Genomic DNA, 57,671 nt, shown 5'->3' on the forward strand with positions numbered 1-57,671 from the left:
GCCTTCTATCAGTCGATGACCTGCCTGAAGAGCTATCACGATGGTACGATCCGGAAGAGATCAATAAGGACCGACATCCGCCGACCCCAATGCACCATGGAATGACACTTAGCGAAGTGTCGTGCTGGCTAGTCATCAAATCACCTATGAGCAAAACCGCTCAGCGCACTCGAAACGCGATCCTCGGTGCGTGCGCACTACTCCCCCACCCGGTCGAACGTTACCAATTTTCGATGGCAACCATGCCTCGGGGCTACATGAGTTTCGGGAAACGGGCGACATACCACAGCGGAGAGGCATCCACGCCAGCATTGGGAGAGCATTTGCAAATCGGAACCTCCGATCATGCATGGCTAAACCTGCTCGCCGAAAAGCTAGCCTCCGACGCCGATCGCGCCCGAAAAGCGATGCTGGCGTTGCAGTATTTCTATCGCGCTTGGGTTCGAGACCCTGCAACCCGGGTCGCGCCTCTTTGCGGCGCGTTGGATGCTCTTTTCGGTGACAAGGAGGCTGCAACGAATGCGATGGTAACCGCCGTTGGAGCACATCTGGGTTCGGATTTTGACGCTGCCCGAGCACGAAAATTAGCAAAACTCCGCGCGGGCGTCATCCACGGCGGTGCACCGAACATATACGAGGCTTCCGTCTATCATCGTTATTACGTCGATCACCGCAGCGACCCAATTCGTGATCTGGAAATTGCCACGGCCCGATGCCTCCAACAGGAGATTTTCGGACCAGCGCTCACCGAACGGCCTCACACGTATGCAGAGCTTTTGAGGCAGTACACTGGGATCAATATTTAAAGTGGGGTCACCTTCGCCCTGAATGTCCAAACCCGGTCACGAGTAGTTCGGCCTTCCGCCCCCTCTTCAAACACGAAAAAGCCCGGCTTCTCTCGCGAGAAGCCGGGCTCTTCGATCAACTCCCGAAGGAGAGGATGCTTACTTGTCGATCTGGCTCACGACGCCTGCACCGACGGTACGGCCGCCTTCGCGGATCGTGAAGCGCTGGCCCACGTCCATGGCGATCGGTGCGATCAGCTTGATGCCGAGCGACACGTTGTCGCCTGGCATGACCATCTCGGTGCCCTCAGGCAGCTCGACGGTGCCGGTCACGTCGGTCGTACGGAAGTAGAACTGCGGGCGGTAGTTGGCGAAGAACGGCGTGTGACGGCCACCCTCTTCCTTCGACAGCACGTACACTTCCGAGTTGAAGTCGGTGTGCGGCTTGATCGTGCCTGGCTTGCAGAGCACCTGGCCACGCTCGACTTCGTCACGTGCAACGCCGCGGATCAGTGCGCCGACGTTATCGCCAGCCTGACCCTGGTCGAGCAGCTTGCGGAACATCTCGACGCCCGTGACCGTGGTCTTGCGGACGGTCGGGTGGATACCGACGATCTCGACTTCCTCGCCAACCTTGACGATGCCGGTCTCGACGCGGCCGGTGACGACCGTACCACGACCCGAGATCGAGAACACGTCCTCGATCGGCATCATGAACGGCTTGTCGAGCGGACGCTCTGGCTGCGGGATGTAGTCGTCGACAGCCTGCATCAGCTCGGTGACGGCGTCGGCGCCGAGCTTCTGGTTCGAACCCGACAGTGCGCAGGTAGCCGAACCCTTGATGACGGGGATGTCGTCGCCCGGGAAGTCGTACGAGCTAAGCAGCTCGCGGATTTCCATCTCGACCAGTTCGAGGATTTCCTCGTCGTCGACCAGATCGACCTTGTTCATGAACACGACCATTGCGGGCACGCCGACCTGGCGTGCGAGCAGGATGTGCTCACGGGTCTGTGGCATCGGGCCATCGGTCGCCGAAACGACGAGGATCGCGCCGTCCATCTGGGCTGCGCCGGTGATCATGTTCTTCACATAATCGGCGTGACCCGGGCAATCGACGTGCGCGTAGTGACGGTTGGCCGTCTCGTACTCGACGTGTGCGGTCGAGATGGTGATGCCGCGCTCGCGCTCCTCGGGAGCCTTGTCGATGTTGGCGAAGTCGACAGCGGTACCGCCGGTCGTCTCTGCCAGAACCTTCGTGATCGCAGCGGTGAGCGACGTCTTGCCATGATCGACGTGACCGATGGTGCCGATGTTGAGATGCGGCTTGTTCCGCTCAAATTTTGCCTTGGCCATTGTTTCCTACCTTCTGATTCGTATTCCGGTGCCACCCCGGGAACCGCGCGAACGCGGCCCAATAGCGGCTGTTAAAGCGTTGCGCCAGCCCCTGCTTAGGGAGAGGCCGACGCGGAAGTAAATTCCGCGTCGTCGAACTTCGGTCGCTGACCGAAGCCGGCCGGCCTTTCGGCGTCTCCGAGCCAGGAAAACCTGGCTCGGTGCGCCTAGGGCTTACGCCAGCTTAGCCTTCACTTCGTCAGCAACATTCTGCGGCACTTCGTCATAGTGCGAGAACTGCATCGAGTACTGAGCGCGACCCTGCGTGAACGAGCGAAGCGAGTTCACATAGCCGAACATGTTGGCCAGCGGGACCATCGCCTCGACCGTCTGCGCGTTGCCACGGCTGTCGGTGCCCTGGATCTGGCCACGACGGCTGTTCATGTCGCCGATGACGTCGCCCAGATAATCCTCCGGGGTGACGACCTCGACCTTCATGACCGGCTCGAGCAGCGTGATGCCCGACTTCTGCGCCACTTCGCGCATTGCGCCACGGGCACAGATTTCGAACGCCAGTGCCGACGAGTCGACGTCGTGATACGCGCCGTCATACAGCACGATCTCGAAATCGATGATCGGGAAGCCGACCAGCGAACCCGACGCTGCGGTTTCGCGGAAGCCCTTCTCGATCGCCGGCAGATATTCCTTCGGAATGTTGCCGCCCTTGATCTCGTCCTTGAACGTGATGCCCGAACCGCGCTCGCCCGGCGTGACCTTGACCTTCACGCGACCGAACTGGCCGGTACCGCCCGACTGCTTCTTGTGCGTGTAGTCGACGTCGACCGGCTTCTTCAGATACTCGCGATACGCGACCTGAGGAGCGCCGACGTTCGCCTCGACCTTGAACTCGCGCTTCATGCGATCGACCAGGATCTCGAGATGGAGCTCGCCCATGCCCTTGATGATGGTCTGGCCCGACTCGGGGTCCGACGAAACGCGGAACGAAGGATCTTCGCGTGCGAGACGATTGAGCGCGACGCCCATCTTCTCCTGGTCGGCCTTGGTCTTCGGCTCCACCGACAGCTCGATCACGGGCTCAGGGAATTCCATCCGCTCGAGGATGATCGGTGCGTTCATCGCGCAAAGCGTGTCACCGGTCGTGGTATCCTTGAGACCCGCGAGAGCGACGATGTCGCCGGCGAAAGCCTCCTGGATGTCCTCACGGCTGTTCGCATGCATAAGCAGCATGCGACCGACCTTTTCCTTCTTGTCCTTGACCGAGTTGGTGACCTGCGATGCGGTCTCCAGCTTGCCCGAGTAGATGCGGGCGAAGGTCAGCGTACCGACGAACGGATCGTTCATGATCTTGAACGCCAGTGCCGAGAACGGAACGTCGTCCGACGAAGGACGTTCGTCCGGCGTCACGCCGTCGAGCTTCAGACCCTGGATCGCGGGAACGTCGAGCGGCGAAGGCAGATAGTCGACGACGGCGTCGAGCAAAGGCTGAACGCCCTTGTTCTTGAACGCCGAGCCGCAAACGACCGGCACGAACGCCATGCTGAGCGTACCCTTGCGGATCAGCGCCTTGAGGTCGGCGACGCTCGGCTCGTTGCCTTCGAGATACGCCTCCATGAGGGCATCGTCCTGCTCGACGGCCATCTCGATCAGCTCGCTGCGATACTTCGCGGCCTTGTCGGCCAGATCCGCAGGGATCTCGGCATATTCGAACTTCGCGCCGAGCGACTCTTCGAGCCAGATGATCGCGCGGTTCTCGACGAGGTCGACGAGACCCTTGAAGCCGCCTTCCATGCCGATCGGGAGATACAGCACGGCCGGACGCGCGCCGAGGCGCTCGATGATCGAGTTGACGCAGAAGTAGAAATCGGCGCCGGTGCGATCGAGCTTGTTGATGAAGCACATGCGCGGCACGCCGTACTTGTCGGCCTGACGCCACACGGTCTCGGACTGCGGCTCAACGCCGGCAACGCCGTCGAAGCATGCAACCGCGCCGTCGAGCACGCGAAGTGAACGCTCAACTTCGATCGTGAAGTCGACGTGGCCGGGCGTATCGATGATGTTGATAAGGTGCTCTTCGCCCTTACCTTCTTCGGCGCGCCACTTGCAGGTGGTCGCAGCCGACGTGATCGTGATCCCGCGCTCCTGCTCCTGCTCCATCCAATCCATCGTCGCGGTGCCTTCGTGCACTTCGCCGATCTTGTAGGACTTGCCGGTGTAATAGAGGATGCGCTCGGTCGTCGTCGTCTTGCCGGCGTCGATGTGCGCCATGATGCCGATGTTACGGTAACGGTCGAGCGGATGGCTGCGGGCCATGATCGTGCTTCCTTAAGAATATGGGGAGCCGAACGTGCCGGCTCCCCAATATATAGGTGTTTGCGTTACAGGCGAAAGACCGCCTGCATCGCGGTTACCAGCGAACGCCGATAAACACCGCTGTTACCAGCGGTAATGCGAGAATGCACGGTTGGCTTCCGCCATCCGGTGCGTATCTTCACGCTTCTTGACCGCGTTGCCACGGTTGTTGGCGGCGTCCATCAGCTCACCCGACAGCCGTGCGGCCATCGTGTTCTCGCTGCGCGAACGTGCCGCACCGATCAGCCAGCGAATCGCCAGCGCCTGTGCGCGCTCGGGACGAACCTCGACCGGCACCTGGTACGTTGCACCACCGACGCGGCGCGAACGGACTTCGATGCCCGGCTTTACGTTGTTCAGCGCATCGTGGAAAACGCCGATTGGATCGCGCTTTGCGCGCTGCTCGACGGTTTCGAATGCACCGTACACGATCAGCTCTGCGACGGACTTCTTGCCGTCCAGCATGACGCTGTTCATGAACTTCGACAGAACCTCATCCCCGAACTTGGGATCAGGCAGGATGACCCGCTTTTCGGGACGACGACGACGTGCCATTTTGTATTCCTTCTAAACTTCAGCCTTGGTGATCGCAAATATGAGCGATCGGCTTACTTCGGACGCTTGGCGCCGTACTTGGAACGCGACTGACGCCGGTCCTTCACACCCTGTGTATCGAGCACGCCGCGCAGGACGTGATAGCGAACACCAGGAAGATCGCGGACACGACCGCCACGGATCAGGACAACCGAATGCTCCTGAAGATTGTGACCCTCGCCCGGGATGTAGCTGATGACTTCGCGCTGGTTGGTCAGGCGAACCTTGGCCACCTTGCGCAGAGCCGAGTTCGGCTTCTTCGGGGTCGTCGTGTAGACGCGCGTGCAAACGCCACGCTTCTGCGGATTTGCTTCCATCGCAGGGACCTTAGACTTGGCCTTCTGCGGATCGCGGCCCTTGCGGACCAGCTGGTTGATCGTCGGCATTGAAGCCTTCACCTTTCAAGTGGTTACTTTGCTGGAGCCATGAGGCGCCTGAGAATACAAAAAGGACCATCGGGAGCGCGAAACGCCCCTCAGGCCCTGGAATGCATCCAGCAATGTTCAAGCATGCCCGGCGGGAAAGACTCCCGAAGAACAGGGCGCGCCTATAGGTCAGGACGGGGGTGAGGTCAACGGGGCGGAATCGGCTTGGGTGGCAGGTAGGGGATTGGTTCTGCGGCATGAAGGCCGCCTCTCGCGAGCCTCCGTAAACACTCCTAGCGATCCTCCCCCGCGAGGGGGAGGTGGCACCGAAGGTGACGGAGGGGGAGGAACACGCAACGTCCGTTGCCCTTTCCTCCCCCTCCGTCTGGCAAGCGCCAGCCACCTCCCCCTGGCGGGGGAGGATTGGCGACCTCCACTATCGCGGCCGCGTGCCAATCACGGCGAGCAGCGTCTTCTCGAATCGCGCAGGATCCTCGACCTGTGGCGAGTGGCCCAGCCCTTCCAGCGTCATCAGGTTCGCATTCGGCATCTGCTTCACCGCGCGCGGCGCGACCATCGGGATCGGTTCGAGGAACTTGCGCAAATTCGCCGGCGCCCGCGCGCGGCCAAACGCGGTCTTGTCGAGCGTGCCGACGATCAGCGTCGTCGGCGGGGTTATCCGGTAGAGTTCGTGCGCGACCGGCTGCGTCTTGATCATCTCGCTGGTCTTCGCCTGCGCGAGCGCAACGGTATCGCGCCCTGCCCCCTGATACATGCCCGCCTGCATCCAGACCCAGCGATCGTAGGACGGCTTCCACACGCCGTGATAATAATTCTCGAGCTGGTACGCCTTGATCGACGCGTAGCTGGTCTTCTTCTCGTTCGCCCAGAGCGTGTCGACGTCGGTATAGGGTACGCCCTCCTCGCCGCGATCCTTCAGGCCGAGCGGATTGACGAGGACGAGCTTCTCGACCGACGCCGGGTAGAGAATGGCATAGCGCATCGCGAGCATGCCCCCCATCGAATGCCCGACGATCGTCGCCCGGGTGATGCCGCGTGATTCGAGCAACCGCTTGGTGAACGTCGCCAGCATCTCGAAACTATACTGCGCCGCACGTGGCTTGGACGATTTGCAGAAGCCGATCTGGTCGGGGACGATCACACGGTAGCCGGCATCGATCAGCGCCCGCGCCGTGCTGGCCCAGGTCGCGCCGCAGAAGTTCTTGCCGTGCAGCAGAACGACGGTGCGGCCATTGGGCCGCTGTGGCGCGATATCCATGAACGCCATCTGCGCTGGGCTGCCGACGATATCGACTTCCATCGTCTGGACCGGCCAGGGATACGTGAAGCGTTCGAGCTGCGGACCGAGGTCGGGCGCCTGTGGCACCGGCCCCGCGCCCGCAAGCATGAGCGCGGCCGGCAGCGCCGACAGCATCCAATGCGCCTTCATACGAATACACTTTCCTACAGCCACCAATGAGGCTTAGGGTTAACGGGCAAACGCGGCCCCTTGCAACGCATCATCGTCATCATGACGAAATGCACGCGAGACGCTTGCCCTTCTCGAAACGGCTGGGTAAGGGGCGCGTCCGTGTAGGAGTGTAGCTCAGTTGGTTAGAGCGTCGGTCTCCAAAACCGAAGGCCCTCGGTTCGAATCCGAGCACTCCTGCCACCCCCTTTAAATTCCGGTTTCGAACGGCACCGTTTCCCGCGGTGCCTTCGCACGCCCATCACGATTGCAGAAAATGCATTTCATAATGCAATTTTCGCAATTGCTCTATGATGTGCTGCGGCGCACAACGATCAGGCCTTTCAGGCATCCTCTCCTAAAAACTTTCATGGCCGGTCTCGTACCGGCCTTTTTTTTCGTCTGCGATCGGCGTACGCATTGGATGCCTTCGTCAAGCCGAACGATAAATAGAAACCGTGGGAGCGGAGCCGCCGGTGAAACCGGCACCGGCCGGGCGATCGTGCGGGGGATACAGAGCGACCCAAGCGCTCTCCCCCGCCACTTCTCCAAAACCCACCACTTCTCCAAAGACCCCGTTTTCTCCAAAGACGCCTTCTCCAGTGGCAGCGCGCCAAACAGCCCTGCCCGGTGTGCACGCCCGGGCCTCCATCCGACCCGCCGCCTCCGCGCACTTGCTTTCACCTGTGACGGCAGCTATCTGCCGCGCTTCCGACAGCGAGGACGGACCTGACAGCGCTGCTCTTCACAGAGAGCGGCTAGAGGGTCTATGCCTCGCATCCCAAGTTTCTCAATCAGCGGGTTCGAAGAACATCGTGGCGAAGACGTCCCCCCTCGAATTCATCCAGCAGGTCCGCAACGAGACCGCGAAGGTCACGTGGCCGACGCGTCGCGAGACGGTCATGACCGGCGTGATGGTGGTGATCATGACGACGATCCTCGCGCTGTTCTTCCTGGGCGTCGACTCGATCCTGCAAGCGATCGTCTCCGCCCTCGTCAAACTCGCTCAGTAAGCAAGGTTCCGTCATGGCGCGCTGGTACATCATTCATGCCTATTCGGGCTTCGAGGGCAAGGTCCGCGACTCGATCATGGCCGAGGCGACCCGGATGGGTCTCGAGCAGCTCGTCGAGCAGATCGAAGTCCCGACCGAAACCACGACGGAAGCCCGTCGCGGCAAGAAGATCGCGGTCGAGCGCAAGTTCATGCCGGGCTATGTGCTCGCCAAGCTGAACATGAACGACGACGTGTATCACCTGGTGAAGAACACGCCGAAGGTCACCGGCTTCCTCGGCAGCATGGGCAAGCCGCAGGCGATCAGCGAGGCGGAAGCCACGCGGATGCTGAACAGCAAGGAAGAAGCCGCCGCCGCGCCCAAGCAGAAGGTCAAGGTCGACTACGAGATCGGCGACCAGGTCAAGGTCCTCGACGGCCCGTTCGCGACCTTCAACGGACTTGTAGAAGAACTCGACTTCGACCGCAGCCGCGTCAAGGTTTCGGTGTCGATCTTCGGGCGTGCGACTCCGGTCGAGCTCGAGTTCGAGCAGGTCGAAAGAAGCAAGTAAGGCCAAGTCGCACGGATTAGCGGACGCTAACCCCGATAAGACGCCAGCCCGACCGGCGGCCCACCGGCCCGACCGACGACGCGGGATTTATTCCGCGTTAGCTATTAGTGCGTGAGATAGCTTCGTCAAAAGCAATCCGTTGAACAACATACAGCGCTGCCGTACATCCTCCTTTATGAAAAGCGCTTTCAACACGATTGCCCGTGGGCTGACGGACGCTATTGCGTTTGCAGATAGCGGTCGAAAAGATGCCGACTTGGCATCCACGGACGTTAATCAAGTAGTTGAAATCGGATGTATCCGTCAGGTCAGCGCTGACCGTAGCGGTACGTACGATGCCGTATCATCTAGATCATCGACGACAGCGGCGTTTTCTGATCAAAGCGCGGTACGTTAATATGCTGACCCGTATCGAGATCGACGGTTTCAAGACGTTTGAAGACTTCAAACTAGACCTCCGCCCCTTCACAGCCATCGTCGGGCCGAATGCCAGCGGTAAATCGAACCTGTTTGATGCCATGCAACTGCTGGCGGCTTTGGCGGATCACGACGTACATAGCGCGATGCAGGGATTGCGTGGGGAACCCGAAGAATTCTTTCGACAGACTAGCAATGGACCAAGTGCCACCATGACTTTTGCAGTCGAGGTTTTTCTCGACGGCGAGGGTACTGATGACTTTGGGCGATCCTATAAAGTACCGGCGCAGCGCTTGCGCTATGAGCTTAGCCTTGGGATACGGCACGGAAACGATGGAGGGCCACGAGGGGTCTTCGTTCGAGATGAGACGTGTACGGCAATAAAACGTGCAGACGATCGTGCGGACTATCTAACCCCTCGTAAGCCTAGTTTTGGGCGGTACACCAACCCGTTCATTCGGAGAGACGATACCGGGGACGCCCTTCTCGTACGCCAAGATGGTCCGAGCAAAAGCGGCAATCCGATGCGACTGTCTCTTAACGAAGCTTCACGAACGGCACTCTCCACGATCACGACCGCTGAATTTCCTCATCTTTATGCTTTGAGAAAAGCACTACGTGCGCTGCGTTTTCTTGAAATAAACCCTACTGCAGCACGTCGGGCGAATGATCGCTTTGAGAAAACGACGCTTAATCCCAGTGCTTCGAATTTGGCAGCAGTGCTTAACAGGCTACGGGATCAGACGCGAACCGAGAAGCGTCCGGACGGCGTGCTTGCCGATATCGCGACCGATCTTTCGGCGCTAATTCCGTCTGTCTGCAACGTGAAGGTGCAAGCCGACGACCAGCGGCAATATTCGTTCAGCGTAGGCTTCACCGGCGACATGAGCTTCAGTTCGCGGGTGATCTCGGACGGCACGCTGCGTATTCTTGCGTTGCTGACGATTCTAAATGATCCCGATCGCAAGGGCACGCTGTGTTTTGAAGAGCCCGAGAACGGCGTCCATGAAGCGCGCATCCCAACGTTGATTGAGATATTGCGAGCAGCGACGCAGATCGATCCCGATCCCGAACAGGTCACTTTCCAGGTCATTCTGAACACGCACTCGCCGAAGGTCATGGCCGCGCTCATAGATACCGAAATCGTCGCGGCGGACGTGGTTACGATCGTTGACCCAGTTGCGGGAAGCAGAACGTCCCGGACGCGCATGCGCACTGGGGTAAGACCGAGCAGCGACCTCGTGGAACCCGATCGTTATCTGGTTCGGGCCGAGGTCGATCGCCTGCTGCAACATTCCGGCGATGCCGGGTGAGATATGTTTATTGGGCTGCGCTGTATGAGGGGACTTCGGACGCTCTGTACCTCGACGTTCTTCTTCCGCGCATTATCAGAGACGTTGTCGCGCAGGATGGCGTCGATCTCGTGGAAGTGCCGGATTCACCGGCCGTCAAACTGGGCAGTCGCGGTCGGTCGATCGAAAACGTCGCTATAGAGGCGTGCGAATTCAAAGATGCCTATGACCTTATCTTCATCCATGCAGATACAGGCGGCCGCCACCTAGAGCGCGGTTTGGCAGACAGGGCAGACGGCTATTGTGCTGCGTTCGCCGCGAAGTGCGACTGGCCTTACGATCGCTGCATAACGATCGCTCCCCGCCATGAAACCGAGGCGTGGCTTCTGGCGGATGGCACCGCAGTCACTTCGGCGATGGGTTATAGCGGCGACCCGACAGAAGTCGGGCTACCTGCGGATGCACGTGCAGCGGAACGATTGGCTGACCCCAAGCAAGTACTGACGGCTGCCGCCGAAGCGATCTCCGGGCGACGACGGAGGCAAAGCGTCGAAAACATCTTTCCCGCGATTGCGCAGCGACAGCGGCTTGATGTGCTTCGAGGATCGGCATCGTTCGCCGCGTTCGAAACGAATTTGCGCGCATGCCTGCGATCGATGGGATGTATTCGCTAAACGAGCATTACCGATTCATGGCAAAATTAGTGCGCTCGGCGACCCTCTCAATTCTTCAATCGCCACCCGCCGAACAGCGCAACATCCGGATCGTGCGCTACCTTCGTCGGGTCGGCCTTGCTCCAGCCGGTGACCTGATCGAGCGCGGGCAGGCGTACCGGGTTGGGCGTCGGATACGGGTTCCTTAGCGTCGGTTCGCCGCGTTCGTTGCGGGCGGCTTCGGCGAGGTCGAAGGCTTCGCGGTCGCGGGCTTGGCGGGCTTCGTACATTGCCGTCAGGCGGTAGCTGTGGGCTTCGCTCGATTCGCCGCGGCGGCGCTTGATGTGGGGCGGCTCCTCCTGGAGGTGGACCGTCTTGGCGTGCAAATGGAGGAGTTGTAGCGCCTGGTTCGCGGTCATCGGCGGGATCGGCGGGGGATCGTTGTGGCGCCACGCGTCATGGTCGTGTGCGTCGGTAAGGGTACCGGCGAGCAGCGCTGACTCGACCTGTTCGTAGCCGAGTTCTAGCGCGAGGCGCATTTCGCGGGCGAAGGCGGGGCTGGCTTTGCGGCGGGCGTAGAAGGCGGAGTGGCTGAAACCGGCGGCGGCGGCCGAGAGGCGGATGTTGGCGGTGGCGGAGAGCGCGGAGAGGAAGGCTTGCTCGGCGGCGTGACCCAGGCGGTTGGCGGGCGGGCGACGGAGCTGGAGGCGGCCGTTGGCGGTTCTTGTCGTGGTGGGCGTGGTGTCGCTGCGTCGCGGTTGGGGCGAGCCCCCTCCACCCCCGACCTCTGGTCGGCGGTCCCCCTCCCCGTTCCGGGGAGAATCTTTGAGAGCGGCGGAGGCGAAGGCGAGGGCTGCGTCCCACTTGGCGGCAAAGGCGGGGTGGGCGGCGCGGCGCTTGGTGAAGGTGGAGCGGTTGTAGCCTAGCGTGCTGGCGGCTTCGCGGGCGTTGCCGGTGCGGCGGAGGGCGGCGAGGAACGCGGCGTTCTGGGCGGCCTGGCGGCGGGTGAACTGGTCGGGGGTGAACGGGCGCGCCATCGCTATTGGGTCTGCCTCGATATCCTACATTGCAAGGGGGCTTGTGCTTGGTGCGCGGTACCCGGCGGCGGCGTCCAAGTTGTTTCCCCGCGAAGGCGGGGATCCAGACTGGGCTCCCGCCTTCGCGGGGAAACAAGGATGGGCAGTCTTTGGCGGGATTGATTCACGCGAGGGCGCGAAGAGGAGTCGGAGAAGTAGAAGATTCGGGGTTCGCGCGGAGGCGCGGAGACGCGGAGGATAAGGGCGCGGAGAAGAAGGGGGAAGCGGGTGTTGCCGCTTTGCTGGTTTTGGGGTATGCGCGCCGGCTTCCACCTTCACTGTTGGAATTGCGGGAGGTTGCCGACACGGTAGCCGCCATCACCGCTAGACTCACCGGGCGAGGCGCTGTTGCGCTCAAAGCCCAATATAAGAGAGTGACATGGCTAAAAAGATTACCGGATACATCAAGCTGCAGGTGCCTGCAGGCGAGGCAAAGCCTGCGCCGCCGATCGGGCCTGCGCTGGGTCAGCGCGGCGTGAACATCATGGAGTTCTGCAAGGCGTTCAACGCCGGCACGAGCGAACTGAAGAAGGGCATGCCGATCCCGACCGTCATCACGGTCTATGCGGATCGCTCGTTCTCGTTCGAGACCAAGACCCCGCCAGCATCGTACCTGATCAAGGAGGCCGCTGGTCTCAAGTCGGGTTCGAAGGAGCCGGGTAAGGTCGTCGCCGGCAAGATCAAGCGCAGCCAGCTGAGCGAGATCGCCACGACGAAGATGAAGGACCTCAACGCCAACGATATCGACGCTGCGACGAAGATCATTGAAGGCAGCGCCCGCGCAATGGGCCTCGAAGTGGTGGAGGGCTGAGATCATGGCTAAGCTGAGCAAGAAGCAGAAGGCCGTCACGGTCGACCTCGTCAAGCTGCACGGCATCGACGAGGCCATCGGTCTCGCACGGTCGGGCGCCACGTCGAAGTTCGACGAGACGATCGAAGTCGCGCTGAACCTGGGCGTCGATCCGCGTCATGCAGACCAGATGGTCCGCGGCGTGGTCACGCTGCCCAAGGGCACCGGCAAGACCGTCCGCGTCGGCGTGTTCGCCCGCGGCGCGAAGGCTGAAGAGGCTCTCGCAGCCGGCGCGGACGTGGTCGGCGCCGAGGACCTGATGGAAATCATCCAGGGTGGCACGATCGATTTCGATCGCTGCATCGCGACCCCGGACATGATGGGCATCGTCGGTCGCCTCGGTAAGGTGCTGGGTCCCAAGGGCCTGATGCCGAACCCGAAGCTCGGCACGGTGACGATGAACGTCGCCGCCGCGGTTCAGGCAGCCAAGGGCGGCCAGATCGAATACCGCGTCGAGAAGGCCGGCATCATCCATTCGGGCATCGGCAAGGCGTCGTTCCCGGCGGAAGACCTGCGCGCGAACTTCGACGCACTGGTCGACGCGGTGGTCAAGGCCAAGCCGACCGGCGCCAAGGGCAAGTACGTCCAGAAGGTCGCGATCTCGTCGACCATGGGTGCGGGCATCAAGGTCGATACGGCTGAGGTTGCTGGGGCGTAAGCCGCACGCGGCTAGCGAAAGCTAGGCACGAGACGGCGAGCGCCCGGCCGGCGCGGGCAACCGCGACCGACAAGGACGGGATTTACTCCCGTCCTGCCGCGAAGACAGAAAAGGGCCGGGAGCGATCCCGGCCCTTTTTGCGTGTCCGCCCCCTCCATCAGGGGGCTGTAGCCGAAGGTGACGGAGGGGGAGGACACGGAACAGAAGTTTCCCTTTCCGCCCCCTCCGTCTGGCAAGGGCCAGCCACCTCCCCCTGGCGGGGGAGGATCGTGAGGTGGCGCGACGGTCAGGTTTGGGGCGAACGCCCTGCCCCTTACTCCGCGAGCGCGCGCCTGGCGTCGAGCGTGGTCGCGAACACCGAGACATACTGCGTCACCCGCGCCTCTTCCGCCCCGACCGCATATGCCGCCGTCATGTCGGGCGCGACGATCCGGCCTTCCACGATGTCGACGAGCGTGCGCGCGAGATCGAACGCGTTGCCGGGCTGGAAAGTGATGCCGACCTCGTCGCCCGCGACCTTCTCCGCCATGCCGCCGATCGCGCTGCACAGGATCGGGCGGTGCGCGACGAGCGCCTCCTGGATCACGACGGGGGAGTTCTCCCACCAGATCGAGGGCACGACGATCCAGTCGTACTGGCGCATCAACGCGACGACGTCGGCGTTCGCGTAGCGTCCCTTGTTGGTCACGACATCGGCGTTGGCGTCGAGCAACGCGGCGATCTTGGTCCGAAAATCCCCGCCCTGGATATCGAGGTTGGCGCCGTGGATGCCGACCGCGAGCGATCCGCGCAACGCCGACGGGATCTGCGACACCGCCTCGAGCAGCACGTCGAGTCCCTTGTAGGGATTGATCTGCCCGAAGAAGCCGATCCGCGTCACGCCGTCGTTCGATGGCCCAGGATCGGCCGCCGCCGCTTGCGCGATCAGATCGGGCGACAACGGGTTGTCGATCACCGTGATCCGCGCGCGGTCGAGGCCCCAGTCGACGAAGCGGTCGGCGAGAAACGCACTCGGCGAGACGAACCGCGCGACGGGCGCGAGCCGCTGGAGGATCATCGCCTTGCGCAGATAGAATTCGCCGGCGCTGTAATGCGGAAAACAGGCGGCGCACGCGGCGGGGGATTCGTCGCGACAGAGCCGGCCGTCGGTCTTGATCATCTGGCCGTCATTGTGACAGATCAGCAGGAACTCGTGCAGCGTCAGTACGACCGGGACGCGCGCACGCACGAGCAGTTCGACGACGTCGAGGCTCCAGTGCGCCAGATGTTCGATATGGACGATGTCGGGCTGGAACCGCTCGAGCAGCTGTCCGATCATCGTTTCGAGCACGGTGAAATGCGTGCTCTCGAGCGAGAAATGCTCCTGGCCCGGCGGATCGGCGAGGATTTCGGTCGGGCTCGCGCCGAACGCGCCGAACGACGCATCGTGACCGATCGCGCTTCGCGGCGCGCGTGCGGCCAGTACCGGGGCGATGTCGTCGCGACCGAGCAACCGCGCATAGAGGGCATGCGCCGCCTGTTCGCCGCCGCCGGTGGAAAACGCCGGATGGCCGTGAGCGAGGATCAGCACGCGCAGGCTCACGCTGCGAGATCCGCGTGCCAGCGCGTGTTGAAGCGGATGCAGTTGAGATAGGTGATCGCGCTGCGTAACGCCTCGCCACCGCTGAGGACGAGCGACTGACGTTCGAGATGCCGCATCCCGCCGCTCCGGACCAGACCGATCGGACGACCGCCCGCGACCGAGCGCATGCACAGATCGGCATCCTCGAAATCGCCGCGGACATAGCCCGGATCGAACCCGCCCAGCGTCTCGTACCAGTCGCGTGCGATCATCATCATCGCCCCGGTGACCGCTGGCACCTCGATCGTCACGGGCTCACCCCGATCGACCGGCCGCGGAGGCAGTCCCTTGCCCGGATGCTCGGCGGCAAACAGGTCGTGGAAATGGCGGCCCCTGCGCAGGACCATGCCGTCATGTTGCAGCGTATCGTCCTCGTACAGCAGCCGAAACCCGACGATCCCGAACCGGCCCTGATCCAGATCGGCGGCCGCCACCGTCAGCGCTTGCCCGTCCTCGATCCACACATCGGAGTTCTGGAACAGCAGTAGCGGCGCGCGTGAAACGCCCACCCCGATCGCGTTCGCGACCGAAAATCCGTAATTGCCGCCGTTGATCACCAGGGTCGTGGGGCGCTCGATCAGGCTGCGCCGATCCTGCAAATAGTTGCGGACGAACAGGTGCTGGCGCGGATCGTCGCTGACGTAGATGAACTCGGTGCCCGCGGGATACGCGGACTGGTTGGCGAGGATCGCGCGCAGCAGGAACGGCCGAGCGTACAGCGGGATGATCACCGACAGCCGTGGCGGCTCCGACACTTCGCACAGCCGTATCACCTCGTGCGTGACCGCATTGGCAGACTGCGCGGTCAACAAGGGTCCGGCATGGCGCAGCATCGTCGCCGGCGCGGGCAGCGCACTGCCACCGAAACAGGTGACAAAGTTGTTCAGCGCGTTCTCGACGCTGTCCACCCGATCGTCGCTCATCGCGAGCGCGCCGAGCGGCGTCGCCGTGCCGCCGCGGTCGGCCAGCACGAAAAGCCGCCGCGTCGCCCGATCGACTTGGCCCAGCGTCGTCAGGAACCCGTGATGGGTGGTATCGATCGCGTTCCCGCGGCGCTGCATCGCTTCGCCGACGTCGGGCCGGTCGAAGGTCGCGATGTCGGACGAGGCACGGACAGCGTCGAGCGTGTCGGTCAGGATCACGACCTGCCGGGTTGCCGCATTCTCGATCCAGCCGCTGATGATCAATCCGCCGCCGACTCGCGCCCAGCTATCCAGGAAGGTATGCGAGGTTTCGCCTATCGTGCCGCCGTTCACGCCCCATCGCACCGCGCGCGCGATCGCCGGTGCAAAGAGCCCATGGTCGTTGATCAGATCGATCGGCCAGCGCTGATCGGCCGCCACCCCGTCCGGCCCGACCACCAGTCGGGCAACTGCGAACTGCTGACTATGGACGGCGTTGCCGGCCGCGCCGAGGACGGTCAACGTGAGGCCCGACTCGAACAGGTCGAGCCCTGCAAACGGCTCGATCGCAACGCCGATCACGTAGCCGACGTCGAGCGACCGGTGACCATACAGCGCCGCGACGTCGGCGCGGTCGAACCGGACGCAGCATTCGACCGCCGCCTCGCCGATGCGGCCGTCCGCTGTCTCCAAGCGGATCGCGACCGGATCGCCCTTCCCCACGGTCCACCCGGCGATGACGAGTTTCCCGGCGACCACGACGCCGGAATCGATAAACATGCTGTCCACGGTCATGGGTAGGACTGCCTCTTCGCGCCACGGATGATGAGCAGGTCGGGCTCGCGATCGGCGGCTGGTCGCCCAGCGGCGCGCCGATACCGAGACCTTACTCTCCCCGCATGCCCGATCAGGCCGGTGAGACGGTTGCCGGAGCAGGCAGCAACGTTGCCGTACCATAGCCGGGCCGGAAGGGCGTGCAAGGGTGTGATCCTTACCGTATCCGAGCGCCGCGTATTGACTGCATCGGCAATGATTGCCAATGCAGCGATATGGATTTCTATACGACAGCAGCGTTCGGTCCCGATTGCTCGCTGGGCTTCCTCGCCCGGCGTATCCATCAGGGGGTTCAGGGTGCGCTGGAGCCGTTGTTCGCCGACGCGGGACCGAGCGTGACGCAATGGTCGGCGATGGTGTCGATCTGGTTCGGTCGCGCGAGTACCTGCGCGGACCTGGCACGCGATCTGGCGCATGACCGGGGAGCGACGACCCGGCTGGTCGATACGCTGGAGCAGCAGGGTTGGGTCACCCGCACCCGCGCGACCGACGACCGCCGCGTCGTGAACCTGATGCTGACCCCGGAAGGGACGGCGGTGACGGTCGAATGTCGCGATCGGGCGATCGCCTATTGGAACCGCGTGCTGGCGGAGTGGGATCGCAGCGAGGTCGAGACGATGATTGCGCTGATGCAGAAACTGCGCGGGACGCTCGAGTCCGCGGCGATCGAGGACCGTGAAGCATGACCCGAACTAGGCTGTTGCTGGCCACCACGCTGGCGGGATCGCTGGCAGGATGCGCGATCCCAGCCTCCAAGGGCATCGTCGAGCCGGTGTCGACCACCGCGCTGGGACTGTCGCCGGATGCCGCGCCGGTGATCGCAGCCGACTGGTGGCGCGGATTCGGCGATAGTCAGCTCGACCGGCTGGTGAGCGACGCGGTGGCGGGCAATCCGTCGCTCGACGCGGCGCTCGCGCGGGTTGCGCAGGCGCAGGCGGTGTTGTCGACGAACCGCGCGGAGAACGGCCCGGACGTGACGCTCGACGCGCAGGAGCAATATGCGCGGTTGAGCGGGCGGTACACGATCCCGCCGCCCTTTGCCGGGTCGACCCGGTTCGTCGGGACGGTTGCGGCGAACCTGTCGTGGAACCTCGATCTGTTCGGGCGGCAGAAGGCGGCGATCGCGGGTGCACGCGCGTCGGTGCGCGCGGCGGCGCTCGACGTGGCGGCGGCGCGGCTGGCGCTGTCGGGGGCGGTGGTACAGACCTATATCGACCTCGAACGTGCCGAGGCGCAGGCGGGGATCGCGACGCGGACGATCGCGACGCGCGAGAATACGCTGCGGCTGGTCAACGTGCGGATCCGCAACAAGCTGGGCAGCAAGCTGGATGCGCAGGCGGCGACGACGCTGCTGGCGCAGGCGCGGCAGGCACTGGTGCGTGCGCAGGCCGCGCAGGTGCTGGCGAAGAACGCGCTGGCGGCGCTGGCGGGGCGCGGGGTGGACTATCCGGCGACGATCGGCGCGACTGCGCTGAAGCTCGATGCGGTGTTGCCGTTGCCTGCGTCCGTCCCTGCGGACCTGCTCGCGCGGCGGGCGGATATCGGTGCGGCGCAGGCGCGGATCGAAGCGGCAGCGGCGGGGCGTCAGGTGGCACGGCGCGCCTTTTATCCAAACGTGAACCTGGCGGGGTTGGCAGGGTTCCAGGCGGTCGGGCTCGGCAATCTGGTATCTCTCGATGCCGGGACGGTGGGCGTCGGGCCGGCGATCCATTTGCCGATTTTCGACAATGGCCGGTTGAAGGCCGATCTCGCGGGCGCGACAGCGGCGCTCGATCTGGCGACCGCAGACTATAACGACCGCGTGGTCGGCGCAGTACGCGAGGCGGCGGATGCGGTGGCGCGGATCGGTGCGCTCGACGCCGACCGACAGCGCCAACGCGAGGTGGTGCGCGGCTATGCCGAGACCGGGCGGCTAAACGCCATTCGCGTGTCGAGCGGGCTCGATAGCCGGCTCGACCTCGTCGACAACGATGTGCGGTTGCTCGCCGCCGAACAGGCGGATGCCGATCTTGCCGCCAATGCAGCCCAACAGCGCGTCCAGCTGGTGCTGGCGCTGGGTGGCGGATTCGATTTTCAGGATGTGACACGATGACCGATACGCAGACCGATCCGGCGCCCGCACCCGCAACTCCCCCCGCACCCGCCGGCAATCCGCGGGCACGCAAGCGGGCGCTGACGATCCTCGGCGTCGTCGTCGTGATCGGCGCGATCGTGTGGGCGGTGTTCCATTTCTTGCTCGCCGCGCCCGAACAGGAGACCGACGATGCGTATGTCGCAGGCGACGTGGTGGCGATCACCGCGCGCGATCCGGGGCAGGTGACCGCGATCCATGCCGACAACACGCAGGTAGTGAAGGCGGGGCAGCCGTTGATCGACCTCGACGCAGCGACCGCGGATGTCGGTGTTGCCTCGGCGGAGGCGGAGCTCGCGCGGGCGGTGCGGTCGACGCGGTCGGATTTTTCGAAGGTGAACGAGACCGGGGCCGCGGTCGTGCAGGCGGAAGCCGAGCTGGCGCGGGCGCGGAACGACCTCGCGCGGCGGCGTGGCGCGGCGGCCGAGGGGGCGATCTCGGGCGAGGAACTGAGCCATGCGGCGGATCAGGTGAAGGTGGCGGCGGCGACGCTGCAACTCGCCCGCAGCCAGCAGGCGCAGTCGCGTAGCGGCGTTGCCGGCACCACCGTGTCGAACAACCCGGCGGTGATGGCGGCGATCGCGGCGTATCGGCGCGCGGCGATCACGCGGAGCCACATGCATGTGGTCGCACCGATCAACGGCGTGGTGGCGCAGCGGACCGTGCAGCTTGGGCAGCAGGTGTCGGCGGGGATGCCGCTGATGGCGGTGGTGCCGCTCGACCGGGTGTGGGTCGACGCGAACTTCCGCGAGACGCAGTTGCGCGATCTGCGGATCGGGCAGCCGGCGACGGTGACCGCGGATATGTATGGCGACGACCTGGTCTATCATGGGCGTGTCGTCGGGCTGGGCGCGGGCAGCGGCAACGCGTTCGCGCTGTTGCCGCCGCAGAATGCGAGCGGGAACTGGATTAAGATCACCCAGCGCGTGCCGGTGCGGATCGCGCTCGACAGGGGCGAATTGCGGCGCAATCCGTTGCGGGTCGGGCTGTCGGTGAACACGATCGTCGATACCGCGGACAAGTCGGGGACGATGGTCGGGCGGCCGGCGGTGGCGGCGTACAAGGGGCTGGCGACCGGCGCGGGCGATGCTGCGGTCGAGGCGAAGATCCGGCAGATCATTGCGGCTAACCGGTGATGATGGGGCGCGATCGGGGTGTGGTTAGCAAAGAGGGTGTGGCGTGCCTGACTGAATTCGGCATGCCCCTTCTTGTTCTCCCGCGAAGGCGGGAGCCCAGACTGGGCTTCCGCCTTCGCGGGAGAACAAGAAGGGGGCGTTTCGCTGTGTTGGGCGCACCACCCCGGCGGAGGCCGGGGCCCAATTGGAGGACGAACGTGACTGCGCGCGCCCCTTCGTCACCTTGGCTTTCCCAATTGGGCCCCGGCCTCCGCCGGGGTGGTCTTGGCTTGGCGTATCGCTCCCAGCGGAGCGCCACCTGATGGCCGCTCCCTCAGGGCCCGGCCCGGCTCCGCTCGTCCGCGGCTCGCTCGCGCTGACCGCGTTCGCGCTGGCGCTCGGCACGTTCATGCAGGTGCTCGACACCACGATCGCCAACGTCTCGCTGCCGACTATCGCCGGCAATCTCGGCGTCTCGAGCGACAACTCAACCTGGATCGTCACGGCGTTTGCCGTCGCCAACGGCGTCGCGGTGCCGCTGACCGGGTGGCTGATGGGCCGGTTCGGCGTGGTGCGGACGTTCTGCGTGTCCGTCTTCCTGTTCACGATCGCGTCGTTCCTGTGCGGGATCGCGTGGGACCTGCCGTCGCTGATCGGCTTTCGTATTCTCCAGGGCGCGGTATCCGGACCGATGATCCCCGGCAGCCAGGCGCTGCTGATCGCGATCTTCCCCGTCCACAAGCGCTCCACCGCGCTCGGGATCTGGTCGATGACGACTTTGGTCGCGCCGATCATGGGGCCGATTCTCGGCGGCTACATCTCCGACAATTACCACTGGAGCTGGATTTTCCTGATCAACGTGCCGTTCGGGATGTTCTGCGCCTTCGTGTGCTGGAACAAGCTCGGCAAGCGCGATACCCCGACGCGCAAGCTGCCGATCGACCAGGTCGGGCTGATCCTGTTGGTGGTATGGGTCGGTGCGCTGCAGATCGTGCTCGATCTCGGCAAGAACGACGACTGGTTCGCCGCCGACCGGATCGTCATCGCCGCGGTCGTCGCGACGATTGGCTTTATCGGCTGGATCATCTGGGAGCTGACCGACGCCAATCCGGCGGTGAACCTGTCGCTGTTCAAGAGCCGCAACTTCACCATCGGCACGATCGCGTTCTGCCTCGGCTATGCGGTGTTCTTCGCCAACACGCTGCTGCTGCCGCTGTGGTTGCAGACCCAGCTCGGCTATACCGCGACCTGGGCGGGGCTGGTCGCCGCACCATCGGGCGCGGTCGCGGTGCTGCTGACGCCGTTCGTGGCGCGGCTGAGCGGCAAGATCGACGCGCGCATCCTCGCCACCGTGGCGTTCGCGTCGTTCGGCTACTCCTATTATCTCCGCTCGGGCTACACCACGGGGGCGAGCTTCTACGATCTGATGCTGCCGTTGATGGTGCAGGGGATCGCGATGAGCACGTTCTTCTTGGCCATGCTGACGATCTCGCTCGATCGTATCCCGGCGGAGCGGCTGCCGTCGGCGACCGGCATCTCGAACTTCGCGCGCATCACCTCGGGCAGCTTCGCCGCGTCGATCATCACGACGGCGTGGGATCGCCGCGAGACGCTGCACCAGAGCCGGCTGTCGGAGGCGATCGGAACGGGTTCGCCCTACCAGATGGCGCAGGGCGCGCTGACGCGGATGGGGCTGACCGACGTCCAGGCAGCGGGCGCGATCACCCGGCAGATGGTGGCGCAGGCCTATCTGCTCGCGTCGACCGACCTGTTCCGCCTGTCGGCCTGGCTGTGCCTGGCGATGGTGATCATCGTCTGGTTCACCCGCCGCGCGAGTCCGCCGCAGGGGCCGATCGCGGCGGACTGAAGCGGGGCGCAACGATCCGCTCCGCCAGGGCAATCACGATCGCCGGGTCAGCATCAGCCGCACGCCGTTGCCGGCGCGCAGCGTCAGCCTGCTGATCGGTTCGGGATCGTCGCCGGGGATCGTCGCAAGATCGAACGCCTGCACGATCCCCGCCAGCGTCAGCAACGCCTCCTGTTGCGCGAAGCCGGCGCCGATGCACACGCGGGGCCCCTTGCCGAACGGGAGATAGGCGTGGCGACAGGCCTGCGCCTGCTCGGGATCGTCGAACCGATCGGGATCGAAGCCGTGCGGTTCGGGGAAATTGTCTTGGTTGCGCTGGATCAGCCATGGCGAGACGACGAGCATGGCATCGGTCTCGATATGCTTGTCGCGCATGTCGACCGGACACGTGGCGCTGCGCACGAGGAAGCTCAGCGGCGGGTAGAGGCGCAGCGTCTCGCGGAAGACGTTGCGCGTGACGTGGAGAGTCCGGAGCGCGTCATAGGTGAGCGGCCCCTCCCCCGCCTCGGCCCGGATCGCGTCCTGCAACGCGGGATCGCGCGCGAGGAGATAGAGCGCCCAGGTGATCGCGCTGGCGGCGGTCTCGTGGCCGGCCAGGAAGATCGTCGAGACCTGTCCCATCACCTCCTGCTCGGTGAACGCTGCGGCAGTCCGCGGATGGCGCGCGTCGATCAGCGATTGGAGGATGTCCTCGCCGCGGTCGCCGCGCGAGTGCGTTGCTGCATAGCGCTTGGCAACGATGTCGGCGAAGACCGCGTGGATCCGCGCGGCGGCACGCTGGGCGCGGGCAAGATAGCCGAGCCCCGGCAGCCGATACAGCTTCAGCATCGAGTGGCGCTGCGCCTGCTTCTGATAGTCGTGAAACGCGTCGAAGATCTCGCGAGCGCCCGCTGCGTCGAGGGGGCGTGAGAACATCGTGCGAAAGATCACGTCGGCGGCGATGTGCGTCGCGAGCGGGTCGATCGACACCGGCTTCGCCAGGTCGAGCGCGCGCATCGTCGCCAGCAGGTCGTCGACCGCGGCGGCCATCATCGGGAACACGCCCTTGAGCGCGGTATGGCTGAAGGCGGGGTTCACCATCGCCCGCTGGTCGCGCCAGTCCTGGCCGATCGCCGAGAACACCGCATTGCCGATCAGCGGATCGAGCAGGTCCTGGAGGAAGCGGTGCTTGGGGAATATCTCGGCATCGGTCCCGAGGATGCGGTGGACCAGGGGCAGTTCGTTGGCGATGTAGAACGAGAGCGCGGGAGTATGGATCTCGCCCATCTTCATCGTGTAGCTCTTGTCGAACAGCACATGGATCCACGAGTTCCAGCCGCGCAGGAACCGTTTGAGCAGCGAGGATCTGGTGGCGTGCGGCTGCGGATAGGGCGGCGTGAAGCGGACCGTCATGCAATCGTCCGGAATGCCGCGACCGCAGCCTCGATACTGCGTGACGATGCGGTGAGACTGGGCAGGTCGAGCGGACTGACGCGGTCGCCGACGCGCAGATAGTCGAAATGGATCTCGTATTTGTTGCGCCAGCCCTTGTGATAGGTTTCGGGCTCGTAGAAGCGGTGGAAACGCGGGCTCAGCAACTCGATCCGTGGGTTCGGCGACGGCTCCACCAGCAGCAGCGGGTTGGCGCCGAAGAACGCCGCGCCGTCGGGCGGCGAGCCGATGTCGATCCAACGGAAATCCTGCCGCGACAGATAGCGGAGGCGCGCGTGAAACCGCACCGCATCGCGGCGGCAGGCGACCAGCGGGATGCAGTGGCCGTAGGTGACGAGTACGAAATTGGCGGGCAGCTTGCCGTCGTAGCGCGCGAGCAGTCGGGCCATCAGCAGCATCGCGAGGATCGAACCGTTGCTGTGGCTGATCAGCAGGACCTCGTCATACTCGCCGTGCAAGTCCTGTGCGATCTCGTCGACGAACGCATCGAGCCGGGCTTGCAAGGCGGGCGATCCCTCGCCGTCGCCGAACTCGCCGTTGAAGACGAAGAAGCGCAACAGCCACGGCGCCCGGATAGCGTTAAGCAACGGGATCGAGGCGGCGGCGCCCAGGACCAGTCCGATCGGCAACGCCAGCCACCAGGGCAGCCACATCAGCGCGATGAGGACCAACGGCACCGCAAGCAGCAACGGCAGCAGGATGCTGAGGATCGGCGGATAGAGCATCGTCACCAGCGGGCCGGTGGCGATTTTCCTGACGGCCGCGAAGTCGAACAGCCGGGCATGATCGGCGTAGACGCGCGCGGCGCGGCGCGCGAGTTGCACCGGATTGCGAATCCAGGCCTGCTGGACGATGTCCTCCCACCGCAGGAAACTATACTCGGTGATCGCGTCGACGGTATCGTTGCGGATCGTCCAGTCGCTGCGGATCGACGAGGCCTTGCGGCGACGCGAAACGGTCACGGCTTCGCCGGTCTTCTCGGCGTATCGCCCAAGCTGATCCTTGGCGAGATTGTAATAAAAACGCACACCGCGCGGGTCGAACCCACCCAGGTAGAAGACTTTGCGCTTGAATGTCGCCACGATCGCCGCCTACTTCCCGTATGCCGTACGACGAGACACTTCCCGCACGCAACTATTGCTACTTCCTGGACCATCGAAGATATAATCGCAATCGCGGCTGTCAATTGCACGACAATGCTTACGGGATTGCCGGTGGCGGTAGAGAATCTTTTCGATGGGCCTCCGATACTGTCTTGTACCGGAACATGCGTGATCAAGGCGACCCGATGGCGCTCATTGCACTTCTGGCATGTCGCGGTTTCGGTTGGTTTTTCTTCAACTATCACTCCGGCCGGTGGCTGTGGCGCGGCCAGTTGTTACGACGCTTTGTCAAGGATCGATCGTGACGATCGCGCCGCCACCCGGTCGTCGCGTGACCGTTGGCGCGGTGACGTTCGCCGCCGACCTGCCATTCGTCTTCGTCAGCGGGCCGTGCCAGATCGAAACCCGCGACCATAGTCTGCGGCTCGCCGACTCTCTGGTCGCAGCGACGCGCACCGCCGGCGTACCGTTCGTGTTCAAGGCCTCGTACGACAAGGCGAACCGGACCTCGGGTGCGGGACAGCGCGGCATCGGCCTCGACGAAGGCTTACGGATCCTTGCCGATATTCGCGACGCGTTCGGCTGCCCGGTGCTGACGGACGTGCACGCCGTCGACCAGGTCGCGGCCGCGGCGGATGCGGTCGACATCGTCCAGATCCCCGCGTTTCTCTGCCGGCAGACCGACCTGCTGCTGGCGGCAGGCCGATCGGGGCGCGTCGTCAACGTCAAGAAGGGCCAGTTCCTGGCGCCGTGGGACATGGCCGCCGTCGCCGCGAAGATAGCGTCGACCGGCAATACCGACATCATCCTGTGCGATCGCGGTGCGAGCTTCGGCTACAACACGCTGGTGTCGGACATGCGCGCGCTGCCGATCATGGCGCGCACCGGCTATCCGGTGATGTTCGACGCGACGCATTCGGTCCAGGCGCCGGGCGGACGCGGCGACTCCTCGGGCGGCGACCGCGACTTCGCGCCCGTCCTCGCCCGCGCCGCGGTCGCCGCCGGCGTCGCCGCGGTGTTCGCCGAAGCGCACGACGATCCCGCCAACGCGCCCTCGGACGGGGCGATCATGTTGCCGCTCGAGTGGATCGCGCCGTTGTTGGCGACGCTGGTCGCGATCGACGCGGTGGTGAAAGCGTGAAGGCGTAAACGCCTTTGGGGATCAGGGCAGTGTCAGTTCGCCGGGGGCGCGTCCTTCTTCGCCAGCGCCGTGATGGTGCTCCCCTCCACGCGCCAGACCTGCGCATCGGGCGTCCGCACGAACACCGGCATGCGCATGCGATACGACGCAAAGACATGGATCTCGGTCGGCATGGGATCGAGCAGGTGATTGACCATGAACCCGACTGGCGTGGCGCCCTTCGGCAATTTGGGTGCGGTCATGGGGAGGCATGACACGCTGTAAGGACGCGACGCGAGAACCGTTCCGTCAGGCGCGACGATGACGCGGTAGTTTCCGCCCATCGGAAACGTGCCCTGCGTCACCTGCGCCGACAGAAGATAGGCCGCCACGGGACCGCCTTTGCGCGATGGCAGGACAACGGTGTTGAACGGCTTTGGCGTGCACGCGGTATAGCCACGGTCGCGCGCCCGGACTGCGGCGGCATCGCGCGCGCGGGCAAGGATGGCCTGGTCCGCGGTGAGTGGAACCGGCTGAGCGAGGCGGTCTTTGCGCACGACCTTGCCGCGCCGCACATCGGCCACGAAAAATGCCTGCGCCGTCGCCGCCGCGCCCCGGTAATATGTCACGCGCAGGATCTCGTCGTCCAGTGCCTCGACGACATAGCCGCCAAGGCCTGTCGGTATGTCCTGTGCGGCGACCGCGGTCAGGGCATCGGAACTCACCGATGCCGCCTGGTCGAAGGTATAGAGCAGGCGACCGAGATTGGCGGATTCGGCCACCCTCTGGTCTGTAGACCTTGGGGTCGGCGCTTGAGGCGGCGCCGGTGCCGCGCCGCTCGACGCCTGAAGAAGCGCCGCAGACCATAAACCGAGCGATGCCAGCATCAACGAAACTCCCTCTCGCCCCTGCACGCTGGACCGCTATCGTCGATCCGACAAGGTCGATCCGGGAGGGAACACGGCATCGCCCGCGATCCGCCCAGTCGGATGGGTTACGGCCGCACGTCCCAGGCCACCGCTCGCGGCGGCGCGTTCGCCAGGACGGCGATCATGCCATAGGCACCGGTGCGTAAGGGGGTCATGCCGGGTAGCGCAAAGCGGGCATGTCCGCTGCTCGTGACGACCAGCATCGTGCCCGCCGCGTCCGCCAGCGCGCTCCGCCAGGCGATCCGGCGCGCATCGGCGTCGACCCGCCACCCGTCGGGCTCGGTCGCATCCCGCTTCCAGGCGTCGAGCGCCGGCTGGCCGAGGCGCGCGACCACCGCAGCTTCGCAGTGATCCTCGTCGGGACCATGGTCGATCTCCCGCAACCATTCGCCAACGCTTACCGGGCAATCCTGCCCCGCCGCCGCCAGCAGGATTTCGGCGGTCTGTCGGGTGCGGCTCAACGGTCCGCAGTCGACCCGATCGAAGACGATCCCCCGTCGCGCGAAATCATGGCCGAGCGCGCGGGCCTGCTCACGGCCGGTGACCACCAGGGGCACATCGGTGCGGCCGCCGATCCGGCGCGGCGCGTCGTCCACCCCGAACGTGTTGCCGTGACGGACGACAAACACGCGCGCCATCACGAATCGTCCAGCGGATCGCCGTGCGCCGCGATCAGCGCTTCGGCGCGGACGATGTCCGCTTCGGTATCGATGCCCGATATGTCGAATCGCGCCGGCGGGATCTCGACCGCGTCGATCGTCAGGCCCAGCTCGAACAGGCGAAGCTGCTCGAGCCCTTCATAGCGCTCGAGATCACTTGGCGCCGCCGCCTCGAACGCCTGCAGCGCCGCCAGCCGGTAGGCGTACAACCCGACGTGCCGCCACACCGGCGACAACCCCATCGACGACGACCTGACGGTCGCTTCGTCGCGGATCGCCGGCAGGATCTGCTTCGAGAACCACAGAGCGCGCCCCGCTGCGGTGCGGACGCAGGTGGTGCCGCTGAACGGCGCGGTGTGCTTGTGGAGACGCAGCGCATCGAGCGCCGACCAGTCGAGCCGCACCACCGACGTCGCGATATCGGCGCTCCCGACCGACAGCGCGGCGATGACCGCGGCAACCGAGGCGGGCGATTGGAACGGCGCATCGCCCTGAAGATTGACGACGATCCCCGGCGCCGGACCCTCGCCCGCCGGCGTCGCCATCGCCGCGGCGAGCGCACGCCCCGACCCCGATGTGATCGCCCGCCGCGTCATCACCGCGTCGCACCCGATCGCGCGGGCATGCGCGGCGATCTCAGGAGTATCCGTCGCAACGACCAGCGTGGCATCGCCGCACCGTGCGATCACCCGGCGACCGAGCCCGATCGTGCGATGCAGCAGGCTGAGACCGGCGATCGTCCGCAACGGCTTCATCGGCAGGCGCGAAGACCCGCCCCGCGCCGGGATGACCACCAGGATGGTCAGGCGATGCCTGCACGCAAGGTATCGTGCATGTGGATGACACCGAGCAGATAGCCGGCGTCGGCGACGAACATCATCGTCACGCTGTTCGCCTGCATCCGCCGTAGTGCTTCGGACGCGAGCTCGTTCGGCGCGATCTTGATCGGACTGCACGTCATCCATGCATCGACGCGCGCGGCCATGCTGCCGCCGCCGGTGATGGTCCGACGCAGGTCGCCATCGGTGAACGCGCCGACCAGCCGGTCCTCGGCATCCACGACCGCCGTGCCGCCGAACCGGGCCCGCGTCATCTCGATGGTGGCATCGAGCAGGCTGGCGTCGGCTCCGACCTTGGGCACGTCGGCGCCGGTCGACATCAGGTCCTGGACCTTGAGCAATTGCGCCCCCAGCCGGCCCTTGGGATGAAACTTGTAGAAATCGTCCGCCGAGAATCCGCGAAGATCGACCAGCGCCATCGCGAGCGCATCGCCGAGCACGAATTGCAGCGTCGTCGAGGTGGTCGGGGTAAGCTGGATCGGGCAGGCCTCGCGTACGGCGGGCAGGTTGAGAAGCACGTCGGCCGCGCGCCCCGCCATGCTGTGCGCCCGCGACGTGATGGCGGCCATCGGAATGCCGAAGCGCTTGCAATAGGTGATGATCGGCGCGAGCTCGGCGCTCTCGCCCGATAGCGTGATCATCAGCACCAGATCCTTGTCGGTGATCATGCCGAGATCGCCATGGCCCGCTTCGGCGGGGTGCAGGAACATGGCGGGCGTGCCGGTCGAGGTGAGCGTTGCCGTGAGCTTGCGCGCGATGATCCCGCTCTTGCCCATGCCGGTCACGATCACGCGCCCGCCAAGCCGGTAGATCTGCTGCACAAGCCGTTCGAATGCATCGGAAAACGGCCGGTCGGTGAAGCGATCGAACAGGGCCTCGAGCCCTTCCGACGTGATCGCCAACGTGCGCAGCACCGATGCAGCGGTGCGCGATACGCCTAATGTTCGCACTGCCCCCGCCAGTCGCGTGCCCACGATCCACGCCCCCTATATTACGTATAGTGCCCCCATAACCCCGACGATCATCGTTTCCGACAGTATCCATCCGACGGATACCCGCCCGAACACACCGGATGATTTTCCAGATAGGTTTTAGCTGCAATAAACTTGCCCGTATTGTCTTACGACCCACGCGTTATTCGTAACAACAGGTGAAGTTTACAATGCAGGATTGGGAAGTTCGTTTTTGGGACACTCGATTATTTCTCGATCGATATGAGAATCGAAACGATCCCGAAACTTTTTAAGCCTAATGATCCACTTACCAAGTTCAAACGCCTGTGGGGGGCCAGACCTATGATCATCACGACACCCGTTTTGCGGGCCGCCGCTTCATGCCTTTTTCTCATGTCGGCACCAGCGTTCGCCGGAGAGGTGCCGGCGTGCGGCACCATCGCCAGCAAACCACGATTGGTCTGCGACGAAGGCGCGTGCATCCGCGTTCCCTTCAAAGACCTGTGCGACGCCGTCCGCGCCTCGTATCCCGCGCGTGTCGTGGATCCAGCCAAGCGCCGCATCGTCCGACCGAGCCGGATCCAACTGAACCCGGTGCGCGACGAACTGACCCTGCTGATCGCCAGCGTCAGCTAGACAATCGCAATGTCGGGCAGCGCGGCGGGCGTCACACCGGCCGGCAGCGGGTACGCTATGGCGAGCACGAACGCTGCACCGGGGATGACGCGGTCGATGCCAGAGATGGACGGCGCGAGCCTGCCATCCGGCAGGATATCGCGCTGCGTCACGCGGTGATCGCGTTCATGCGCGACGATGATCCGGTGCTCGTCCTCGATCAACAGGAAGAACCGTGGCGACTGCCCGCCACTCGCGACATGCTGAAGCAGGGTCGGATGGCCCTGGTCGTCGAGGGCGAAGACCGCAATGCTGTCGTCGCCACGGTTCGAGACATATAGCCGGTCGCCCGCGGCGTTCCCGGCGATGTGCGCGACGATCGACCCGGCCGCAGACTGCGTGCTTTCGGTATCGGGGGCGGTATCGGGGGCGGTATCGGCTGGCAGGGTCGACAGGGTCGCGCGCGCGTGAAACGCCGAACCCGCGACAGTCAGCGTGATCAACTGGTTGGTGAGTTCGCAGGCCAGATAGGCGAGACCCGGTCGTTTCGGGTGGAGGTACAGGTGGCGTGGCCCGGATCCCGGCGGCGCCGCGAACGCGACGATCAGCCGCCCCAGCGTGCCGGTCGCCGCATCGAACGCGAACGCCAGCACCTGATCGGTGCCCAGATCGGTCGCGTACAACCAGCGATTATCCGGACTGAATCCGACCCAGTGCGCGTGCGGCGATTGCTGTCGAGCGGCGTTCGGACCCGATCCGGTGTTTTCACGCACGATCGGCGCATCGACCGGCAAGCCGGTTTCCGGCGCGAGCCGCTGCAGCGATATTCTGCCGCTCGCGTAGTTGGCGACGGCGAGCCAGGACTGGCTGTGATCGAGCGCGATATGGCACGGCGCCGCGCCGCCGACCTGGAACCGCGCGAGACAGTCCCAGGGCATGGCCGCGTCGCCGCGATGCCGGAACACCCCGACCGCCCCGCCCTGCTCGTCGACCAGATAGTGAAGATCGAACCGTGCGGCATGGACGCCGAACGAGCAGTTCTGCGCGAGCGTGAGGGGCGCGTCCACGTCCCAGCCATCGGTCGTGGATCGCAGCGGATACAGGCCCTTCCCACCCCCGCCGGCATAGGTCCCGATCCACAGCGATGCGCGAGGCCGGTCAGGGGGCGTTTCGGGATCATAGCTGGTCATCGCCGCGGCCTTACGCTGTTCCGACCACGACGACAGGGGGAATTGGCCGATTGAGGGTGTTCACTGGTTACGCCGAAGCCCGACCAAGCGCGGTGCTCTCCCGAAATTCGAGAGCGCACCGCGTCTGGTCGGGCCGATCGACAAAACCGCCCGATGGGCCAGTTAGAAGTGGATCTTCACCGACCCCTTGTACGACTGGTTGGAGACGTCCTTGCGCTCGACGGTCGTGTCGGCCCCGATCGACACGTCGACCCGGTCGCCGACCAGCGTCAGCCCGGCGCTGATCTCACCCCAGTTCTTGTCCTGCCCGGCCAGCCCGAACAGCGCGTTCGGTCCGATCCCGCCGACGAAGTTCGCGCCGAACACGCCCGGCGTCGACTGAAAGTCGTGGACGTAGTTCGCCGCTGCATAGGGCCTGATCGAGCCGCCGCCGCTGAGCGACAGGCCAGCGCGTCCCTGCAGGCTGTCGAAGCTCTCGCGATCGACGAACAGGGCCGGTCCGCCGCCATTCTCGACCGACTTGCCGAAGCCGATATGGCTCGCGCGGAGCGAGACACGTGGGCCGACCTTGAGCATCGACAGGTCGAACGCCTTACCGAGGCCGACCTCGCTGACGACGGTCAACGCGTTGTCGGTGCCACGCAGGCGGTAGTTGGTGCCGACGAAGCCGACTGTGCGATCGGTCTTGGCGACGAACGCGCCCGCGCTGAACTGCGTATCGAGGACGATGCCCGATGCGGTCTCAAGCTTGCCGTACAGCGTACCCTGGAACAGTTCGCCGCGTGCGCGCTGTGCGATGCCAGCGGTCGTGCCGTCGGTGTTGGTGTACGAGAACGAGAAGCCGATCACGCCACCCTCGCCCGCCTGCTTCTCCAGACCCGCCGCCGCGAAATACCCGTCGAACTTGTCGTGCCCGCCAAACGGGTTCGTCCCCGGCATCGAACGGCTCTTGCCGTCGATATAGCCGCCGGCGATGAAGCCGCTCATGTCGTCGGGAAGGCGACCCTGCTGCAACACGGTGCCGCTCGAATCGCTCATCGTGTCCTGCCCGCCGGGAAGGTCGCTCGCCATCAGCGACGCGACCTGGACCGGCTTGCCGATCAGTGCGAGCGTGCCGCCGAGGCCGCCACGCGTATCGATCTGCGCGATGTGATCGCGGTAGAAACGCGACATCGTGTCGATCGAGGCGATACCGAGGCTCGATTTGAGCGTTTCGGCCCGCGGCGCGAGACCCTCCAGCGTCGAGCGGATCGTCGCGGCGTTCTGCAGATCCAGCGAACCGTACACCGCACCCAATGCCGCGTAGTTCGACCGGTTCTGGTCGAGCAGTTGCGCATAGGCGCCCTGCACCGGCGTTGCCGCGACGACGTTGCGGTATTGGCCGGCCAGGATCCGCACCTGCACAGCGTTGCTGCTGTAGACATAGCTTGGCGTCAGGATCGCGCTGAGCGGAGTCGCCGCAGCGAACGAACCGCTGATGCCGCCTTGTGCGGTCACGATCGTGTAGAGGTCGTTGTACCGGATCGTCTGGCCCGCGACCGGTGCGAAGCCGACCCGACCGCCGAGGTTGGCAATGCCGTTGGTGGCCACGCCGGCCGCATTGAACGTCGTTGCGACGAAGGCGAGCTTGTCGGAGGTACCGTTCGGCCCGAGATCGACCAGCAGGTTGGTGGCCGAGGCAAGCACGCCGTTGCCCGCGACGGTCAGCGTACCGATCGTCCCCGTGGTACCCGGCGCGATCATGCCCGCGACGCTGGTGAAGAACGGCGTGTTGATCCGGCCCGATCCGGTCAGCAAGCCCGACAGCATGAAGTAATCGCCCGGCGTCGAGATGACGCCATCGTTCTGGACCACACCGGTCACCTGGTTGATCGTCATCAGGCTGGTCAACGACCCCGCCGACGTCACGGCCAGCTTCGCCGTGCTGCCCGCGACCGTGACCTTGTCGACCGTCACTGCGGAGCCAAGCGTGGTCGTACCCGCCGCCGACAGCGTCACGTCGTAATAGCGCGCACTGCGCTGGGTCGTGCGGTCCGGATCGATGTTGTTCGGCACGAAGTTGGTCGCGCCCGGCAGGCCGTTGCCCAGCGTGGGCGACAAGACCGCCAATCCGACCGTGTCGCCGGCCGCCTGTGCGACGTCTTCCGCGCCCGGCAACAGGGTCGCGCTGCCCTTGCCCGAATGCGCGACCGTTTCGAGGATCAGCCCCTCGGCCGCCACGCCCTGCGCCGCCACCTTCGTGGCGACGGCCGCCGCCGCCGGTGCGTCCGCGGTCGTGGTGACGGGAACGCCGTTGATCGACTGGACGCCGGTCTTCACGTCGACGCAATCGGCCTGGAAACAGACCTGGCCGAACTTGTTGTCGTCGCCCGCAATCCCCGCGCCGGTGGTCGTCGGCACGCCGTTGACCAACTGGCCGTCGACGATGATCTGGTAGTTGGGATCGAGCGCGGTCACCCAATGCGACGCGTCGGTCCACTGACCGTCGCCGGCCTTGGTCTGCGCATAACGATACGGGTTGTTCGCGGTGATATAGTCGGAAAACAGGTAGAGCGGCTGGTAGAAGCTTTCGGTGCCGTACGCCCCGAACGGCTGCGCGGCGTAGAACCGGCTACCCCCCGACAGCACGCCGATCACGACCTGCTTGGCAAAGGTCCGATCGAGGATCAACGGTCCGCCGGAATCGCCGCCCGCGGTCGTTCCTTCCTTGGGAAGCGCGTCGTCCTTGAACAGGTTGAAGTCGAACGGGCTGGCCGCTGCGGTACCGCGACGGGGATCGTCGAAATCGAGCTGGTAGAGGTTCTGCGGGAGGCCGCTGGTGGAGCCGAAGAGGAACGCGTCACGATCGTCGAACGAGCCGAGGATGCCGATCGTGTTCTCCGCGATACGACGGCGGAAATCGACGCCGTTGGTATCCCCCGTCAGCGTGCCGCCCTGTCCGTTGCGCCCATAGCCGCTGAGCGTGACGTGATAGCCCGTACCGGTCGTCTCGCTGATCGCGGCGGGTGCCGGCAACGCGGACAGCAGCAGCGCCCAGGTCGGGACGTTGGCCGCCGGCGTGTCCAGCGTCGCGATCGCGACATCGGCCTGGAGGAAGTTCTGCGACAAGCCCAGCTTCAGCGAGTCGGCGTTATAGACGACCTGGTTGACGTTATAGAGAAAGTTGGCGGTGCTGGTCTTGAACTGGTTCGGGTTGGCCGCACCGGTGCCGGTGGTCGCCAGCAGCCATGCGCGGATCGCGGGGAGATTGTCCTGCGCGAACCCGAACGAGATCGGAATCCCGCCGCCCTGCGATCCGTAGGCCCAGGCGTCCTGGGCGCCGGTGCCGGCACCGTTCTCGTTGACGCAATGCGCCGCGAAGATGACGGTACGCGGATTGATCAGCGTCCCCGTGCACAGGCCGAGGCCGCCGCCGCCGGTGGAGATCGCCATTTGGCCGATGCCGTTGACGCCGCCCGCCACGTCCTGCGCGGTGGTCGGCGTACCCGGGGCCGAAATGACGATGTTTGGCGCGTTGACCAGATCGGCCGGGTTGAGCGAGCCGCCATAGCCGATCGTCTCGACGCCGGTCGGACGATCCTGCGCGGTCGCGGCGCCCGGCACGAACGCCGATGCCAGCAACGCCGTGGAAGCCAGCAGACCGGTACGCACGTCGCGCGAAATGGAACGCAGGGATGCGGTGTTCATCGAAAGAATTCCCCCAAGTTGCGCCGAACCGTCTGGACCGTGCGCGATGAGCGAGAGGGTATGCAGCGCATTTCAGGAACGCAACGAACGAACGCTCGATATTCGACGCAATGTAACAATCCGTCACATTTGCGCTAATTATGCCACAGATCAGACAGATGGAGCGATCCGGACGGCCCGAGCGGGTGCCGCGATTCCGCGTGAAACCGCGCGCGCAATCGGCTATGCTCGACCATCGCCTAGCGACGCCCGCGAGCACATGGCGACAGAGAGCCTCGACGCTCCCGCTTGCAGCGCCCGGAGTGCCTGCGATGATGATAGAAACCCGTGACATCGCCTACAGCGTCATGCGCGAGGCGGCCGAACGAACCGCCTGCCGGCTCGCTACGGATCTGGCCACGAAGTCCGCGCATCGGCGATTGGCCGAACGCTATGCCGATCGAGTCTCGAGTCGCGTCAGGCGAACTCCCGAACCCGATTCCGAATGGTGACGCCCAACAGGGCGATGTCCAAGGCGGCCGCGACGGCGGCGTGCGGCGCGACCACGGCGACGCGGCGGTTTTCGACGGGTTCGCACGACGACGCGATTGGTGCGATCATCTTGCCCCCGCACCCTTCCCCGAAGCCCTCCCCCTTGCTAAGGCCCCTCCGGTAACAGCATTTTTCGCTCGGTCCCCGACGCGCCCGCGTGGCCTATATGGCTGCTTTCCCCTCGGCGCCCGGCGGCCCGACGCCCACGGGAAGGACCCCTATGACTGCCATTGGCCAGGATACCCTCAAGACCCGCACCAGCCTGTCGACCGGCGGCAAGTCGTACGACTATTACAGCCTCGCCAAGGCGTCCGAGCAGCTCGGCGACATCAGCCGCCTGCCGTTCTCGATGAAGGTGCTGCTCGAGAACCTGCTCCGCTTCGAGGACGGCGTGACCGTCACGCGCGAGGATATCCAGGCGATCGTCGACTGGCAGAAGGAGCGTCGCAGCGACCGCGAGATCCAGTATCGCCCCGCGCGCGTGCTGATGCAGGACTTCACCGGCGTCCCCTGCGTGGTCGATCTCGCGGCGATGCGCGACGCGATGACCAAGCTCGGCGGCAACCCCGAGAAGATCAACCCGCAGGTCCCCGTCCATCTCGTCATCGATCACTCGGTGATGGTCGACGAGTTCGGCACCCCGCAGGCGTTCCACGACAACGTCGACCTTGAGTACGAGCGCAACATCGAGCGCTACGAGTTTCTGAAGTGGGGCAGCAAGGCGCTCGACAATTTCCAGGTCGTCCCCCCCGGCACCGGCATCTGCCATCAGGTGAACCTCGAATATATCGGTCAGGCCGTATGGTCGTCGGCGTCGTCGGGTGACCACGGCGACGGCACGATGATCGCGTACCCGGACACGCTGGTCGGCACCGACAGCCACACGACGATGATCAACGGTCTGGGCGTGCTCGGCTGGGGCGTCGGCGGGATCGAGGCCGAGGCCGCGATGCTCGGCCAGCCCGTGTCGATGCTGATCCCCGAAGTCGTCGGCTTCAAGCTGACCGGCGCGCTGAACGAGGGCATCACCGCCACCGATCTGGTGCTGACCGTCACGCAGATGCTGCGCGCCAAGGGCGTGGTCGGCCGCTTCGTCGAGTTCTTCGGCCCCGGCCTGTCGTCGATGACGCTCGCCGACCGCGCGACGATCGCCAACATGGCGCCCGAATACGGCGCGACTTGCGGCTTCTTCCCGATCGACGACAAGACGCTCGATTACATGCGCCTCACCGCGCGCTCGGACGAGAATGTCGAGCTGGTCGAGGCCTATGCCAAGGCCAACGGCTTCTGGCGCGACGAGAACGCCGAGGACCCCGTCTTCACCGACACGCTCGAACTCGACATGGGCACCGTCGTCGCGTCGCTCGCCGGCCCGAAGCGCCCGCAGGACCGCGTCAGCCTCAACAAGGTCGACGAGGTGTTCAACAGCGACCTCCACAAGCTGTACCACAAGGAGCAGCCCGCCCGCGTCGCGGTCGAGGGTCGCGAGCATGACATTGGCGACGGCGACGTCGTTATCGCCGCGATCACCAGCTGCACGAATACGTCGAACCCGTCGGTGCTGGTCGCTGCCGGTCTCGTCGCACGGAAGGCGAACGCGCTCGGCCTCAAGTCGAAGCCTTGGGTGAAGACCTCGCTCGCCCCCGGTTCACAGGTCGTCACCGACTATCTCGACAAGGCCGGCCTCACCGCGGACCTGAACGCGCTCGGCTTCAACCTCGTCGGTTATGGCTGCACGACCTGCATCGGCAACTCGGGCCCGCTGGCGCCTGCGATCTCGGCTGCGATCAACGAGAACGACCTCGTCGCCGCGTCGGTCCTGTCGGGCAACCGCAACTTCGAGGGCCGCGTTTCGCCGGACGTCCGCGCCAACTTCCTCGCCAGCCCGCCGCTGGTGGTCGCCTATGCGATCAAGGGCACCGTCACGACCGACATGATCGAGACGCCGCTGGGCCAGGGTTCGGACGGCCAGGACGTGTATCTGCGCGATATCTGGCCGACCAACGAGGAAGTCCGCACGACGATGGACGCCAACATCGACGCCGGCATGTTCGGCGCGCGCTACGGCGACGTCTATGCGGGCGACGCCAAGTGGCGCGAGATCGACGTCACGGGCTCGGACACCTACGCATGGCGCGCTGGCTCGACCTACGTCGCCAACCCGCCGTACTTCGAGGGCCTCAGCATGACGCCGTCGCCGGTGCAGGACATCATCGACGCCAAGCCGCTCGCGATCCTCGGCGACTCGATCACGACCGATCACATCTCGCCCGCCGGTTCGATCAAGGCCGACAGCCCCGCCGGCCGCTTCCTGCAGGAGCATCAGGTCAGCAAGGCGGACTTCAACAGCTATGGCGCACGCCGCGGCAACCATGACGTGATGATGCGCGGCACCTTCGCCAACATCCGCATCAAGAACGAGATGGTCCCCGGCGTCGAAGGCGGCATGTCGAAGTACGACGGCGAGGTCATGGCGATCTACGACGCCGCCATGCGCTTCAAGCAGGACGGCACGCCGCTCGTGATCGTCGCCGGCAAGGAATACGGCACCGGCTCGTCGCGCGACTGGGCGGCGAAGGGCACGAACTTGTTGGGCGTCCGCGCGGTCATCACCGAGAGCTTCGAGCGCATCCACCGCTCGAACCTGGTCGGCATGGGCGTGCTTCCGTTGCAGTTCGCTGAAGGCGTGGACCGCAAGACGCTCGGTCTTGATGGTTCGGAGACGTTCACGATCGTCGACGTCGCGAGCATCCGCCCACGTCAGGACGTCACCGTGAAGATGACCCGCGCCGATGGGTCGAGCGAGACGTTCCAGACCAAGTGCCGGATCGATACCGTCAACGAGCTGGAATATTTCCTCAACGGCGGCATCCTCCACTACGTCCTGCGCAAGCTGGCCGCGTAAGACTGCTAAATCGTCCCGGAGCGATCCGGGACGACGGACGCGTTGCCGTCCAGACCGTTAGCTACCCAAAACGACCGTCATCCCAGCGAAGGCTGTGATATCCCCCGTGAGGCCCACGTCGCCCACCGCGAGGGATATCCCAGCGTTCGCTGGGATGACGTGTTTTGGCGGATGGGTGTGATGGCGGATGACGGAAAGGCGAGATCATCGCCTACCGTCGCCATCTTCGTCTGCCGTCGCCGGCCCTAGCTGGGACGCCGCATATTGGCGGACGACGAAGCGTCCATCATGTTCCCCGCCGTCATTCCAGCGAAAGCTGGCATCTCCCGGTTTGGCGAGGGTCGCGCATTACGAGAGATACCCCAGCTTTCGCTGGGGTGACGGGTATGGCGGATGGGTGTGTCGGCGGATGACGGACAGGCGATACTTTTGCCTTGCCGTCATTCCAGCGGAAGCTGGAATATCCCGGTTTGGCGAACGTCGCGCATTACGAGTGATACCCCAGCTTTCGCTGGGGTGACGGATATGGGGGGCGTGACGGGGAAAGGCAGGCGCGTGGCCCTCGAATGCCATTCGAGCCCTGTCCCTGAACACAAAAAGGCGGGGCGACCGTGATGGTCGCCCCGTAGTTCAGGGAGAAGACCGGGACAGGGGGAGACCCGGTCAAGTCGCCGTCCACAGGGGGAGAGGGAGCGGCGACACACACCCTTTCGTCCCGATATGTTGCAGCGATATGTCGGAATCGACGTGATGATAATTTAATCCGGGGATCGCAGCGTGCACCGGGACGGCAGCGCTACTCCGCCTGCTCCCAACCGCCACCAAGCGCCTTGAACAGCGACACCGTCAGCTGGCGCAACTGCGCGTCGCTCGCGACCAACTGCTCGCGCGCGGCCAAGACATCCGTCTGCGCGTCCAGCAACGTATTCTGCGCCACGAACCCGGTCCGGTACTGCGACTCCGCCGCCTTCGCGCTGCTCTGCGCATCGCCCACCGCGCGTTGCAGCGCGGCGTTGCGACGGCGCTCGGCGGCGATCTGCGCCAGCGGGTCCTCGACATCGCGCAACGCCTGCAACACGGTCGAGCGATAGCGCAGATACGCCTGCTCGCGGTCTTCCTCGCGCGACTTCACGGTCGATTTGCGCCGGCCCCAGTCGAGCAGCGGGAACTGCGCCGCACCGCTCGCGGTCAGCTGGAGGCTGTCCCCTGAAAACAGGTTGCCGAGCGCGGTCGAGATCAGCTGGCTCATGCCGGTGAGGCTGAACTTCGGATACATGTCCGCCACCGCAACGCCGATATCCGCGGTCGAGGCAGCCAGATCGCGTTCGGCCGCCCGCACGTCAGGACGACGGCGCAACAGCTCCGACGGCAGCCCGGCCGGGATCGACGGCACGCCGAGCGGTGCGACCGAAGGTGCGGCCAGTTCGGTCATCAGCGTTGCCGGCGGCTCGCCGAGCAGGATCGCCAGTGCATGCATCCGCACATCGACATCCGCGCGGACCGGTTCGGCGCGCGCTTGAGTCGACGTGACCGAAGCGCGCTGGCGGGTGACGTCGATCGGCGGGACGAGGCCGACCTTGGCGATGTTGCCCGCGATCGTCAGCGCGCGTTGCTGATTGGCGATCTCGCTTTCGATCGTCGCGAGCTGCGCCTGGTCGAGCCGGAGCGCGAAATACGCCTGCGCGACTTCGGCGGCGAGCGTCACCGCAGCGTCGCGCTTCGACCAGACCGCCGCTTCCGTCCGCGCCCGCGCGCCCTCGGTGCTACGCCGGACACCACCGAACAGGTCGAGCTCCCAGCTGGCGTCGAAACCGACCGAATAGGTCGTGATCCCGCTGCCGGGGAGCGCGATGCCGCCGGTCGAGCCGGTACCGCCTGCCCCCGTGCCGCCGCTGAATGCGCGCGCGATCGACGCGAGGCCGGCGTTCTTACTGAACTCGATATGGCTCGGGCTGGCGCTGGCATTGACGCTCGGCAACCCTTGCGAGCGCGCGACGATCTCCTGCAACCGCGCCTGACGCACGCGCGAGGCGGCGATCGCGATGTCGGGATTGCCTTTCAGTGCGCGCTCGACGAGGCCGTCCAGCTGCGGATCGCCGAACGCCGACCACCAGCGGGCTGGGTCGACCGTACCACCAACACTCGCCTGCGGTCCGACGAACGCCGGCGGCACCGCCATCTCGGGCGGCGTGTAATTCGGGCCGACGGTGCACCCCGCGAGCAGGGCTGCGATCGCAACCACCATGAACCGCGCACGCATCAATGCATCCCTCCCGAGGGGGCGCCGCCGGTCTTGCCGGAGCGCATGAATAGAACCAGTGGCGCGACGCACAGCACGACCACCATCATCGCGCGGAACACGTCGAGGAAGGCGAGCATCGTCGCCTGCCGCTGCATCTGGCTGTAGAGCACCGCGAGTGGCGTGGTGGTCGGATCGCCCTGCCCGGCGAACACGCCCGCCGCCTTCTGCATCCAGTCGGTATAGTTCGGATCGAGCGGGTTGAGCGTCTGCGTCAGTTCCGACTGGTGGCGCTGCAACCCGCCGGCGAGCTGGGTCTGCGCGAAACAGATGCCGATCGTGCCGCCGAGATTGCGCGAGACGTTGAGCAGGCTGGAGGCCTGCGCGGTCTGCGTCTGCTTGAGCCCGACATAGGCGATCGCGTTGATCGGCACGAACAGGAACGGCAACGCCATCGCCTGGAACAGCCGTGCGAACGCCGCATCGGAGAACGCGATGTCCGCGCTGAGATGGCTCATGTTCCACAGCGCGAACGCCTGGACGAGCAACGCCGGGAACAGGAGGAAGCGGACGTCGATGACGCCGCTCAGCCGCCCCGCGAACGGGACCATCACGAGCGTCGCCAAGCCGCCTGCGGTCAGCGCGAGGCCGGCATCGAGCGAGCTGTAGCCGAGCACCTGTTGCAGCATTTGCGGAATGAGCTGGGTCGTGCCGAACAGGATCATGCCGGTGACGCCCATGATGCCGATCGTCAGCGCGAAGTTGCGGTTCTTCATCAGCTTGAGGTCGATCACAGGGTCCTTGTGATTGAGCTCCCAGATGACGAGGCTGACCAGCGACACCGCGGCGATGATCGCCGACATCACGATGAAGCCGCTCGCGAACCAATCCTCGCGTTCGCCGCGATCGAAGGTGAGTTCGAGGAACCCAAGTCCCAGCACCACCAGGATGACGCCGATATAGTCGATCGTGAGGCCGTTCTTGAACCGTTCGTCACGGTCCTTCTTCACTTGCGCCGGTTCGTCGACGAACGTCTCGACCAGGAACCAGGCGAGGATGCCGACCGGCACGTTGATCAGGAACACCCAGTGCCAGCTCGAATATTCGACGATATAGCCACCCAGCGTCGGCCCGAGTACCGGGCCGACGACGACGACGATCGCGAACGCGGCGAACGCCATGCCGCGTTGCTTGGGGGGGAAGGTGTCGGCGAGGATCGACTGTTCGACCGGCGCGAGCCCGCCGCCGCCGATGCCCTGCAGCACGCGCGCGACCACCAGCGTGCCGATGTTGGGCGCGAGGCCGCACAGGAGGGAGGCGAACGTGAACAGCGCGATCGACAGCAGGAAATAGCGTTTCCGGCCGATCGCGTCGCTGAGCCAGCCCGAGATCGGGATGACGATCGCGTTGGCGACGAGATAGCTGGTCAGCACCCACGTCGCCTGATCGGTGGTGATCGACAGCCCGCCCGAGATATGATCGAGCGCGACGTTGGCGATCGAGGTGTCGAGCACCTCCATGAAGGTCGGGATCGAGATGATCGCGACGATCAGCCACGGGCTGTACTTGCCCGCCGCCGACCGGCTCGGCGACCAGGTATGGCCGCCGCCCGCGTCCGCCTTCGCCCCAGTTTTTCGAGCGGGCGCCTTTGCCACCTCAGCGCACCTTGACGGTCGGCACCACCGACATGCCGGGACCGATCGGATAGCGCTTCGGATCGGGGCCGTTCTTCGCGTCGAACACGATCCGCACGGGCACGCGCTGGACGACCTTAACGTAATTGCCGGTCGCGTTCTGCGGGGGGAGCAAGGCGAACGCCTGGCCTGCGCCACGCTGGATCGAGTCGACATGACCCTTAAAGTCGACACCGGGATACGCGTCGACATGGATGTCGACGGGCTGGCCGATCTTCATCAGCGTGAGCTGCGTTTCCTTGAAGTTGGCGGTCACCCACATCTGGTCGGGGACGATCGCCATCAGCTGCGTGCCGGGCGCGACGTACGAGCCGATATTGACCGAGCGGTTGACGACCTGCCCTGCGACCGGTGCGGTCAGGCGGAGATCGCTGATGCTGACATTGGCCTGATCGACCAGCGCACGCTTGGCGTCGATCACCGACTTCGCGGCGCCGACCTGCTTGCGCGCGACGCTGATCTGGGCGGTAGCGGTGTCGATCTGCTCGCGGGCGGCGGCGGCATCGGCGGCGGTCTGGCGCGCGGTGGCGCGCGCCTGATCGAGCTGCTGGCCCGCGACCGCGCTCGGATCGAGCCGGAGCAGAGCCTCATAACGCGCGAGATCCTGCTGGGCCTTGACCGCGGCCGCCATCGGCACGCGCGCCTGGGCCGCGGCCTGCTGGCGTTGCGCCTCGGCGGCGGTGACCTGCGCCTGCGCCTGCGCGAACTGAGCGCGCGCCTGCGATTCATTCGCCTGCGCCTCGGCGACCTGCGCGTCGCGGCCGGATGCCTTGATGACGGCGAGCAAGCGGCCGGCCTCGACGTGGCGGTTGTCGATGTCCGCGACCTGGACCAGCGTGCCCGCGACCTGCGGCGCAAGGCGGACGATGTGCGTGTCGACGAACGCGTTGTCGGTCGATTCGAACTGCCGTGCGTGCAGCCAGTAGAGCACGCCGCCGATGATCAGCCCGCCGACGACGATGACGAGGATGATCCAGAACAGCGGCTTCTTGAACACCGACGGCTTCTTGTCGTCGTCGGATTCGTCCTGCCGGTCCGTGTCGGACTGCTGATCCTCGCCGTTCGGGTCGGACTTACGATCCTCATCGTCGTGATCGGTGTCGGAGTGGTTCGTCTGGTCGGTCATGCCTGGCCCTGTTCTTCAGCACGCATCGAATCGAGAATGGCGTCGATATTGGCGTCGATCCGCGCCTTGATATCGTCGATGTCGGAGGGCTCGAGCGTGTCGCGCTCGAGCAGTTTGAGGCAGGTCGCGCGGCTTGCGCGCAACGTCAGTACCTGCCCCATCAAGGTGATCGTCGCGATCCTGCCGGTACGGATCTCGGCACAGCCGGTGGCGATGCAGACGAGGTCGGCGAGCTTGCGCACCATCTGCCCCATCACGCCGCCATAGATGCGCTCGAACGCCTCGCCCGGCTTCATCTGTTCGCGCAGCACGAACAGCGTCCAGTCGGCGCTTTCGTTGCTGGCCATCTTGTCCGCGAGTCGCCCGAAGATGCGGTGGATCTGGGCGCGGGCTTCGCCAATGTCGGCCGCGGCGAGATCATGCGACAATTCGGACGGGTCGCCCATCACGGCGGACATGCGTTCGGCGATCCGGTCGGCCGCCGCGAGGTACAGGCCCTCCTTGCCGCCGTAATGATAGGTGATCGACGACATCGCGGTGCCAGCCGCAGCGGCGATCCCGCGCGTGCTCGCCCCCTCGAGCCCCTTGGTGCCGAATTCGCTGATCGCGATGTCTAGGAGTCGAGACTGGACCACGCGGCTCGTTTAGTTCGATCGAACGAATGAGCCAAATGAAGAAGATGTCATGTTACGCGAGAGTCGGTGGGTCGGTGGGTCGGCTTGTCACGCTGATCATCCCGCAATCACTCCGTCATCCTGACGAAAGTCAGGACCCAGAGTAACGGGCGTTGCACTGCATGGCTCTGGGTCCTGACTTTCGTCAGGATGACGGGCGATGTTTGACGGCCTATCGCGCTAATCGGGAGGCCAAACCGGTGCCAGAAACAGCAACGCCGGCCCCTTCGTGCAAAGGGACCGGCGTAAATCTGGTGGGCGCGGCTGGGATTGAACCAGCGACCCCACCCGTGTGAAGGGTGTGCTCTACCACTGAGCTACGCGCCCGAAACTGGTTCGGAAGCGGGCCTTTAGGCAGACCCCGTCCACCTGTCCAGCCCTTTCGATGGCGATCCCTTCGATCCTCCCCCGCGAGGGGGAGGTGGCGCCGAAGGCGACGGAGGGGGAGGACCACGCAACGAAGGGTGTCGCTTACCGCCCCCTCCGTCAGGCTACCGCCTGCCACCTCCCCCTGGCGGGGGAGGATTGAAAGCTTGCTAGTTGACCGCGTCCTTCAGGCCCTTGCCGGCCTTGAACTTGGGTTGGGTCGAGGCCTTGATCGTCATCGGCTCACCGGTACGGGGATTGCGGCCGGTCGATGCCTTGCGCTTCGAGATCGAGAACGTGCCAAAACCGACCAGGCGAACTTCGTCGCCCTTCTTCAGCGATGCTTCGATCGCCTCGAATACCGCCTCGACCGCCTTGATCGCGTCGGCCTTTACGAGCCCGGACGTGTCGGCGACCGTTGCGATCAGCTCCTGCTTGTTCATCTGTATCCCCCGGAAAACTAGAATCGGCCGCAATGGACTCGCAGCCGCAGTCAGCGCGCAATAATGCGGCGGCTTCGCTTTGTGTCAAACGAAACCGCCGCGTTTAGTCTTTTAGGACCAACGTAGATCAGTGGTGCAGGCCACCCCCGACCGGCGCGATCGGCGCCGGTGGCAGTGCCGCCAGTTCGTCCGCATCGGTCCACTCGATCGCTTCGAGCGGCTCAGTGAGCGCCAGACGGAGCACCTCGTCGACATGCTTGACCGGGATGATCTTCAGCCCCGCCTTGATGTTGGCCGGGATCTCCGCGAGGTCCTTCTCGTTCTCGGCCGGGATCAGCACCGTCTCGATCCCGCCCCGCAGCGCCGCCAGCAGCTTCTCCTTGAGCCCACCGATCGGTAGCACGCGACCACGCAGCGTGACCTCGCCGGTCATCGCCACCTCGCGCCGGATCGGCACGCCGGTCAGCGTCGAGACGATCGACGTGACCATGCCGATCCCCGCCGACGGACCATCCTTCGGCACCGCACCCTCGGGCAGATGGATGTGGATGTCCTTGCGCGCGAACAGGCTCGGCTTGATCCCGTAGCTGGGCGCACGGGCCTTCACATAGCTGAACGCGGTCTCGATCGATTCCTTCATCACGTCGCCGAGCGTACCGGTGAGCTTGGCCTGGCCCTTGCCCGCGACCGTCACGCTCTCGATCGTCAGCAGCTCGCCGCCGACCTCGGTCCAGGCGAGCCCGGTGACCGCACCGATCTGGTTCTCGGTCTCGCTGAGGCCGTGGCGATACTTCTGCACGCCAGCATAGTCGCCGACGTTCTCGGGCGTGATCGTGACGCTGGTGGTCTTGTTCTCGAGGATCTGGCGCAGCGCCTTGCGGCACAGCTTGGCGATCTCGCGCTCGAGCGTACGCACGCCAGCTTCGCGCGTGTATTGCTGGATCAGCGTGCGCAGGCCTTCCTGCGTCAGCGTGAACTCGCCCGGCTTCAGGCCGTGCGCCTCGATCTGCTTCTCGACCAGGTGACGCTCGGCGATCTCGACCTTCTCGTCCTCGGTATAGCCCTCCAGGCGGATGATCTCCATCCGGTCTAGCAGCGCCTGCGGCAGGTTGAGCGAGTTCGCGGTGCACACGAACATCACGTCCGACAGGTCGATGTCGACCTCCAGGTAATGATCCTGGAACTTGCCGTTCTGTTCGGGGTCGAGGACCTCCAGCAGCGCCGAGGCCGGATCGCCGCGGAAGTCCTGGCCGAGCTTGTCGATCTCGTCGAGCAGGAACAGCGGGTTCGACGTGCCGGCCTTTTTCAGGTTCGAGACGATCTTGCCCGGCATTGAGCCGATATAGGTGCGGCGATGGCCGCGGATCTCGGCTTCGTCACGCACGCCGCCGAGCGACTGGCGGATGAACTCGCGCCCGGTCGCCTTGGCGATCGACTTGCCGAGCGAGGTCTTGCCGACGCCTGGAGGGCCGACGAGGCACAGGATCGGCCCCTTCAGCTTGTTGGTGCGCGCCTGCACGGCGAGATACTCGACGATCCGGTCCTTGACCTTCTCGAGCGCGTAATGATCCTCGTCCAGCGTCACCTGTGCGGCGGCGATGTCCTTCTTGATCTTCGACTTCTTGCCCCAGGGGAGCCCGAGCAGCACGTCGAGATAATTGCGCACGACGGTCGCCTCGGCGCTCATCGGTGCCATCGTCTTGAGCTTCTTCAGCTCGGACGTCGCCTTGCCGCGCGCTTCCTTGCTCATCTTGAGCGTCGCGATCTTCTGCGTCAGTTCGGCGATCTCGTCGCCTTCACCCTCGCCATCCTCGTTGCCGAGCTCGCGCTGGATCGCCTTCAACTGCTCGTTGAGGTAATATTCGCGCTGCGTCTTCTCCATCTGGCGCTTGACGCGACTCTTGATCTTCTTCTCGACCTGCAGGACGCCCAGCTCGCCCTCCATCGCCGTCATCGCCATTTCGAGGCGCTTCGACGGGTTGGTCTCGATCAGCATCGCCTGCTTTTCGGCGACCTTGATCTGGACGTTGGCGATCACCGCATCGGAAAGCTTCGACGGCTCGTCGATCTCCGACAGCTGCACCGTCGTTTCAGACGAGAGCTTGCGGTTGAGCTTGGCGTAATTCTCGAACTGCTCGACGACGGAGCGCATCAGCGCGGTAACCTCGGGGCCCTCGACCTCGGCGTCGGCGACCGTCTCGACCGTGGCGGTCAGGAACTCGCCGCTCTCGTCCAGCGTCTCCAGCGTCGCGCGCTGCTTGCCCTCGACCAGCACGCGAACGGTGCCGTCGGGCAGCTTCAACAGCTGCAGGACGGTCGCGGTGACGCCCATCGAATACAGGTCGTCGCGTGCGGGATCGTCCTCGGCGGGATCGACCTGCGCGACGAGATAGATCTCCTTGTCCGCCGCCATCGCCGCTTCGAGCGCGGCAACGGACTTATCGCGGCCGACGAACAGCGGCACGATCATGTGCGGGAAGACGACGATGTCGCGAAGGGGAAGGACGGGGTACTGGGTCATGAACGCTCCGGTGGGTGCCTGCATGGGGGCATAGTCTGTAGCTTATATGGTGAGGATGAAGCGTCCATCAATTGGTTGGCGGTGGTTAGGGGTTTTCGCGCGTTGTCCAAGCGCCAGCGGTTCTCCTGCGAACGCAGGAGTCCAGGGTAACGAGCGGCGGTATTCGTGATCCTGGGCTCCTGCGTTCGCAGGAGAAACGAAGGTACCGGATCGCACTTGTATGCGAGCCGCCCAAGCGCGAGAACGCGACATGATCTTGCGTTTTCTTCTCGCCGCAAGCGCCACCGCGCTCCTCGCCGCCGCGCCACTTCCCAAAAAGGGCGAGCCCGCGATTACTGCGCAGACGCAGCGCTCAGGCGGAATGCTAACTCCCGAGCAGACCGCGCTGCGCTTCGACAGCGCCGATCTCGCGTTCGAGGTGTTGCCCGAGATGGAAAGCCTGAACGGCGTGGCGACCTTGGTCTTCACCGCGAAAGCCCCCCTCACCCGGCTGCCGATCGACCTCGACCGCAACCTGCCTGTCAGCGCGATCGCGATCGACGGCGTGCCGCTCGCCCCCTCGGCGTGGAGCAATCCCGAAGGCCGGCTGACGATCACGCTGCCGAAACCCGTTGCGGCCGGCGAGAAGGTCACCGCCAAAATCACCTATGGCGGCACGCCGCACGTCGCGGTGAAGGCGCCGTGGGACGACGGGATGGTCTGGTCGAAGACGCCCGATGGCCGGACCTGGTTCGCGACGACCGCGGAAGGCTATGGCTGCGACCTGTTCTGGCCGTGCCTCGACTTCCCGACCGGCGAGCCCGCGCTGGTCACGCTCCACATCACCGTGCCGAAGGGATTGAAGGCGCCGTCGAACGGCGTGCTGCTCAGCGTCGATACGCTAGCGGATGGCCGGACGACGTGGAACTGGCGTGCCAAGCATCCCAACACCTATGGTATCGCGCTCAACGTCGGGCCGTACGAGGAGATCAGCGGCATGTACAAGAGCCGCTACGGCAACAGCATTCCGATGTATTACTGGTATTTGCCGGGCGAGAAGGCGCAGGCCGAAAAGCTGTTCGCCGAGTTCGCGCCGACGCTCGATTTCTTCGAGAGCATGATCGGCCCCTACCCGTTCGGCGACGAGAAGCTCGGCGTGGTCGAGACGCCGCACAAGGGCATGGAGCACCAGACGATCAACGCCTACGGCAACGGCTACGAAAAGGCCCCGGAAGGGTTCGACTGGCTGTTCCAGCACGAGTTCGCACACGAGTGGTTCGGCAACCAGCTGACCGCCGCCAACTGGGACGATTACTGGCTGCACGAGGGGTATGGCACCTACATGCAGCCGCTATACGGCCAGTGGCGCGAGGGGCGTGCGCGCTATGCGGCGATGATGCAGACCGAGCGCGCGTCGATCATGAACCGCAAGCCGATCACGCAGCAGCGCGTCACTACCGAGGAGGAGGTGTACGAACTCGACAAGGGCGGGGCTGGGCAGGACATCTATTACAAGGGCTCGTGGATGCTCCACACGCTGCGGGGGCTGATCGGCGACAGGGCGTTCTTCGATGTCACGCGGCTGGCGGTTTACGGGCGCGGGGATCCGAAGCCGGGGAATTTCGCGCCGCGGTTCGGGTCGACCAAGGAGTATGAGGCGCTCGTCCGGAAGGTGACGGGGAAGGATTATACGTGGTTCTTCGACGTGTATCTCCGTCAGGCGGCGCTGCCCGAACTGATCGAGACGCGGACCGCGAACACGCTCGCGCTGGTGTGGAAGGTGCCCGGTAACGGCCCCTTCCCGCTGCCGGTGCAGGTGGAGATCGATGGGAAGACGCGGACGCTGCCGATGACGGACGGGAGGGCGACAGTGTCGGTCCCGGCTGGCGCGCATGTCGTGATCGATCCGGACGCGCTGGTTCTGCGGCGTAGCGTCGCGCTCGAAGACGTGGCCGCCTGGAAAGCTGCTCAAGCTGCGAAGGCCAAGCCCCAATGACCGACCCATCCCTGTTCTCCCGCGAAGGCGGGGGGCCAGGAGCCACGAACGCCGCTGCCCGCGACCCTGGACTCCCGCCTTCGCGGGAGAACGGGCCTTGGGGATCTCGCGCTGCGGAGATGGCGGCGATCTTCATGGTTGGGGATGGCCTGATCGGCCTGATCCAGCCACGCCGGCACGTCGATCTCTGGAAGGACGACGCGCTCGGGACCGAGAAGCTCGTCGCGCCGTTCGTCGATCGCCCCGGTCGGCGGCGTCTTTATGCGGTGGTACAGATCGCTGCCGGTCTTGCCTTGGCGGCGCGGCAGAAGCGATGAAGGCGGCGGGCTGGGTTCTGCTGGCGCTCGCGCTGGCCGGATGCGGGTCGGGTCCTGATGCCGCGAGCGACCGGATCGCCGACGGCAAGCGCGTGTTCCGGCGCTGCACCGCGTGTCACACGATCGGCCAATATGCGACCGACACCGACGGGCCTAATCTATACGGGGTGATGGGCGGCCCGGTTGGCGAGCGGCGTACGCGCTTCTCGTATACCGCCGGACTGAAAGCGCTCGGCGGCACATGGGACGCCGAGCGCATGGATCGATGGCTCGCCAATCCGCGGCGGATGGTGCCCGGTACCACGATGGGGTTCGCGGGCCTGTCCGACCCGAAGGACCGCGCCGACGTCATCGCCTATCTGTCGACGCAAGGCCCGTGAGTTTACGGCACCACCGTCGTGAACAGGTAGGCGGCGAAGATCACGAGGTGGACGACGCCCTGCAACACTGTCGTCCGCCCGGTGCCGAGCGACAGTGTCGCCACGAACAGCGACAGCGCGAGCAGCGTCATGCTCTTCGCATCGATGCCGAGCGCGATCGGCAGGTCGAGCACTAGCGACACGATCGCCACGCTCGGGATCGTCAGGCCGATGGTGGCCAGCGCAGAACCGAGCGCGAGGTTGAGGCTGGTCTGCAGCCTGTTGCGCCGTGCGGACTTGTACGCGGCGAGACTTTCGGGCGCGAGCACCAGCGCGGCGATTACGACACCGACCACGGTCAGTGGCAGGCCAGCGCCGAGCACCGCGGCCTCGATCGTCGGCGACAGCGTCTTGGCAAGCAGCACCACCGAGACCAGCGCGACCAGCAACGCCGCAAACGCGATTCCCGTCGCGCGCGCCGATGGCGGCGCGGCGTGATCGTCCTTGTCGTCGGTCGAGGGCAGGAAATAATCGCGGTGGCGCACCGTCTGCACCAGCACGAACGTACCGTAGAGGATCAGCGACACCACCGCGACGAACATCAGTTGCGACGCCGCGTAGGTCGGCCCGGACGTTGACGACGTATAATTTGGCAGGATCAGCGACAGAACCGCCATAGCCGCCAGCACGCCTAACGCCGCGGTCATGCCCTTGAGCGTGAACCGCTGCTCGTGATGCCGTACCGCGCCCGCGAGCAGGCAGATACCGATGATGAAGTTGAGGATGATCATGATCGCCGCGAACACCGTGTCGCGCGCAAGCGTGGTCGCGTCGCCCGCGTTGGAGAGCATCAGCGAGACGATCAGCGATACCTCGATCACGGTGACGGCGATCGCGAGGACGAGCGTCCCGAACGGTTCGCCGACCTTGTGCGCGATCACCTCCGCATGATGCACCGCGGCGAGTACGCTGCCGATCAGGACGATCACGGCGGCGGCCGTGCCGAGCGTGCCCATCTTGGCAAGCCCGACGAGAACCGCGACGAGGCCGAGAACCGGGGCGATCAGCGTCCAGATCGGAAGGGCCATGCGGTCCGGCATTGTTTCTACCACGTGTTCGTTCGGTCGGTCGGCCACTTCGATCGTCATGCATGCTCCCTCGTTCCACTTGGACAACGAATGCGTGAGGGGACGATAAGGGTCCGAGTCGGAGCGATTGCGGCGGGGTGAGGATCGGCTAGGTTGCGGCGATGCTGGCGCCCGATCTTCACAAAACGCTGGTGATGGTGGCGGAGGCGATGCGGGATGCGCGGGACCAGTGGTGGGTCATTTCCAGCGCGGCGGTGGCGCTTCACGGGGTGACGCCGATCGAGGTTGGCGATGTCGATGTTGTTATGAGCGTTGGCGATGCCCGGCGACTGATGGATGAGCTCGACATCACTCCGATCGAGGACGGCGTGAGTTCGCTCTTTCGATCGACACTGTTCGGACGGTGGGAGACGCCACCTCTGGTCGTCGAGATCATGGCGGGGTTTCATGTTGCGACGGCGGCTGGGTGGACGGAGCTTTTGCCGAGGACGCGCGTGCCTGTCCTCGTCGAGGGGTCCGTCGTTTACGTGCCTGAGCGAGAGGAGCTAGCCGGAATGCTCAGGCTGTTCGGGCGCCCAAAGGATCTGGAGCGGGTTCGGCTTTTGGCTTCTTAAGATAGCGTCGGAGCCGCTCTCACCGTTCCCCTGACGATGGGTGACGACCGAGAGGTCGATCAGGCCCATCGAGAAATCCTCCCCTGCAAGGGGAGGTGGCAGCGCAGGGCGCTGACGGAGGGGTGACCCGCTCACGATAGGCCATCACCCCTCCGTCGCTTCGCGCCACCTCCCCTTGCAGGGGAGGATCGAAGCGATCTCCGCCGGGCCGATGCCGACCGTCATCCTGACGAAAGTCAGGATCCGGGGTTACAAAGCGCAGGTCTTCTTGGCTCTGGGTCCTGACTTTCGTCAGGATGACGGACCGGCTTTTATGGGCGAGCTTCACCCCAACGGGTGGGGCGTTTGCGTACCGAACGCTCTCACCAAAACCGAAAAAAGGCGCCGATCGCTCGACGCCCTTTTCCTTATCTCAAACGAGCAAAGCCTTAAGCAGCGTCGCCGGTCTTCTTCTTCTCCGCATAAACCCGGATCGGTTCCTTGCGGCCTTCGATCACGTCCTTGTCGATCATCACCTCGTCGACGCCGTCCATGCCGGGCAGGTCGAACATCGTGTCGAGCAGGATGCTCTCCAGGATCGAGCGAAGCCCGCGCGCGCCGGTCTTGCGTTCGATGCCCTTCTTGGCGACCGACACCAGCGCGTCGTCGGTGAAGCCGAGTGCCACGTCCTCCATCTCGAACAGCTTCTGGTACTGCTTGACCAGTGCGTTCTTCGGCTCCTTCAGGATCTTCACCAGCGCGTCGACATCGAGATCCTCGAGCGTCGCGATCACCGGCAGACGACCGACGAACTCGGGGATCAGACCGAACTTCAGCAGGTCCTCGGGCTCGACCGACTTCAGCGTCTCGCCCGTCTTGCGCTCGTCCGGCCCTGCGACATACGCGCCGAAGCCGATCGATTTGCCCTGGAGACGATCGCCGATGATCTTCTCGAGACCCGAGAACGCACCGCCGCAGATGAACAGGATGTTGGTCGTGTCCACCTGCAGGAATTCCTGCTGCGGATGCTTACGGCCACCCTGCGGAGGAACCGACGCGGTGGTGCCCTCCATGAGCTTGAGCAACGCCTGCTGCACGCCTTCGCCCGACACATCGCGCGTGATCGAGGGATTCTCGGCCTTGCGCGAGATCTTGTCGATCTCATCGATATAGACGATCCCGCGCTGCGCCCGTTCGACGTTGTAGTCCGACGCCTGGAGCAGCTTGAGGATGATGTTCTCGACGTCCTCGCCAACGTAACCGGCTTCGGTCAGCGTCGTCGCATCGGCCATCGTGAACGGCACGTCGAGAATGCGGGCGAGCGTCTGCGCAAGCAGCGTCTTGCCGCACCCGGTCGGGCCGACGAGCAGGATGTTCGACTTGGACAGCTCGACATCGGCACCCTTGGCACCGTGGTTGAGCCGCTTGTAGTGATTGTGCACCGCCACCGACAGCACGCGCTTGGCGCGCTTCTGGCCAATCACGTAATCGTCGAGGACGTCGCAGATTTCCTGCGGAGTCGGCACGCCGCCGTCCTTCTTGGACACCAATGCCGACTTCGTCTCCTCACGGATGATGTCGTTGCAAAGTTCGACGCACTCGTCGCAGATGAACACGGTTGGACCCGCAATCAGCTTGCGCACCTCATGCTGCGACTTGCCGCAGAACGAGCAATAGAGGGTGCTCTTCGAATCGCCACCGCTCAGCTTCGTCATTCAATCACCTCTCGCGCATGTCGGTGCACGTGCCGTTTCCGGGGCCGCTACCGTAACGCGCCCCGGAGTTCCTTCAATCAAATAAACCCGCTTGGCTTACGATTCGCCTTACGCGGGCCCCGGTTAGGCCGGCTTAGTCGTATCGTCGGCGACGGCGGGACGCTTGTCGAACACCTCGTCGACAAGACCGAAGCTCTTCGCCTCTTCGGCCTCCAGGAACGTGTCGCGGTCCATCTTGCGCTCGATCTCCTCGATCGGCTGGCCGGTGTACTTGGCATACAGCTCGTTCATGCGCTTACGAATCCGCAGGATCTCGCGGGCCTGAATCTCGATGTCGCTGGCCATGCCCTGTGCACCACCCGATGGCTGATGGATCATGATACGCGCGTTGGTCATTGCGACGCGCATACCGGGCTCGCCCGATGCAAGCAGGAAGCTGCCCATCGACGCCGCCTGGCCGACGCAGACCGTGCCGACGCGTGGCCGGATATACTGCATCGTGTCGTGGATCGCCATGCCCGCCGTGACGACGCCGCCCGGCGAGTTGATGTACATGAAGATGTCCTTCTTCGGGTTCTCGGACTCGAGGAAGAGCAGCTGCGCGGTGATCAGCGAGGCCATACCGTCCTCGACGCCACCGGTCACGAAGATGATGCGTTCGCGCAGGAGGCGCGAGAAGATGTCGAACGAACGCTCGCCGCGGTTCGACTGCTCGATGACGATGGGAACCAGGCCTGCTTGCGTCTGCTGCAGGCCGAGCCCGGCGCTGGCCAACGGGCTCGCGAAATCGCCGGTCTCGAACGGATTGTGCATGGAAATCTCTCTTATGCCCCAGTGAACCGCTAACATCGGCGGTCCGGAAGGGGAGTTCAAGCCCTTCGCACCTCTCCCACCGGGGAGTGAGAGACGCTGAGCGATCCTCCCCCGCCAGGGGGAGGGGGAGGTGGCGCCGAAGGCGACGGAGGGGGAGGACACGGTACCGCGGTCATCGCCTACCGCCCCCTCCGTCTGGCAAGGGCCAGCCACCTCCCCCTTGCGGGGGAGGATTACAAGAACCGGATGGAGCGGGAGTCAGATGCCCGGGGCTGGGTAGGCCAGGTATGCGAGACGTCGCACTTCGCGGCGGCCTCTTACGACCGTGTCGAGGATCAACCCCGTGAAGACGTTGAGCGCGGCGAAGATGCCGAGGCCGGTGATCAGGATCGCGGTCGGGAAACGCGGGACCTGGTGGATCTCGATATAGGTCAGCACCAGCGGGATGCCGAGGATCAGCGCGAGCGTCCCGAACACGCCGCCGATGATCCCGAAGAACCACAGCGGCCGCTCGATCCGGTAGAGAGTCATGATCGTGCGCAGGATGCGCCAGCCGTCGCCATAGGTGCTGAGCTTCGATTCGGAGCCTTCGGGGCGCGCATAATAGGGCGTCTCGACCTCGCCGATCGGCATCTTGAGTTCCAGCGCGTGGACGCTGATCTCGGTCTCGATCTCGAATCCGGCCGACAGCGACGGGAAGCTCTTCACGAACCGGCGCGAGAACACCCTGTAGCCCGAGAGGATGTCGGTAAAACTCCGCCCGAAGAGGCGGGCGAGCATGCCGGTGAGCAGCGCGTTGCCGAACCGATGCCCGCGGCGATAGGCGAGCTCGATCTGGCTAATGCGCGAGCCGACGACCATGTCGAGCTGCTCGTCGAGGACGCGAGCGACCAGGTGCGGGGCGGAGGCGGCGTCGTAGGTCGCGTCGCCGTCCGCCATCACGTAGATGTCGGCGTCGATGTCGGCGAACATGCGGCGCACGACGGCGCCCTTGCCCTGGATGCGCTCGGTCCGGACGACAGCACCGGCGGCGCGCGCGACCTCGATCGTGCGGTCGGCGCTGTTGTTGTCGTAGACGTAGATGATGGCGCCCGGGAGCGCCTCGCGGAATCCGGCGATCGTCTGCGCGATCGCGGCTTCCTCGTTGTAGCACGGGAGCAGGACGGCGATTCTCGGTTCGGTCATGCCCTGCCCTTGCGGAGTTGAAGATGACATCGGAGGTCGAGCAGCAGGCAAAACGTCAGTCACCGAACCATCCCAAAACGCACTTCCCCGGCGGAGGCCGGGCCCAGTTGGGGAAGGTCCATAACGGAGCTTTGCGCGCCGTTACAGCTACCTTTCCAACTGGGCCCCGGCCTCCGCCGGGGAGGTGGTATTATAAGGTACCGGCCCTACCCAATCCGTCACCCCGGACCCGTTCCGGGGTCCACCGTTCCGCACACTCATCGGCTTGAGAGTGTGCGGAACGGTGGATGCCGGAACGAGCCGGCATGACGGGGGGAAGCGTTATGCTTCGGTCTTGGTCGCAGCCTTCTTGGCAGCTGGCTTCTTCGCGGCCGGCTTCTTCACCGGTGCGTCGGCAGCTTCGGTGCCCTCTGCGTTCTCGGCAGCAACCGGCGACGATTCCGTCACGGCCGTCTCGGCTTCGACAGGGGCCGCCTTCTTCTTGGCAGGCGCCTTCTTGGCGGGCTTGGCGTCTGCCGCGGCGTCCGAAGCAGGCGCCTCGTCCGTCACGGCTTCGTCAGAAGCAGCGGGCTTCTTCTTGGCAGCAGCCTTCTTCTTCGGCTTGTGATTGTCGTGATCATGCGTGTGCGTGCCGCTCGCGAAACCGTCCTCGCTCTCGATCGCAGCCTCAAGCTCCTCACGCGTGGCGTCGCGGTCGGTGATCTCGGCCTTCTCGAACAGGAAGTCGACGACCTTGTCCTCGTACAGCGGCGCGCGCAACTGGGCGGCCGCCATCGGCTCCTGCTGGATATACTGCATGAACTGCTGACGCTGCTCGGCAGGATATTGCTGGGCAGCCTGCGCCATCAGACGCTGCATTTCCTGGTTGGACACCTCGACGCCGTTCGCCTGCCCGATTTCCGACAGGAGCAGGCCAAGACGAACGCGACGCTCGGCGATCTTGCGGTAATCGTCGCGCTCGCCTTCCATCTCGGCCATCGCGGCCTCGGGGTCGGCCTCGTGCGTGGCTTCGTGCTGGAGCTGCGACCAGATCTGGTTGAACTCGGCCTCGACCATCGACGGGGGAACCTCGAAGTCATGACCCTCGGCGAGCTGGTCGAGCAGCTTGCGCTTCATGTGGGTGCGCGTGAGGCCGTTATGCTCCTGCTCGATCTGGCCCTTGAGCAGGCCCGTGAGCTGCTCGAGGCTCTCGAGACCAAGCGACTTGGCCAGATCCTCGTCGATCTTGCTCTCGCCCGCGGTCTTCACCGACTTGACGGTGATGTCGAACGTCGCCGGCTGACCCGCGAGCGACTTCTCCTGATACTCCTCGGGGAAGGTCACGTTCAGGACCTTGTCGTCGCCGGTCTTCACGCCGACGAGCTGGTCCTCGAAACCAGGGATCAGGCGACCCGCGCCCAGCTCGACGCCCATGTCGGTGCCGGTGCCACCCTCGAACGCGACGCCGTCGGCGGTCTTGCCGACGAAATCGACGGTGACGAGGTCACCCATCTTGGCGACGTAATCGTCGGCCGCGTCGTCCCACTTCTTCTGCTGGTCGGCGAACTTCTGGAGCTGCTCGGTGACCGCCTCGTCGGCGACGGGCACGGTCAGGCGCTCAAGCTTGATGCCGTCGATTGCGGGTGCGGGGACCTGCGGGAGGACCTCCATCTCGACCTTGACCACGGCGTCCTTGCCGAGATCATAGCCGTCTTCCAGCTCGACCGAGGGCTGCATCGCCGGGCGAAGCTGCTTCTCGGCGACGAGCGTCTGGACGCTCTCCTGGATCGCCGCGTTCAGCGCGTCCTGCGTCAGCGCCGGGCCGTGCATCTTGCGGATGAGGTTTGCCGGTACCTTGCCCGGACGAAAGCCCGGCATCTTCATCTGCGGCGCGAGGCGCTTCAGCTCGGCATCGACCTTGGCATCGATATCCTTCGCGGTGATGGTGAGCGTAAAGGCGCGCTTGAGGCCCTCGTTCAACGTCTCGACAGTCTGCATGTCCGGCCTTTGTTATAAGAGCATTCGGGATAATTTCGTCAGGCGGTCGCCTCGCCTGCGGGCGGGCTGGTGCGGGCGAAGGGACTCGAACCCCCACATCTTGCGATACTTGGACCTAAACCAAGCGCGTCTACCAGTTCCGCCACGCCCGCACAGGACATCGCCGTAGCGGGCGCGTCTATACCAACGATGCATGCGGGGGCAAGCACATAGGCAACTCCGCCCGGCAACTCCGTCCGACTCCGCGCGTTGGGCATCCAGAAGGAGAGACATCATGGCTACCCAACCCCCGGCAGAATTCCCGACCCCGACGCCCCCGGTCGAGCCGACCGCACCGCCGCCCGAGTTCAACCCGCCCGCACCGGATATCGACATCCCCGCCCCCGGCACGCCGTCGAACGATCCCGCGCCCGTGCAGCCCGAGTTCTGAGCATGGCCGATCCGCATCCCGGCACGAATCCGGACACGCTTCCCGAGGATCGTGACGAGGATACCCGCAGCGACATCGAACAGGCGGTGAAGTCGCGCTCCGACGCGGTCGAGCGCGGTGACGGCGGCGACGAGCCCGAGACGTTCACCGATACTGGCTTGCCCGACGGGGTTGGCGGGACCGGCGGCGATGTGAAGAACCAGGACGGCGACGCGCAGTAAGTCCGCGTCAGCGACCATACAGGTGGGGGTGGCTAGCTAATACGCAGCCATTCCCGCCGATCAGGATCCGATAATTTCCA

Annotated in this window: 48 protein-coding genes and 3 tRNA genes (1 of these 51 cut by a window edge); 21 read left to right on the forward strand and 30 right to left on the reverse strand. The window is 64.9% G+C overall.

Features of this window, described 5'->3' with window-relative positions:
* Positions 1-806 carry the 3' portion of a hypothetical protein gene (locus U1737_RS04285; protein WP_332795746.1) on the forward strand. 319 nt of this gene lie to the left of the window's left edge, so the window shows 806 of its 1,125 coding nt (coding positions 320-1,125); its start codon lies beyond the left edge, outside the window; its stop codon occupies positions 804-806.
* 138 nt (positions 807-944) lie between these two features.
* On the opposite strand, the gene tuf is transcribed toward U1737_RS04285, so the two are convergent.
* From tuf to U1737_RS04310, 5 genes are all read right to left on the reverse strand, one after another.
* Positions 945-2,138: an elongation factor Tu gene (gene tuf / locus U1737_RS04290; protein WP_031393767.1), complete on the reverse strand. Its 1,194-nt coding sequence runs from the start codon at positions 2,136-2,138 to the stop codon at positions 945-947.
* A 213-nt stretch (positions 2,139-2,351) separates the two neighbouring features.
* The gene (gene fusA / locus U1737_RS04295) at positions 2,352-4,448 is read right to left on the reverse strand and encodes an elongation factor G (RefSeq protein ID WP_248521948.1); all 2,097 of its coding nucleotides are present in this window, start codon (positions 4,446-4,448) and stop codon (positions 2,352-2,354) included.
* A gap of 123 nt (positions 4,449-4,571) precedes the next feature.
* Entirely contained in the window at positions 4,572-5,042 is a 471-nt protein-coding gene (gene rpsG / locus U1737_RS04300) for a 30S ribosomal protein S7 (protein ID WP_055872660.1), read from the reverse strand.
* Between the two features lie 53 nt (positions 5,043-5,095).
* Positions 5,096-5,467, reverse strand: a complete 372-nt coding sequence (gene rpsL / locus U1737_RS04305; RefSeq protein WP_010164594.1) for a 30S ribosomal protein S12 — start codon at positions 5,465-5,467, stop codon at positions 5,096-5,098.
* 415 nt (positions 5,468-5,882) lie between these two features.
* Positions 5,883-6,896, reverse strand: coding sequence for an alpha/beta fold hydrolase (locus U1737_RS04310; protein ID WP_332795747.1), 1,014 nt, complete (start codon positions 6,894-6,896; stop codon positions 5,883-5,885).
* Positions 6,897-7,041: 145 nt separating this feature from the next.
* Here U1737_RS04310 and U1737_RS04315 point away from each other — a divergent pair.
* From U1737_RS04315 to U1737_RS04335, 5 genes are all read left to right on the forward strand, one after another.
* Positions 7,042-7,118, forward strand: a tRNA-Trp gene (locus U1737_RS04315).
* Positions 7,119-7,729: 611 nt separating this feature from the next.
* Complete coding sequence (secE, locus tag U1737_RS04320; protein WP_332795748.1) at positions 7,730-7,927, forward strand: preprotein translocase subunit SecE; 198 nt, start codon at positions 7,730-7,732, stop codon at positions 7,925-7,927.
* A gap of 13 nt (positions 7,928-7,940) precedes the next feature.
* Complete coding sequence (gene nusG, locus U1737_RS04325) at positions 7,941-8,477, forward strand: transcription termination/antitermination protein NusG (protein ID WP_055872668.1); 537 nt, start codon at positions 7,941-7,943, stop codon at positions 8,475-8,477.
* Between the two features lie 398 nt (positions 8,478-8,875).
* A complete protein-coding gene (locus tag U1737_RS04330) occupies positions 8,876-10,207 on the forward strand; it encodes an AAA family ATPase (protein WP_332795749.1) in 1,332 nt (443 codons plus the stop codon).
* A complete protein-coding gene (locus U1737_RS04335) occupies positions 10,204-10,860 on the forward strand; it encodes a hypothetical protein (RefSeq protein WP_332795750.1) in 657 nt (218 codons plus the stop codon). Before U1737_RS04330 ends, U1737_RS04335 begins: the two co-directional genes overlap by 4 nt.
* Positions 10,861-10,907: 47 nt before the next feature.
* Here U1737_RS04335 and U1737_RS04340 read toward each other — a convergent pair whose 3' ends face one another.
* Positions 10,908-11,876, reverse strand: coding sequence for a hypothetical protein (locus tag U1737_RS04340; protein ID WP_332795751.1), 969 nt, complete (start codon positions 11,874-11,876; stop codon positions 10,908-10,910).
* Between the two features lie 418 nt (positions 11,877-12,294).
* Between U1737_RS04340 and rplK the strand changes: the two genes are divergently transcribed.
* Both rplK and rplA read left to right on the forward strand, forming a co-directional pair.
* On the forward strand, positions 12,295-12,726 hold the full coding sequence (rplK, locus tag U1737_RS04345; protein ID WP_031392847.1) for a 50S ribosomal protein L11: 432 nt from the start codon (positions 12,295-12,297) through the stop codon (positions 12,724-12,726).
* Positions 12,727-12,730: 4 nt separating this feature from the next.
* A complete protein-coding gene (gene rplA, locus U1737_RS04350) occupies positions 12,731-13,423 on the forward strand; it encodes a 50S ribosomal protein L1 (RefSeq protein ID WP_136189394.1) in 693 nt (230 codons plus the stop codon).
* Between the two features lie 313 nt (positions 13,424-13,736).
* Here the strand turns inward: rplA and U1737_RS04355 are convergent, their stop codons facing one another.
* Positions 13,737-15,005, reverse strand: coding sequence for a glycosyltransferase family 4 protein (locus tag U1737_RS04355; protein ID WP_332795752.1), 1,269 nt, complete (start codon positions 15,003-15,005; stop codon positions 13,737-13,739).
* Positions 15,002-16,726 (reverse strand): glycosyltransferase family 2 protein, encoded by a 1,725-nt coding sequence (locus tag U1737_RS04360; RefSeq protein WP_248521958.1) that lies wholly within the window; start codon positions 16,724-16,726, stop codon positions 15,002-15,004. The genes U1737_RS04355 and U1737_RS04360 overlap by 4 nt, the downstream gene beginning before the upstream one ends.
* Positions 16,727-16,995: 269 nt before the next feature.
* Here U1737_RS04360 and U1737_RS04365 point away from each other — a divergent pair, with 269 nt between their 5' ends.
* From U1737_RS04365 to U1737_RS04380, 4 genes are all read left to right on the forward strand, one after another.
* Positions 16,996-17,466, forward strand: a complete 471-nt coding sequence (locus U1737_RS04365) for a MarR family winged helix-turn-helix transcriptional regulator (RefSeq protein WP_332795753.1) — start codon at positions 16,996-16,998, stop codon at positions 17,464-17,466.
* Positions 17,463-18,872 carry an efflux transporter outer membrane subunit gene (locus U1737_RS04370; RefSeq protein ID WP_332795754.1) on the forward strand — a complete coding sequence of 470 codons (1,410 nt, stop codon included), beginning with the start codon at positions 17,463-17,465 and terminating at the stop codon, positions 18,870-18,872. Before U1737_RS04365 ends, U1737_RS04370 begins: the two co-directional genes overlap by 4 nt.
* Positions 18,869-20,047: an HlyD family secretion protein gene (locus U1737_RS04375; RefSeq protein ID WP_332795755.1), complete on the forward strand. Its 1,179-nt coding sequence runs from the start codon at positions 18,869-18,871 to the stop codon at positions 20,045-20,047. Before U1737_RS04370 ends, U1737_RS04375 begins: the two co-directional genes overlap by 4 nt.
* Before the next feature lie 301 nt (positions 20,048-20,348).
* Positions 20,349-21,893: a DHA2 family efflux MFS transporter permease subunit gene (locus U1737_RS04380; RefSeq protein ID WP_332795756.1), complete on the forward strand. Its 1,545-nt coding sequence runs from the start codon at positions 20,349-20,351 to the stop codon at positions 21,891-21,893.
* A gap of 33 nt (positions 21,894-21,926) precedes the next feature.
* On the opposite strand, the gene U1737_RS04385 is transcribed toward U1737_RS04380, so the two are convergent.
* On the reverse strand, positions 21,927-23,285 hold the full coding sequence (locus U1737_RS04385; RefSeq protein ID WP_332795757.1) for a cytochrome P450: 1,359 nt from the start codon (positions 23,283-23,285) through the stop codon (positions 21,927-21,929).
* The gene (locus tag U1737_RS04390; RefSeq protein WP_332795758.1) at positions 23,282-24,406 is read right to left on the reverse strand and encodes a hypothetical protein; all 1,125 of its coding nucleotides are present in this window, start codon (positions 24,404-24,406) and stop codon (positions 23,282-23,284) included. The genes U1737_RS04385 and U1737_RS04390 overlap by 4 nt, the downstream gene beginning before the upstream one ends.
* Before the next feature lie 328 nt (positions 24,407-24,734).
* Here U1737_RS04390 and kdsA point away from each other — a divergent pair, with 328 nt between their 5' ends.
* Positions 24,735-25,568, forward strand: a complete 834-nt coding sequence (gene kdsA / locus U1737_RS04395) for a 3-deoxy-8-phosphooctulonate synthase (RefSeq protein WP_332796038.1) — start codon at positions 24,735-24,737, stop codon at positions 25,566-25,568.
* 32 nt (positions 25,569-25,600) lie between these two features.
* Here the strand turns inward: kdsA and U1737_RS04400 are convergent, their stop codons facing one another.
* The 4 genes from U1737_RS04400 to U1737_RS04415 form a co-directional block, all read right to left on the reverse strand.
* The gene (locus U1737_RS04400; RefSeq protein WP_332795759.1) at positions 25,601-26,329 is read right to left on the reverse strand and encodes a hypothetical protein; all 729 of its coding nucleotides are present in this window, start codon (positions 26,327-26,329) and stop codon (positions 25,601-25,603) included.
* Between the two features lie 212 nt (positions 26,330-26,541).
* Entirely contained in the window at positions 26,542-27,114 is a 573-nt protein-coding gene (locus U1737_RS04405) for a histidine phosphatase family protein (protein WP_332795760.1), read from the reverse strand.
* On the reverse strand, positions 27,114-27,932 hold the full coding sequence (gene kdsB, locus U1737_RS04410) for a 3-deoxy-manno-octulosonate cytidylyltransferase (RefSeq protein ID WP_443027090.1): 819 nt from the start codon (positions 27,930-27,932) through the stop codon (positions 27,114-27,116). Before kdsB ends, U1737_RS04405 begins: the two co-directional genes overlap by 1 nt.
* Positions 27,933-27,937: 5 nt before the next feature.
* Positions 27,938-28,948 carry a KpsF/GutQ family sugar-phosphate isomerase gene (locus U1737_RS04415; protein ID WP_443027081.1) on the reverse strand — a complete coding sequence of 337 codons (1,011 nt, stop codon included), beginning with the start codon at positions 28,946-28,948 and terminating at the stop codon, positions 27,938-27,940.
* Positions 28,949-29,269: 321 nt separating this feature from the next.
* Here U1737_RS04415 and U1737_RS04420 point away from each other — a divergent pair, with 321 nt between their 5' ends.
* Positions 29,270-29,563 carry a hypothetical protein gene (locus U1737_RS04420; RefSeq protein ID WP_248521976.1) on the forward strand — a complete coding sequence of 98 codons (294 nt, stop codon included), beginning with the start codon at positions 29,270-29,272 and terminating at the stop codon, positions 29,561-29,563.
* Here the strand turns inward: U1737_RS04420 and U1737_RS04425 are convergent.
* The 3 genes from U1737_RS04425 to U1737_RS04435 form a co-directional block, all read right to left on the reverse strand.
* On the reverse strand, positions 29,560-30,732 hold the full coding sequence (locus U1737_RS04425) for a lactonase family protein (RefSeq protein WP_332795762.1): 1,173 nt from the start codon (positions 30,730-30,732) through the stop codon (positions 29,560-29,562). The genes U1737_RS04420 and U1737_RS04425 overlap by 4 nt on opposite strands.
* Before the next feature lie 162 nt (positions 30,733-30,894).
* Positions 30,895-34,419 carry an autotransporter domain-containing protein gene (locus U1737_RS04430; RefSeq protein WP_332795763.1) on the reverse strand — a complete coding sequence of 1,175 codons (3,525 nt, stop codon included), beginning with the start codon at positions 34,417-34,419 and terminating at the stop codon, positions 30,895-30,897.
* A 456-nt stretch (positions 34,420-34,875) separates the two neighbouring features.
* Complete coding sequence (locus U1737_RS04435) at positions 34,876-35,019, reverse strand: hypothetical protein (protein WP_332795764.1); 144 nt, start codon at positions 35,017-35,019, stop codon at positions 34,876-34,878.
* 151 nt (positions 35,020-35,170) lie between these two features.
* On the opposite strand from U1737_RS04435, the gene acnA reads away from it, so the two are divergent.
* Positions 35,171-37,855, forward strand: a complete 2,685-nt coding sequence (acnA, locus tag U1737_RS04440; protein WP_248521984.1) for an aconitate hydratase AcnA — start codon at positions 35,171-35,173, stop codon at positions 37,853-37,855.
* Between the two features lie 796 nt (positions 37,856-38,651).
* Here acnA and U1737_RS04445 read toward each other — a convergent pair.
* The 7 genes from U1737_RS04445 to lon form a co-directional block, all read right to left on the reverse strand.
* A complete protein-coding gene (locus U1737_RS04445) occupies positions 38,652-40,115 on the reverse strand; it encodes an efflux transporter outer membrane subunit (protein ID WP_332795765.1) in 1,464 nt (487 codons plus the stop codon).
* Positions 40,115-41,749, reverse strand: a complete 1,635-nt coding sequence (locus U1737_RS04450; protein ID WP_332795766.1) for a DHA2 family efflux MFS transporter permease subunit — start codon at positions 41,747-41,749, stop codon at positions 40,115-40,117. Before U1737_RS04450 ends, U1737_RS04445 begins: the two co-directional genes overlap by 1 nt.
* A gap of 1 nt (position 41,750) precedes the next feature.
* Positions 41,751-42,914, reverse strand: a complete 1,164-nt coding sequence (locus U1737_RS04455; RefSeq protein ID WP_332795767.1) for an HlyD family secretion protein — start codon at positions 42,912-42,914, stop codon at positions 41,751-41,753.
* Positions 42,911-43,549, reverse strand: a complete 639-nt coding sequence (locus U1737_RS04460) for a CerR family C-terminal domain-containing protein (RefSeq protein WP_332795768.1) — start codon at positions 43,547-43,549, stop codon at positions 42,911-42,913. Before U1737_RS04460 ends, U1737_RS04455 begins: the two co-directional genes overlap by 4 nt.
* A gap of 291 nt (positions 43,550-43,840) precedes the next feature.
* A tRNA-Val gene (locus U1737_RS04465) sits at positions 43,841-43,915 on the reverse strand.
* A 209-nt stretch (positions 43,916-44,124) separates the two neighbouring features.
* Positions 44,125-44,397 carry an HU family DNA-binding protein gene (locus tag U1737_RS04470; protein ID WP_055872709.1) on the reverse strand — a complete coding sequence of 91 codons (273 nt, stop codon included), beginning with the start codon at positions 44,395-44,397 and terminating at the stop codon, positions 44,125-44,127.
* Between the two features lie 127 nt (positions 44,398-44,524).
* Complete coding sequence (gene lon / locus U1737_RS04475; RefSeq protein ID WP_248521995.1) at positions 44,525-46,918, reverse strand: endopeptidase La; 2,394 nt, start codon at positions 46,916-46,918, stop codon at positions 44,525-44,527.
* Positions 46,919-47,168: 250 nt separating this feature from the next.
* On the opposite strand from lon, the gene U1737_RS04480 reads away from it, so the two are divergent.
* Genes U1737_RS04480 through U1737_RS04490 form a run of 3 tightly spaced genes read left to right on the forward strand, consistent with a single transcriptional unit; the run spans position 47,169 to position 49,590 of the window.
* Entirely contained in the window at positions 47,169-48,893 is a 1,725-nt protein-coding gene (locus U1737_RS04480) for a M1 family metallopeptidase (protein ID WP_332795769.1), read from the forward strand.
* Entirely contained in the window at positions 48,890-49,210 is a 321-nt protein-coding gene (locus tag U1737_RS04485; RefSeq protein WP_332795770.1) for a hypothetical protein, read from the forward strand. The genes U1737_RS04480 and U1737_RS04485 overlap by 4 nt, the downstream gene beginning before the upstream one ends.
* Positions 49,207-49,590 carry a c-type cytochrome gene (locus U1737_RS04490; protein WP_248522001.1) on the forward strand — a complete coding sequence of 128 codons (384 nt, stop codon included), beginning with the start codon at positions 49,207-49,209 and terminating at the stop codon, positions 49,588-49,590. Before U1737_RS04485 ends, U1737_RS04490 begins: the two co-directional genes overlap by 4 nt.
* A 2-nt stretch (positions 49,591-49,592) precedes the next feature.
* Here U1737_RS04490 and U1737_RS04495 read toward each other — a convergent pair whose 3' ends face one another.
* Positions 49,593-50,717 carry a calcium:cation antiporter gene (locus U1737_RS04495; protein WP_332795771.1) on the reverse strand — a complete coding sequence of 375 codons (1,125 nt, stop codon included), beginning with the start codon at positions 50,715-50,717 and terminating at the stop codon, positions 49,593-49,595.
* Between the two features lie 101 nt (positions 50,718-50,818).
* Here U1737_RS04495 and U1737_RS04500 point away from each other — a divergent pair, with 101 nt between their 5' ends.
* On the forward strand, positions 50,819-51,271 hold the full coding sequence (locus tag U1737_RS04500) for a hypothetical protein (protein WP_332795772.1): 453 nt from the start codon (positions 50,819-50,821) through the stop codon (positions 51,269-51,271).
* Between the two features lie 428 nt (positions 51,272-51,699).
* On the opposite strand, the gene clpX is transcribed toward U1737_RS04500, so the two are convergent.
* The 5 genes from clpX to U1737_RS04525 form a co-directional block, all read right to left on the reverse strand.
* Positions 51,700-52,965: an ATP-dependent Clp protease ATP-binding subunit ClpX gene (gene clpX, locus U1737_RS04505; protein ID WP_056048170.1), complete on the reverse strand. Its 1,266-nt coding sequence runs from the start codon at positions 52,963-52,965 to the stop codon at positions 51,700-51,702.
* A 123-nt stretch (positions 52,966-53,088) separates the two neighbouring features.
* The gene (locus tag U1737_RS04510) at positions 53,089-53,778 is read right to left on the reverse strand and encodes an ATP-dependent Clp protease proteolytic subunit (protein ID WP_128453039.1); all 690 of its coding nucleotides are present in this window, start codon (positions 53,776-53,778) and stop codon (positions 53,089-53,091) included.
* A gap of 258 nt (positions 53,779-54,036) precedes the next feature.
* Positions 54,037-54,963 (reverse strand): glycosyltransferase family 2 protein, encoded by a 927-nt coding sequence (locus U1737_RS04515; RefSeq protein WP_248522009.1) that lies wholly within the window; start codon positions 54,961-54,963, stop codon positions 54,037-54,039.
* A 321-nt stretch (positions 54,964-55,284) separates the two neighbouring features.
* Positions 55,285-56,940 (reverse strand): trigger factor, encoded by a 1,656-nt coding sequence (gene tig / locus U1737_RS04520; protein WP_332795773.1) that lies wholly within the window; start codon positions 56,938-56,940, stop codon positions 55,285-55,287.
* 67 nt (positions 56,941-57,007) lie between these two features.
* Positions 57,008-57,092, reverse strand: a tRNA-Leu gene (locus U1737_RS04525).
* 122 nt (positions 57,093-57,214) lie between these two features.
* Here U1737_RS04525 and U1737_RS04530 point away from each other — a divergent pair.
* Positions 57,215-57,370, forward strand: coding sequence for a hypothetical protein (locus U1737_RS04530; protein WP_248522013.1), 156 nt, complete (start codon positions 57,215-57,217; stop codon positions 57,368-57,370).
* A gap of 2 nt (positions 57,371-57,372) precedes the next feature.
* Positions 57,373-57,591, forward strand: a complete 219-nt coding sequence (locus U1737_RS04535; RefSeq protein WP_332795774.1) for a hypothetical protein — start codon at positions 57,373-57,375, stop codon at positions 57,589-57,591.
* The last annotated feature ends 80 nt before the right edge of the window (positions 57,592-57,671 follow it).

The sequence above is a fragment of the Sphingomonas fucosidasi genome, from assembly GCF_036663855.1.
GTDB lineage: Bacteria > Pseudomonadota > Alphaproteobacteria > Sphingomonadales > Sphingomonadaceae > Sphingomonas > Sphingomonas faeni_B.

Bases quoted from the DNA above. Each gene is read 5' to 3' on its own strand.
- U1737_RS04455 (WP_332795767.1), bottom strand. From the start codon at position 42,914: ATGACCGACCAGACGAACCACTCCGACACCGATCACGACGATGAGGAT.
- U1737_RS04495 (WP_332795771.1), bottom strand. From the start codon at position 50,717: ATGACGATCGAAGTGGCCGACCGACCGAACGAACACGTGGTAGAAACA.
- U1737_RS04480 (WP_332795769.1), top strand. From the start codon at position 47,169: ATGATCTTGCGTTTTCTTCTCGCCGCAAGCGCCACCGCGCTCCTCGCC.
- U1737_RS04330 (WP_332795749.1), top strand. From the start codon at position 8,876: ATGCTGACCCGTATCGAGATCGACGGTTTCAAGACGTTTGAAGACTTC.
- tuf (WP_031393767.1), bottom strand. From the start codon at position 2,138: ATGGCCAAGGCAAAATTTGAGCGGAACAAGCCGCATCTCAACATCGGC.
- U1737_RS04420 (WP_248521976.1), top strand. From the start codon at position 29,270: ATGATCATCACGACACCCGTTTTGCGGGCCGCCGCTTCATGCCTTTTT.
- U1737_RS04365 (WP_332795753.1), top strand. From the start codon at position 16,996: ATGGATTTCTATACGACAGCAGCGTTCGGTCCCGATTGCTCGCTGGGC.
- U1737_RS04430 (WP_332795763.1), bottom strand. From the start codon at position 34,419: ATGAACACCGCATCCCTGCGTTCCATTTCGCGCGACGTGCGTACCGGT.
- U1737_RS04310 (WP_332795747.1), bottom strand. From the start codon at position 6,896: ATGAAGGCGCATTGGATGCTGTCGGCGCTGCCGGCCGCGCTCATGCTT.
- U1737_RS04380 (WP_332795756.1), top strand. From the start codon at position 20,349: ATGGCCGCTCCCTCAGGGCCCGGCCCGGCTCCGCTCGTCCGCGGCTCG.
- rplA (WP_136189394.1), top strand. From the start codon at position 12,731: ATGGCTAAGCTGAGCAAGAAGCAGAAGGCCGTCACGGTCGACCTCGTC.
- U1737_RS04490 (WP_248522001.1), top strand. From the start codon at position 49,207: ATGAAGGCGGCGGGCTGGGTTCTGCTGGCGCTCGCGCTGGCCGGATGC.
- fusA (WP_248521948.1), bottom strand. From the start codon at position 4,448: ATGGCCCGCAGCCATCCGCTCGACCGTTACCGTAACATCGGCATCATG.
- U1737_RS04385 (WP_332795757.1), bottom strand. From the start codon at position 23,285: ATGACGGTCCGCTTCACGCCGCCCTATCCGCAGCCGCACGCCACCAGA.
- rpsL (WP_010164594.1), bottom strand. From the start codon at position 5,467: ATGCCGACGATCAACCAGCTGGTCCGCAAGGGCCGCGATCCGCAGAAG.
- U1737_RS04500 (WP_332795772.1), top strand. From the start codon at position 50,819: ATGCTGGCGCCCGATCTTCACAAAACGCTGGTGATGGTGGCGGAGGCG.
- U1737_RS04375 (WP_332795755.1), top strand. From the start codon at position 18,869: ATGACCGATACGCAGACCGATCCGGCGCCCGCACCCGCAACTCCCCCC.
- U1737_RS04515 (WP_248522009.1), bottom strand. From the start codon at position 54,963: ATGACCGAACCGAGAATCGCCGTCCTGCTCCCGTGCTACAACGAGGAA.
- U1737_RS04425 (WP_332795762.1), bottom strand. From the start codon at position 30,732: ATGACCAGCTATGATCCCGAAACGCCCCCTGACCGGCCTCGCGCATCG.
- clpX (WP_056048170.1), bottom strand. From the start codon at position 52,965: ATGACGAAGCTGAGCGGTGGCGATTCGAAGAGCACCCTCTATTGCTCG.
- nusG (WP_055872668.1), top strand. From the start codon at position 7,941: ATGGCGCGCTGGTACATCATTCATGCCTATTCGGGCTTCGAGGGCAAG.
- tig (WP_332795773.1), bottom strand. From the start codon at position 56,940: ATGCAGACTGTCGAGACGTTGAACGAGGGCCTCAAGCGCGCCTTTACG.
- U1737_RS04370 (WP_332795754.1), top strand. From the start codon at position 17,463: ATGACCCGAACTAGGCTGTTGCTGGCCACCACGCTGGCGGGATCGCTG.
- U1737_RS04470 (WP_055872709.1), bottom strand. From the start codon at position 44,397: ATGAACAAGCAGGAGCTGATCGCAACGGTCGCCGACACGTCCGGGCTC.
- acnA (WP_248521984.1), top strand. From the start codon at position 35,171: ATGACTGCCATTGGCCAGGATACCCTCAAGACCCGCACCAGCCTGTCG.
- rplK (WP_031392847.1), top strand. From the start codon at position 12,295: ATGGCTAAAAAGATTACCGGATACATCAAGCTGCAGGTGCCTGCAGGC.
- rpsG (WP_055872660.1), bottom strand. From the start codon at position 5,042: ATGGCACGTCGTCGTCGTCCCGAAAAGCGGGTCATCCTGCCTGATCCC.
- U1737_RS04340 (WP_332795751.1), bottom strand. From the start codon at position 11,876: ATGGCGCGCCCGTTCACCCCCGACCAGTTCACCCGCCGCCAGGCCGCC.
- U1737_RS04530 (WP_248522013.1), top strand. From the start codon at position 57,215: ATGGCTACCCAACCCCCGGCAGAATTCCCGACCCCGACGCCCCCGGTC.
- U1737_RS04360 (WP_248521958.1), bottom strand. From the start codon at position 16,726: ATGTTTATCGATTCCGGCGTCGTGGTCGCCGGGAAACTCGTCATCGCC.
- U1737_RS04435 (WP_332795764.1), bottom strand. From the start codon at position 35,019: ATGATCGCACCAATCGCGTCGTCGTGCGAACCCGTCGAAAACCGCCGC.
- U1737_RS04510 (WP_128453039.1), bottom strand. From the start codon at position 53,778: ATGCACAATCCGTTCGAGACCGGCGATTTCGCGAGCCCGTTGGCCAGC.
- U1737_RS04445 (WP_332795765.1), bottom strand. From the start codon at position 40,115: ATGCGTGCGCGGTTCATGGTGGTTGCGATCGCAGCCCTGCTCGCGGGG.
- U1737_RS04535 (WP_332795774.1), top strand. From the start codon at position 57,373: ATGGCCGATCCGCATCCCGGCACGAATCCGGACACGCTTCCCGAGGAT.
- lon (WP_248521995.1), bottom strand. From the start codon at position 46,918: ATGACCCAGTACCCCGTCCTTCCCCTTCGCGACATCGTCGTCTTCCCG.
- U1737_RS04485 (WP_332795770.1), top strand. From the start codon at position 48,890: ATGACCGACCCATCCCTGTTCTCCCGCGAAGGCGGGGGGCCAGGAGCC.
- U1737_RS04405 (WP_332795760.1), bottom strand. From the start codon at position 27,114: ATGGCGCGCGTGTTTGTCGTCCGTCACGGCAACACGTTCGGGGTGGAC.